This is a genomic window from Jeotgalibacillus proteolyticus (genome assembly GCF_050107735.1).
In the GTDB taxonomy this organism is placed as follows: Bacteria; Bacillota; Bacilli; order Bacillales; family Jeotgalibacillaceae; genus Jeotgalibacillus; species Jeotgalibacillus proteolyticus_A.
The window spans coordinates 168,145-224,390 of the sequence record NZ_JBNILO010000005.1 but is presented as its reverse complement, the minus strand read 5'-3'; the positions used below and the strand labels follow the sequence as shown (position 1 = coordinate 224,390).

Genomic DNA, 56,246 nt, shown 5'->3' with positions numbered 1-56,246 from the left:
GAAATGGAGATGAAGAAAACGGTCTTTGCTGCACTGGCACTATTTTTTACTCTTGCCAGTATCATCCTTGCATCCAATACGTTTTCTAAAATTGACCACGTAGCCATTCAGTATTGGGATCAGGATACTGGAGAGTATGGAATTCAAGCATACATAACAGACAAGTCATCCCTAAAAGTGATTCGCGAGAGCTTGAATAAAGCCTCTCATGAAAAACGTCAGTCGGAAATGTCGCAGTCTGCCAATATAAAAATGACCGTGTTTTACGAGGACAATAAAGAAGAAAAGATTTATTTATGGAAAGAAAGCGGGCAGTTTACCATTTTCACAAGCGGTGATCGAGATGGTACGTATTATTTAAGTGAAGGAAAGGCGAAGGATCGCTTGGAGGAAGTATTAAAATAGTTGAAATGAACAGAAGCGGGCGGACCATCATCCGTCTTTTTTTGTGCGAAAAACGAGCTGGATGTTCACACATTTTTCTGACGTTGATTCAGAGCTGGCAGTTCTGCAGGTATATAATTAAGGGATAAAGGGGAGGGAGTGAATGGGAATGGTTTTAAGACAGACGTTACTTTCCAAATGGTCCATTGGATTGTTAATCCTGCTGCTTAGCACGAATATCCTGCTTTATCAACCAGCCGTGTTGCAGACGCTCACATTGGAGATTGAAAAAGAAATGGTGATCGGTACACTGCTGGACTTTATCATCGTGGCCCCGCTGCTGGCATACGCTGCTTTTCCTATTTCAAAAAAGCAGGCAGCAGGAGTGGCAGTGCTTGGTTTACTGGCAGCTCGGTTCATTATCCCAATGGAATATTTTTCTCCATATACCGTGTTTCTCTATATAGGACTCATTGCAGAAGGCATCCTCATTTTTATTGAAATTGCCCTGATCATATGGCTGATTCCCAAGATTCCTCTCATTAAAGCTGAGATGAAAAGGATGGATGCAGGTCCGGTGTTTTCGCTTTTACCAGCTGTTCAAAAAATGACGAAAGACCGCTTGCTTATCCGGGTGATCCTATCAGAAGGAATGATGCTGTATTATGCCTTATTCTCCTGGAGGAAAAATCCTCCACACCACAAAGGGACAGTGACATTTCATAAAAACACTTCCGCAATCGCCTTTCATATTATGATCATTCATGCCATTTTAATTGAGACCATTGGGATTCATTGGTGGCTTCATGACAAGTGGCCCGTACTCTCTATCATTTTACTCTGCTTAAATATCTATTCGATTCTACTGTTTTTAGCTGAAATTCAAATCACCCGGCTTCATCCAATCGAAGTCAAAAATGGAGAGGTTTATGCTGCACAAGGTCTAATGAAGCGGATCGTATTCAAGTTGGAAAATGTGGATAAAGTGGAGTGGGGCACTCAACTCGGGGCTCACGCGCTGACTTTTATGTTGAAGGATTTTGAGGAAGTGCATCCTCAGGCAGTTGTTTACCTGAAAGAACCGGTTGAAGCAACCCTGTTTATGGGGAAGAAGCAGATGATAACTGAAGTGGCCTTTCGTGTTGATGAACCTGAACGATTGAAGCGGCTGCTTGAAGCAAGCTTAACAGAATAACGATGAAAATGCGTTCGGTCGTTTATCGCGAGTTTTAATCAGGGGGAGCAGGCGGGGTGGGAGGTGATACACAGCAGAATGCAAAAGCATTTGTGCAGATCTCCTCCCGTCCCACGAAAAAGAAGATAAACTGATCCCAACCTTCTGGTAAGCTTACATATTTTGCTCTGCTTTTATCAATAAATTGCCTGTCAGTACAGATAGTCCTTCAGTCGTGTGGCTGATTTCCTGGATTGATTCCACGATTTTATCTAAATCACGCTTGTTGCGGCCAAACATGTCCAGGTAGTTTTCCATTTCTGTTTTTACGGTGAACAGGCCCCTTTTTACTTCCTGCAGCTTTGTTTGAGAATCTTTATTGGATTGAGTAATATCTTCCATTTGGGAAACGAGCTTGGTAATGCTGGCGTTATTCTTGCCAATCAGCGTATTGATGCTGTTGCTCATTTCCTTCGAGTTTTCCGCAAGCTTCCGCACTTCGCTTGCCACGACAGAAAATCCTTTACCATGCTCGCCGGCACGCGCTGCTTCAATCGATGCATTGAGAGCTAAAAGATTGGTCTGGTCTGCGATCGCTTCAATTCCCTGCGTCATCCGGATGATTTCCTCAGACGTTTCTTTTAAGTCCTGTATGCCGGAAAGAGAAGTGTTTACTTTATCAGTTGATTGAATAAACTGCACTTCCATTTTTTCCATCTGCTCTTCATTTTGAATGGTCAGACCGACAAGGTTTTTACTCGTTTTTTCGGTTTGTCCTGTCTCTTCAAGAATCTGAGCCGCTCGTGAACTGGTGTCTGAGATCGCAGCTTCAGTCTGCTCAACAGAAGCTGCCACTTCCTGGCTGACCGATACAATCTCCTGCTGAAGATTAAGCCGTAAATCATTCGCTTCATTAATTTCCTGAAGTCGTGCATCCATATACTGATTAATCACAATCTGAGAGTCCAGATTCATCGCATGTGAAACAGCCTGTATAGCCTGTGATAACACCTCTGGCTGCTGCTGATAATGCTCAACAATTTTAGGAATGATGAGGGTGTTAAATGCAGAGTAAGAAGCAATAAACCAGGTAACAGGAACAAAATTGCGGTTATGCGTACTGCCCATCCGCTTGCGCATTTGAAGAAAATCCTCATCCATCTTCCCGGTCAGAAGACTGCCAAAATAATCACTGAATACTTTTTTCAGCCGTTCCCGTGTAGATTGATTTTGAGCAATTCTAGCCATTTCCGGACTTTTCATCAAATGATCGAGTACGTTTTCGAGCACTTCATCAAGGATGGATTCCATTAGTGGAGCCATTTCCTTTAATGTATCTACCTGAGCCTGCGTATAGCCCATATAATATAATCTGTCAGACAGGCTTTCATCTGCAGCTGTAGCAATGGCGGATTTTTCGGGAAATCCAATTGATGCGCGAAACAGCAGGGGATTCTTTCTTTCTTTCGTAAATGTGAACATAGGCTTCCTCCGATTTTCTTCTGATTAAACGCTTGATGGTTTATTGTAACAGAGCGCAGAATCACAAATTATTTCCAAAAATAGTATGCTATACGTGCTTTTATACTTAATATCGGAATATTTTTATCATTTTTAACCCTTTAGTAAAAGAAAGCGAAAAAAAGAGACTGGAAATTCAGCCCAGTCTCTTTAATCTTGATTGCCATTCATTTGTTTTACTTATTTAACCCTTTCAGGATTTTTGTTTAAACCAGCGGTAAAAGTCGCTGACATCTTCTTTGGGGACATCGGCTAACTGGCTGACGTAAACAGGTTTTGACCGGTTGGAAAATTCGAGAGTTGCTACATTAAATTTTCGCTGAAGCCAGGAGTGGCGGACTTCAATTTGCTGAACGCGTTCTTTCCTGGTTAAAAAGGTTTCATTTGAAAAGCCGCCCTTTCTCGTCTGAATAAAGTCACCGTGTCTAAGGTAGCTGGTGAACAAATAGTCCAGTACACGGGAGGCTATGCCTAATAAAAAAACAATGCCTGCTATCCAGAGCCATTCGCGCTGAAAGATAAACAACCCTGCCCCTACGATCAGAGTGCCGAAATAAGGAGAAATCAGCTTTAAAAGCAGCACCTTTCTGGGCAGCCTTTTCATATTTTCTTCAATCTGATAATCCGGCAGAAGAACATTGGTTAAACGGTAGGCCTCTTTTTTTGCCATGAACGGATAAAGAGAATTCGTTTCCTGCTTTCCGTCACCCATTTTCCCGGCACTCACCAATTTTACTTCCGCCATATTCAGCATTCTTTTTATAAAAGATTGATGGATCGTAATCGCCTGTACTTTCTTTTTAGGAATCGAAAAAGATGAAGTAGAAAGCACACCTTTTTGAATGTAAATCCGCTCTTCATCTGCAGAGATCTCGTAGTTTCCATATTTAATCACCGTCTGAACATAACCGATCGCAACAGATAGGATCATTGCGATGATAAAGAGAGGGATCAGCATCCATAAATGGTTTGCAAAATAGAAAAAGATGTTTTCGGCGGATGATTCCAAACTGAAAAAATCATCAATTTGAAAATAAACAGCCGCTAAAATAGGAAAAATTGCTAGAAAACTTAAGGAAGTAAATGCCGCCTTTAACGTATCTTTTTTAGTTGAGCGAAAGTAAAAAGTACGATTATAAGAGGTTTGTGCAATTTCTTCTGTTTCTTCTGTTTCTGTTGCATTTTGATAATTGACTGCCTTTAAAATCTGCTGGGCTTCCTCAGTGGAAAGGACGGTAAACTTCACTGAAGCCTGTGCATCGCTTGTGCCGGTTTCAAGAGAAAGAGAGGTTAAGCCGAGCATCCGGTGAAGAAAGTTGGTGCTCGTTTGATTGTTTTGTATCCGCTCAAAAGGAACCGTCCGCTGATTTCTTACAAGCACGCCTTCCCGTAGAATAATCGATTGGTTTGTAATCTGATAGGTTTGAACAAACCATTTCAGGACGATGTGGATTAACGTCCAGACCGCGAAAAAGATAAACGCGTATTTTGCCCACAAAATCCAGCCGGAATTGGTTCCGGATCTTAATACAAATAAAAACACTATAAAGAAAACGGTGTTTTTTATAAAAGAATACAGTTCAAATAACAGCCATGCTGGATGATATCGTTTCGGCTGTGTCATCATTCCTCTTCTTCCCTTTCTGAATCAGTGTCTTTCACCTTTGCAAAAACGGCGATCTGAGAGCGAAGCGCAAGAGCTTCATCCTTGTAAATGGCCGGTATCGTGTGACTGGATGTGGTTGTTCCGATTTTTACATTGTATAGATCATGCCTGCGTAAAAAAGGTCCCTGATCCGTCGTCACATACTCTACCTTTTCCATGGGTATAAGTGTGTGATACTGATTGAATCGGCCATGCTTCAGCTGAACGAACTCCTCATCAATTTCATAACGCCAGGATTTTTGCAGAAAAGAGGGTTCAATAAAAATAGAGAAAACAGCTGAAATCACCATTAATCCCACTAAGATGTAGAGGGCTGTATCAATCCACCCCGCCCATTGGTAAACGCTGCTGAAATAAAGAAAAGCGCCTAAAATAATCAGGACGGCCGTGTGCCCTATGGTGTTGGTCATCTGCCAGATTCCAACGATTTTTGAAGATATTTTGCGTGATGGTTCTGTTATATGTAAGTACATTTTCAATTCACCTCTAGTATGATATACGGTTCAAAAGGAAAAATGTTTCAGAATTGTTGAGCCTGTTAGCCTTTGATTTTAGAGAAAATTGAGAAGAGATATATGATACAATTAATGGAAAACATACCTGGTTGAATCTTTTATCATAAATTAGGGGAGGAAGCTGAATGGAGAGTTCGAACAACGACCTGTTTCAAGAAGGAAATAAGAAAGGTTATTCTTATGATCGTGCGTTTCAGGAAGAATTCACGCGTCAATTCATTTCCTTAACGCAAGAAACGGAGCCGGGGTTTTATCCCTTGCGTTCAGCAGCAGGCAGCTATGAAATGATCATTCCGGAAGAAACGATTATTGACAGCATGAGCTATACGCTGGCACCGAGTAAAGATTATGAATCCTATTTATGCTATATAAGACGCGGCGATGCGGGAATGGTTCATCTCAGAATTGCTTTTTTTGCAGTAAACAATTCACGTTTTGTTGCGGACTATCTTGCTGCTACTCAATCTCATGCAGGCGAAAAACTGGCATTTGATAAAGTTACGCTTGAGTCAAAGGATGTGTATATGGCAAGGGGTGCCGACCAGCGATCAGGTGACATTGTAAGAACCGGATACATAGGATACGTTCAGCATACAGCTGGCAGTGGTGGAATGCAGTTTTATTATGATTTTTTCGGCGGACATGCAACAGAAGCCCTACACGAGGAAATAAAAACGCGTGAAAAACAGACGTGTCAGCAGATTATGCATTCTGTCGTATTTCATTCCCTAGGCGGTGCCGTAAATGGGTCCTGAACTGCTGTACACTGATGCTCTTAGGCTTCGTATACTGGAAGCAGAATATGAAAACCTTCCAAAGCCCCTTTTTAAAGAAAAATTGAAGCAAATATACTATGAAGAAACCAAAACCCCTCTTGACGGGGAAATTGACATTATGTGGTCGTCAGAAGTGGAAGCGCTTAAACAGGATACTTCAGGCTATAACGGAACTGCTGTTCATTGTTACTCTCCGCAAATGAACGTGAATCAGCTATATATCATTTCACAAGGAACGATTGATTCAGGAGACTGGTATTACAACATCAGCTCGCTTTTCGGAGGCGGACAGGCTTATCAAGCTGTTAGCGCCCAGATCTTCAGGAACCATGCTGTCAGGCATTTTAGTGAAAAGTCAGGAGACATTCCGGCTGTGATAGGTCTCGCTCACTCCCTCGCCCATAACAATAATGCAGGCGCTCATTTGATCAGCAATGGATTTCATAAGCTCTATAGTGTAAATGGCGCGCAGCCGAGTGTCTATCAGCTGGCGATTACGGACCGGAATTTCAGAAGCGGATTGATTCAGGCTTTTCCGGAGATCTTGACAGACCCAGCCGCTCTTTACACACTTCCTCCAGGTGAATTAACCTTGTTTGCCCAATCCTATTATGAAGCAAAAGCGGAAGGAATAGACCAGCTGATCTCAGAGGATGACCCTGTATATGCAATCAGCAGCATCAGGGGCTTCTTTACCACAGGAAACGTTCGTATGATTGATACCAATCCCGGAACAAGCGGTCTTCGTGCCATGGCAGAAAAAGTACCGGACAGTTTTGTCTCAAGGCTGCAGCTTCTTGCGCAGGAATACGGCGCTGCATTCAGGGATGGGGACTACGTGAAAGGCATAGAGGCACTAACGGGAATTAATATCGCATTATTCTCGAGTGCCCGTCATTTGCAGGATGTGCTGAAAATCTATTTTACTCAATCGGCTCAAATCGATGAGATGATCCGCCGGATGAACGAACGAATTCCTCCTATATTTCAATTGATCAAATCTGTTACACAAAAAAGAGAGAAGATCTGGAATGCATTTTTTTCTCATTACTTTATTACCGAGGAACAAAAAAAGCTGCTTATCCTTGAAACAGAACGATTTGAGGAAAATAGCCAGAAGGCAATTGAAATAATTGGGAAATTGCATGCCAGAAGAGACCTAAGCACCTATCCCGTTCTGCCTGCTCAAAAAAGAGCACGCTGGATTCCTGTGACGGATCTATACTACGGTATACGTTTATACTTTCTTGTAAAAAGAATGAGAACCAATCTGAAAAAAATGGTTAAAACCCTCACGCCTGTTTATTTAGACATTCTGCAAAGCCACACGATTGAGGAAATGCTTGTGGCGCTTAATAAGGAAAAGCTTTTGTAAAGTGCATGGGACAAGGTTTCTCACGTTTTTTTACCGGTTCACTGCGCTATAGGCAGGGGCTTTCCGCAGGAACGAGGGCTTTTAGCCTTCTTGGACCTTGCCGTGCGAGGTCTCAGCTGGCCTCATTTCCTGCAGGGAGTCACCGTCCTCCACTCCTCCAAGCCTTTTTTCATTTTTTCTCTTTTCATCCATGTGTATAAAGGACACTGCCTGCAGGGAAAGCTTGTGAAATACTTAACCGCAGATCATTTTATTCAGCCGGTTATAATGATCTGAAAAAGGGTAAGGGAAAATAGCAGCTATACTACAGGAATGAGGGTGGAAACATGAACCGTGGAATTATTACGGCAATCTCCGCAATCGGAATTGCACAAGGTTTAAAAGTATTTACAAATAAAAAATTAACCGGAAAATGGGACTGGAAACCACTTTTACAAACTGGAGGCATGCCGAGCTCCCATTCTGCAGGGGTAGCGTCTCTTGCTGCATATGTAGCAGCGAACCGTGGAACCAGACATATTGAAACCGCGATTGCTGTCGTATTCGGTTCGATCGTAATGTACGATGCGCAGGGCGTTAGACGGCACACAGGAGAAATTGCGCGTCTAGTGAATGACCTTGAGGATCATTTTGAAGTGATCTCCGGAGACTATCCAAGTCTGGAATACACAAAACGAGAAAAGGATCTGAAGGAATTGCTCGGTCACCAGCCGATCGAAGTAGTAGGTGGTGCACTGTTCGGCATTCTTTACGGAATTGCAATCGCAAAATTCGAAGATCGAACGCTCGGCAAATTAGAAGAGGTCATAGAAAAATAGAATGCCGGCTACATAATCACAAAGCTGCAGCCTGGGACCACTATGTCTCAGGCTTTTTGGGCGGTTGCTTGAGACTTCCTTTTAAGCTTTTCCATAGTTAAAAACATTCCTTTTTGTCGATCACTGAGACTTTTGGATCGTATTCGGAAAGAACTTCAACGATGTCATTTTCACTAACAAATACAAAATGTTTTAGATCCTTCACATCCTCACTTGACGGGTATCCGTACTCATCAAACCTTTTAATAAAATTTGAGTTTTCCATTAAGTAAATCAAAGGGAAAGATGAATCTTTCGTTTCAAAACTTCTTTTACATAATTGTATTTTTTCTGTTAGGTCTCCCCTGTACAGTTCACTTGTGTAAATAGCGGACCAAACTTTTGAACCAGTTAGAGAAAGTCTATCAAATAGTACAGAGATCGTTTGTTTATTTTCTAACTCTGCTTGTATCGTTACTTTGTCAGGTGTCATGAACAAACTTAAACTATAGGCTAATCCGTAAATGTTTTCACTTTTATTCCATAATGTTAAAGATTCCAAGAAAAATACCTCTATTCATACTGTATTTTATTCAAAAGGCCAATAGAAGGATAAAAGACAGTTTTTTAATTTGTAGTAGTTTACTTACATAAAGAGTCCCAGCACCTGAGAGTTCCTTTTTAAAAATAATCCTTTTCTTACAAGTACTAGAGTACTAGTTAGAATGAATTTAAGTCAACTTATTTATGTAATTTTCTGACTTCTAATCGATAAATAGTATAAGGTAACATGGCAAGTAAACGTGAGGGAAGCACCTGACTCTCTCATGGCTGCAGCCGATATTCTAAGCACATCCAATAGTTTAGGTCAGATGTCAAAAAGGAATGGCATACTATTGAATCTAATAAAGGAGTGAGAATATGATTTTAGATGGAGAAAAGATTTTAGACCGTTATAGAAAAGGCATTGAAGAAGTAAGTGAATCATTGCCGGACGCTGTAAGTGAATACAATCGTTTTACAGGGAAAGCATTCGAAAGCGGTGAGATTGACCGCTCGCAAAAGCATCTAACTGCTCTGGCAATTGCCGTAAAAGATGGAGATGAATCTAGCATTGCTTATCATATGGATCAGTGTATAGGATACGATTGCACCGATCAGCAGATTCATGAAATGATGATGGTTGCAGCAGCCTATGGCGGAGGTTCAGCTATGAGTCATGGTGTGACGATGGGGCTGGAGCTGCTGAAGCAGTTTCGGAATCGATAAATTCACACGGCAATTGGACAAGTAATGAATGTTCGTACAACACATCTGTTGATTAGCTGTTTATTACCAAGTGAATATAGAAAAAAACACCATTTCTGATTTGATGGTAAGCGACCTAACATCACAGAAAGGTGTTTTTTTATTCGCCTTTTAAACAGTAAGACAGGGCAGTAAAGGAAAAACCTAAACCGCTGCTGACACATAGAGCATTTTTGCAAGAATTCACATCCGGTTTAAGATAGCGTAAGATCTTTCTTCAAATAATAATGCTCATGTTCCCGGCCGACATTCTTCAGCGTTCCGAAGACTTCGTACCCTAATTTTTCATAAAATTCACGTGCCTGAAAGCTGAGTGTGTCGACTTTAATGAAATCACAGTTTTTAGCTCGGGCGATTTTTTCTGCTTCTTTCATTAGTTTAGACCCGTAGCCGGATTGACGTATTTCTTCATCCAAAATTAAAACATGAATTTCAAGCCAGTTCCAGCAGATCTCGCCCAAAAGTCCTCCGTGAACTTCGTTTTGGGCATCCTTAACAAAAAGTGAAACTTCCTCATACCGGCCGCCAAGATCCTTTGGAAACCGGGCAAGATTATATTCGTACAGCCATTTATTCACCTGGTCTTGGCCGCTTTGATTTTTTTCTCTTGTAATTTGCAAGTGCATTATTTTTTCTCCTTTAATTCACATCGCCCAGGTAAATAGGCAAAGATTTATTTTGAGTATGGGATAGGATTTGTTCTTTAAGAATACTAGGATAGATACGGTAAGAATCCAGTTCAGATAGAGCCACCCACTCAATGCCTATTTGATTTGAGTCAGGGGACAGAGGCGTGGCAGGGCAGTTTTCATCCTTCAAATGACAAATGAAGTATACCTCCACCTGATGAACATGAGAATCGAAGTCTGCACGTTCATGATTTTTGCCAATATACTCCCGGATAAACAGTAGCTCGCCGATTTCCACTTCAAATCCTGTTTCTTCGAGGCACTCTCTTTTTAACGTTTCATGAAAGGTTTCTCCGTGTTCCTGTCCACCGCCGGGTGAAAGATAAAAATCACCTTCTTTATCCCTGTTTTTCGTTAAAAGGACGCGTTGATTGGATAAAATAATCGCTTTCATTGAACTTCTAATCATGGGAACCCTCCATACTATTTGTAAGCGCTTCTATAACAGTGTACTTCTGAAGCTGAGAGGTTACAAGTTGATTTGTAATAATTTAGTAATCAAATAAATAATCAGGCTTAATGTACCGTTAATCTTGATATTTTATAATGAAATTGCAGCAGAGAAGAGAATAATTCAATGGGATGTGAGGATGATGACGTTGTTACATGCAGTTGAAGGACAAAATTCAGACGCGCAGACTGGAAGCGAGCTGCAGATACGGCAAAAAGAACAGAAAAAATCAATCAGACAAATCACAGATGATCTTAGGGATAAAGGAATTAACGCAAAGCTATGTAAAAGAACTCAAGCTGTCAGCCATTTTCAGGCGTGACAGCTTTTTGAAGTGAATTTTTCTCGATGCAGCTGACTAATCTGCTTCGGTCGTCTGGAAATGAGAGATCGAGTGTTTGAAGCTGTGCAGAATCTTTCCATTCAATATCAAAAATTAAACCATCCGGATCCTGAATGGTTTTTTTGCCGCCGGTGATGCGCACAAGAAAATAGTGAACCTCCAGCCGCAATCCAGTTTCCAATAGTTCCTTTTTTGTAAATATGAGTTTATCGATTTCTGCAGTATATCCGGTTTCTTCCACGAATTCTCTGATACAGCAATCTTCAAAGGTTTCGCCAGCTTCTCTCCCGCCAGAAGGAACAGACCACTTTTTCTTTTCTTCCTTCGTTCCCTGCAGAACCATCAGCAATTCACCTTTTTCATTAACACAAACCCCAGCTGCACCGTAATAGTCCCCATGTAAGTTCATTCCTCATTTTCTCTTTCGGGCATATAAGGACAATGAATCAGCAGATAGGCAGCGATCAGAAGCCCGAACGACGCAATCAAAGCTCCTGCTACTACAAAGCTTGTTATATAGCCATTGATTTCAATTTCAGATGAAACATCGCCAATTCGTATCCCCCAGGCAGTACTCGCAAAAATAAGAACAAATCCTGCAAGAATACTGATGGCGGAAATGGTGACAAGACGCTCAAACTGGTTGCGCAGCATAAACATGACTCCCCTGTAAAAGTAGAATTTCTTTTCATTATAGCATTATTTACCAAAATACTTCGATCGAAATGAACAATTAGTGAAAGAATAAAGGAAATGGCGGGAGGGAGTGGAAGTAGTAGAGGAGACGACATAATTTTTGTTATGCTTAACCACAAAAATAAAAGAGGTGTTCTATATGAAGAAGATCGCATTGGTAACCGGAGCTAATTCCGGCATGGGGCTCGCGACAACCGTGGAGCTGGCAAGACAGGGGATGCATGTCGTAATGCTGTGCCGAAATACACGAAGAGGGAAAGTGGCCTGGATTTCAGCAAAAGAGCAAAGCCGGTCACAGGAAATCACACTCATGCAGGGTGATTTAGGTTCTTTGGAAAGCATTCGCGAGTTTGCAGATGCGTTTAAAGAAAAGTTTGATCACTTAGACGTTCTTGTTAATAATGCCGGAGTAGTTTCGCTTAAAAGAGAGCTGACAGATGACGGATTTGAATCTCAGCTTGGAATCAATCATCTCGGGCATTTTCTGTTGACGAATCTGCTGTTGGATGAATTGAAAAAAGCAGAGGCCGCCCGCATCGTTGTTGTAAGCTCCGGTGCTCATAAATGGGGGAAAATCGATTTTGATGATCCTCATTTTGAAAAGGGATACAATGTGGCAAAAGGGTATGGACGCTCAAAGCTTGCCAATATTCTTTTTACAAAAGCACTGGCAAAACGTCTCGAAGGCACCAATGCTACAGTGAACGCTGTACACCCTGGTGCAGTCGCGACCAATCTTGGCGTTGATCGTAAAACAGAGTTTGGAAGAACGATTACCCGCGTACTAAAGCCATTTTTCCAAACAGCAGAAGAAGGGGCAAAAACGGCGCTGTTTCTTGCTGCAAGTGAGGAAGTGGCAGGCAAATCAGGCCGGTATTATTACAAAATGAAAGAAGTGGACGTGTCAGAAGAAGCGAATAATGAATGGCTGGCAGAAGAACTGTGGGGCTGGAGTGAAGAGCGGGTAGGACTTTAAAAAGAGAAAGATGGGGGACACTGAAATGAATCCGAAGTTAATTGATTTTCCCAATCAATTTGAAACGGACCGATTGATCATCCGTTCTGCAAAACCGGGCGACGGTGTTAAGGTTTGGGAATCAGTGAACGCTTCAAGGCAGGAGCTGAAGCCCTGGCTTCCTTTTGCTTCGCATGAGGCGACAGTAGAAGAAACAGAGATTCATATAAGAGAGTCCTATATAAATTTTTTAGCGAGAGAGGACTTACGGCTTCTCGTGTTTTTAAAAGAGACAGGTGAATTTGTGGCTTCGTCCGGTCTCCACCGGATTAACTGGGACGTCCGTAAATTTGAAATAGGCTACTGGATTGACAGCCGGATGAGCGGGCGAGGCTATATGACAGAAGCAGTAGAGGGAATTGCACGCTTTGCTTTTGACAAAATGAACGCACAACGGGTGGAAATCAGATGTGATGCGGAAAATAGTAAAAGCAGAGCAATCCCGGAAAAAATCGGTTTTAACCTGGAAGGCATCTTGCAAAATAATGATGTGAATCCTGTGACTAAAAAACTAATTGATACGTGTGTATATGCAAAAGTTAGTAGGCAGGCTGCGGACTGATGCGCACAGTGTATGTAGTGTCAGGGCCGGCGGGTGCGGGAAAATCCACGATTTCACAAGCACTTGCCGGGACCCTTTCAAGCAGTGCCTGTGTCGAAGGTGATGTGGTGAATCATATGGTTGCCGGTGGATATCAGCCTCCCTGGAAAAGCGAGCGACTGCTTGAGCTGACATGGAAAAACATCGCAGACCTTTCACGAAATTTTGTGCAGTCCGGGATGGATGTCGTCATTGATTACGTGGCCTTTCCACAGGAAGTTATTCGGCTAAAACAAAGACTGAGAGAACAAGCAGACTGCAAAATAAAATATATTGTGCTGCAGGTAGAAGCTGAGGAACTGATTCGGAGAGATCGTCTCCGTCCTGTCTCCCAGCAGATGGGTCTCCGTTCAATCGAATTGGCACGGCAATTCGATGAATATGGAATTAATCAAAAGTTTAGACTGGATACAACCGGAATGAACGAGGATCAAATAGATGAGATTTGTTATGAGATCCGTTTTAATGATCTCTATACAATAGAAGATTAACTATCGAAATGAGCTGTTTTTGCATAAAAACGATGCAAAGAAAGCTTTTTTCTTTTATAAAAAAACGAGAAAATTAAATAGACAAAATAAACGGAAAAAACATAAAATTCTGTGATTAGATTGCAGGATTTCCTTCATAAAGGTACAATTGAACTAAGTTTTCAGAATTGTTGCGGGTTTGGGGGCTCAAAAATGCAGAAAATACTGCAAAAATTGGAGGAATCATATCCTTATTTAAGCGCAGGTCAAAAGAAGGTAGCACAATTATTTTTTGAAGAACCCAGTGTGATTGCTTTTTCTTCAGCACTTGAAGCAGGAAAGCACGTCAATGTAAGCGAATCAACGGTGATCCGTTTGACCCAAAAAATTGGGTATAAGGGGTACACAGAAGCGCAGCATATGATTCAGCGGAAATTGGCAGAAGAAAGATGGAGGAAGATTCAGCCTGAGAATAAAGAACTCAGCGAAGATCAAACATTTCTTCACAACTTGCTGGATGCGGATATTGCCAATATTTCAAAGCTTAAAGAAACACTGAAAGAAGAAAATCTATTAAAGGTTGTTGAACACATAAGCAGTGCAAGAAAAATTTATGTGACGAGCAATTTTTTCAGTTTCGGTCTCGGACATTTATTTGTTCAGTGGCTTAATATGGCTCTTGATAACACAGAAATGCTCATGCAGGGAGATACACAGTATTACCAGCAGCTGTCCAAGATTGGGGAGCAGGATTTAGTACTGGCCCTTGCTTTCCCCCGCTATACCAAAAACATTGTTGAAACCGTTCAAACCTCAAAACTGCACGGAGCAACCGTCATCTCCATTACAGATCAGCCCGATTCACCTGTCGCCGCTTATTCGGATCTTGTGTTAGAAGCAGCGATGAATTCAAATCTTAAAATTGACTCCTTCACAGCAGCACTTTCTCTTTTAACATCTATCATGAGGTTTGTTTCGGTTAAGGATCATGACAAAGTCAATAAAAATGTACAGCGGGTGGAGAAGCTTTACGAAGAAAAAGAAATTTTCTTTGACTCCCAGCAAGCAAATCGATTCTGAAAAGCACAATCTGGTAAAGAAAAGATCAATTAGATAAAAGGGGAGATTACGATGAAAAAACGTACATTATTCGGTACAGCAGCACTTTCTGCAAGTCTAATTTTAGCAGCCTGCGGAAGCGATGATTCAGAGGAAACATCAGAATCAAATGGATCAGATGAGGCAGGAAGTGAATTCAACCTGCAGGAAGAAGGTCAACTTACATGGGCCTCGAGCGGTTTGTATAAACCGTTTAACTACGAAGAAGGCGGCGAACTGAAGGGCTTCGATGTTGAAATCGGACATGCCATTGCAGAAAAAATGGGACTGGAGCCAAACCCGATTACAACGCCATGGGAAACGATTTTACAGGGACTGACCGGCGAGCGATTTGACGCGATCATTGGAAGTATGGCGATCACTAATGAACGGGCCGAGCAGGTCGACTTTTCCGATCCCTACTACTACTCTGGCGGAATGATTTTCGTTGCAGAAGGAAATGACGAAATCACATCTGCAGAAGATCTTGAAGGAAAGAAAATCGGCGTAGTTGCCCAAAGTACGTACGATGAAGCGGCACAGGAATATACAGAGGATATCCAATATTACAACAGTGACGTTGTGGCGCTGAATGACCTGGAAATCGAAGGCCGCCTGGATGCTGTTATCACTGCAGACGTAGTTGGCTACGAGGCGATGGCTTCAGGTCTTGGCGTTAAAGATGTTGGCGAGCCACTATGGATTGAGCAGGCAGCGATTGCTGTGAACAAAGACAATCCTGAACTGCTTGAGGCCATCAACGAAGCACTTGCAGAAATCCAGGAAGATGGGACTTACGATGAAATTTCTACGAATCTATTTGATCGTAACCTTTTAGATGTGGATCTGGAAGGAATTGAAATTTTAGAATAACAAGTCCAATAGTTAGGAAGGTGCAGCCTCATGCCGGAGATTATTGAAACAATATTGGAAGTTATAGCAAGAACGTATCCCGGGTTTATGGATGCCGTTGTCATCACACTCCAGCTGACCGCAGTTGGAGTGGTGCTTGGCTGCTTACTGGGACTGTTTTTTGCACTTCTTAAGCTGTCCAAATCCAAGCCATTGCAGTGGATTGCGAATATTTATATTACAGTGATCAGAGGAACACCTTTGATTGTTCAGATTACATTTTTATATTTTGGAATTGTAGAATTCGTTACCCTATCAAATTTTTGGGCTGGCGCAATCGCTTTAGGCGTGCATAATGGTGCATACATTGCAGAAATTTTCCGTGGTGCCATTCAGGGCATTGATAAAGGTCAGTCAGAAGCAAGCAGTTCGCTAGGAATGAGCAAAACACAGACCATGAAACGAATTGTGTTTCCTCAGGCGCTAAAGCGGTCTATTCCGCCTCTTGGAAACCAGTTTATCATCGCGTTAAAGGATTCTTCACTGGTTTATGTAATTGGAGTAGCAGAGCTGTTCTCCATTGCAAACCGTGAAGCAGCACAGTCCTTCCAGCCTTTTGAAACGTATCTGGTTGTTGGTCTGTATTATTTAGTTCTTGTTATGATCTTTTCGTTCCTGCTCCGTCTGTATGAAAATAAACTTGATGTTGATAAGGATTAAGGGGGAGGTCATACATGTTAACAGCAAAAAATATCCACAAATCATTTGGCGACTTAGAAGTGTTAAAGGGGATTGACCTACAGGTAGAGCCCCAGGAAGTAGTCGTTCTTGTAGGCGTCAGTGGGTCTGGGAAAAGCACCCTGCTCCGCTGCTTTAACTTTCTGGAAATGATTAATAGTGGTGAAATTATCATTGATGGAAAACAAATTAATGGGAAAAAAGATAACTTAAACAAAATACGGGCGGAAGTCGGAATGGTGTTTCAGCATTTTAATCTATTTCCGCATAAAACCGTACTGGAGAATATTATTGAAGCACCTATTCAGGTGAAGAAAAAGAAAAAAGCGGATGCCATCAAGCATGCAAAGCAGCTGCTTGAAAAAGTGGGTCTCTCGGAAAAAGCAGACGTATATCCAAGCAAACTGTCAGGCGGTCAAAAACAGCGGGTAGCCATCGCCCGGTCTCTTGCAATGGAGCCAAAGGTTATGCTGTTTGATGAACCAACCTCTGCTCTGGATCCTGAATTGGTCAGTGAAGTGCTTGCCGTTATGAAACAGCTCGCTGAAGAGGGGATGACCATGGTCGTGGTTACCCACGAAATGAGATTTGCAAAAGAAGTGGCCGACCGCATCATCATGCTCGACGAAGGGCGAATTATCGAATCTGCCGACCCGAAAACATTTTTCGAAAACCCGTCTCATGATCGGACAAGACAGTTTATTCAGCTGGTCGAGTAGGAAATAAGAGTATATAGAGTATCTGCACAGAGGATAATGATCGTGCAGATATTCTTTTTTTTATGAAATGCAGGTGTATGGTACGTGAAGATTTCTCAGCATCAAAGCAGTCACCAGAAACGGAAACGAAAAGTGTCTCTGTAATCACTTATTAAGTTGTGTAAAGCTTGCTGTTTGTGTTTTCTTAAACGGGGGTATTTATGAAGACAGTATAATAAAATAGAACTTTCCAAAACGGACGCAGTGGTTTCCGATTTAAATGGAAGGCTGGGAGGAACCAATGGACATCAGCAAATATAAAGTAGATGGCGGTCAGCAAGTTAAATTGCAAGAATTCGCCACATCCGAAGACCACAGCATCGATGAGAGAGAGCTTCGTGAAAAACAGCTCCCTGATCGTGTTGAAAAATTGAAGGACCTGCACTGGCGTTTGCACGCTGAAGAGAAGAAAGGGATTGTGGTTGTTTTGCAGGCAATGGATGCTGCTGGGAAAGATGAAGCCATCAGCTATATTTTCTCTAATTTAAATGCGCAGGGATTAAAAACGACATCTTTTCAAAAACCATCAGATACGGAACTGAGTCATGACTACCTTTGGCGCATTCGGGAAGGACTTCCTGCCAGAGGACAGGTCGGCATCTTGAATCGATCTCATTATGAAGAAGTCATTGCACCGAGAGTACATGATTTACTTGGTGATGAAGCCATACCTGATCATATCGATAAAGAAAAAGTATGGTCACTGCGTTTTCGGCAAATAAATGATTTTGAACAATATATGGTGGAAAACGGCTTTGAAGTTATCAAATTCTTTTTTAATATGTCAAAAGAAGAACAAAAAAACCGTCTGCTGGAACGCATGAAAGATCCTTTGAAGAACTGGGAATTTTCGTTTCGTGATGTGGAAGAACGACAGCATTGGGACAGCTACCAGGAAATTTTTGAAGACATGCTGAACCATACCTCAACAGAAGCTGCACCATGGTACATCCTGCCCGCAGATGACGAGTGGTACTCACGCTACATTATCACTGAGGCGATGATTCAATGTCTGGAAAAAATAGATCCACAGTTTCCTGAAATTTCTCAGGAAAACCAGGATAAGCTGGATAAATACATTAAGCAGCTGGAAAATGAGTAAATTCATTTAGTAAAACCAAGAAAGAACAAAAAAAGCAGGCTGGGACAAAACTTAAAAAGTTTAAAAAATGAATATATATTAATAGTAATAGGTGAGCGGAGCGGAAGGTGGCGGCTCCTGCAGGATATGACGGCAAGCTGAGACCCAAAAAGGCAAAGCCTGAAGAGGGCTCAGCGCCGTCCCTGGGGAAAGCGTCCCCCTGAAGCGAAGTGAACCGGTCGTAGAGCTTGAGACACTTTTGTCTCAGGCTTTTTTTGTGCCAGCATGCAGTTAAACGAGGTTCAAGTCTCTAAAGTCTGGAACACTATACACTGAAAACCATAGTTTTTTCATGGTTTTAAAATGGATAATATCTTCTTTCTGAAACGAAAGTGAACCGGTCGTTTTAAAAGAACCTTCTAAAAAGTGCGGAAACTTTCACATTAACTTCACAGGAAATTGGTAAAATAGCCGTATCAATGGGAAACGGGGAATTCACATGAGTGTGCGGAAAATAGCAGTGGTGGATGATGAAGAAACCATGAGAAAGCTGATTAAATCGTTTCTGGTTCCAGAAGGCTATCACGTATATGAAGCAGCAAATGGACTTGATGCCCTGTCCATTATACGCGCCGAACAGCCGGATTTAATTTTGGCTGACATCATGATGCCGTTCATGGACGGATATGCATTAACAGAAGAAATAAGAAAGACATCTCAAACTCCGATTATATTTTTATCCGCTAAAGGAGAAGACCTGGATAAAGTCAAAGGGCTGCGGCTTGGAGCGGACGATTATGTGGTAAAGCCTTTTCATTCAGAGGAGCTGCTGGCAAGAATTGAGACTGTCCTGCGAAGAACGGATCCTCATTTTAAAAAAGGGGAAGTGGCAAAAGCGGGACCTGTCTCCCTGGATTTGACGAGTCATCGTGTCTTTATAGAGGGAGAAGAAATCCGTCTGACGATTAAAGAATATAAGCTGCTGTCGCTGCTGGTCACGAATAAAAACAGTCTCGTATCAAGGGAATATTTAATGGAAACAGTATGGGGACTCGAATACAGTGGAACGGAACGCACCGTCGACACCCATATTAAAACGCTTCGGATGAAGATGAAGCAGCACGGCGAACGGATCAAGACGGTATGGGGATTAGGCTACAAACTTGAGGTGTGATGGTTGAAAAAAAGTAAATTGAATTTTAGCCGGAAAATTGTGCTGCTGCTTGTTGGCAGTGTGGCGCTGTCATTGATTTTTTCCTTTGTCTTTTTGTACTTCTTATATAAGGATCTTTATTTAAACACGATTCGTGAATCGGTGGAATACCAGGGACAGCGGACAGCAGCCCACTACCATTACGGGGAGCTGAGCGAGGAAATTATTGAAAAAATCCACTGGTATAACGTCGTTTCTGAATATGAAGTGATCGTTGTGGATGAAGTAGAGGATCTGAATGAATCCTTTCCGTACACAATCGGAAACGAGAATTTGGTGACATGGGAGGACCGTGAATTGCTACTTCAAGGTGATTCCATGATGAAAGAAGGCTATGTTGAAACGTTCGGAAGAGAAGTAATCGGTGCAATCTACCCGATAAATGACGGGGAGGACGTCATTGGATTCATATACATTTACGTGCCCCTTGCCGGTCTTTCCCAGGTGTTTGGAAGCAGTATTCCCCTGCTTTTCGGAATTGGGATTCTGTTTTTTATTGGAGTGGCATATTTAATAAGACGAATTCAAAAATCTCTTTTTCAGCCGTTAGTTTCCATACAGGAGCTGTCAAAAGAAGTGTCAAAGGGGAACTACGAAAACCGTCTTGAGATCCGTCAGATGGACGAGATCGGGCAGATGGCGACCGCTTTCAATGAAATGAGTAAAGCACTTGAGCATCAGGAGGAACGGAAAAAAGAATTTCTCTCCAATGTAGTCCATGAGCTTCGAACACCTTTAACGTACATTAATGGCTACACGGAAGTGCTTAAAAATGAACTGTATACCTCTCCGGAAGAAGAAAAGCAGTATCTTGAGACGATTGAACAGGAGGTGGGGAGGCTTAAAAAACTTCTTTCTGATTTAGTGGATTTAAATCATTTGCAGGATGATTTGTTCCATTTTGATCATGAACCCATTGCTCTTGGCGGACTGCTGTATGAAACGGCCGACCTATTTAAGATCCTTGCCGCAAAAAAAGAGATTGAGATGACATTTGATGTGGATGAAGAGCTGATTATTTTAAACGATGCCAAACGCATCCAGCAGATTTTCTATAACCTTCTGGATAATGCGGTGAAATATTCTCATCCCAAATCCATTATTTTTCTGAATTTGCACCGACAGGAAAACGACTTTGTGTTTGAAGTGGCGAATAGGGGAGATACACTCTCAAAAGAGGAGCAGGATCGAATGGGAGAACGTTTTTACCGTACGGACCGTGCACGAAATCGGGGCACGGGTGGAACAGGATTGGGTCTATCGATTGTAAAAGAAATCGTACGTATCCAGGGTGGCGTATTTACTGTGAAGAGTAAAGATAATGGACTAATCAGCGTGGCTGTCAGGCTGCCTATTCAAAAGGAGGCGCATCCAGAATGAAAAAAAGACTGGCTGGGATGGTCTTAATCGTACTGCTTAGCGGCTGTTCTCCTTTTCAGGAAAAAGGTCCGTCTGTCAGCCCATTCACTTTTGTAAATCAGCACGGAGAATCCTTTGGATTTGATGAATTGGAAGGGAAGGTATGGATTGCTGATTTTATCTTTACAAATTGTGAGACCGTCTGCCCTCCTATGACCTCTACGCTGAGCGATCTGCAGGAGACGCTCAAGGAGGAGGGGCTCGAAGCAGAATTCGTTTCTTTCAGCGTGGATCCGGAAGTGGATTCACCGGAGCGCCTGAAAGGATATCTGTCTGCTTTCACAGAGGAGGATGCCAACTGGAACCTGCTTACAGGCTATACACAGGAGCAGATCGAGAAGTTTGCGCTCGATGAATTTCAAACGCTTGTGAGTAAGCCCGATGAAACAGATCAGGTGCTTCATGGCGTAAACTTTTATGTGGTGAATCCTGAAGGTGTCATCGTAGAAGAAGTCAGCTTTACTGATTCAGATGTGACAGAAAAGATTGTGAAGGAAGTTAAAAGGCATCAATAATTTAAGAATGACGCTGGGACAAAACTCAAAAAAGTTTAAAGAATGAGGATATATTTAGTAGTAGTAGGTGAGCGGAGCGGGAGGTGGCTCCTGCAGGACACGACGGCAAGCTGAGACCCCTATAGGCAAAGCCTGAGGAGGGCTCAGCGCCGTCCCTGCGGAAAGCGTCCACCTGAAGCGAAGTGAAACGGTCGCAGAGCTTGAGACACTTTTGTCCCAAGCTCATTCTTCCTTTATTTGTTCATATACCTGCCACAAATAAGCGGGAAAATCATGTTTGTGCATTTTCTTCATAGTTATTTCACATTCTTTTTGTATGGTAGAAAAGAACAGAGGAAAACTTGCAAAATTGTATAATCCCATATAAGAAAGTGAACGATAATAGAAGAACAGAAGAATGGAGAAAAAGCATGAAAGCATTAAATCAGGAATACGCCCCTTCACCATCACCTAAAAAAAGCAAAGCTTCCTGGTATCAGGCGGTTTGGCGATGGCATTTCTATGCAGGTCTTTTTGCCGCTCCTTTTCTACTGATCCTTGCTTTCAGCGGGGGTGTGTATCTTTTTAAACCGCAGATCGAGGGCATGCTGTATCAGGAACAATATGTGGTGAACGAAACAAGTTCTCAAATGCTGGCCCCGGCAAGTATAACAGCGGCTGTGCAGGAACGTTACCCTGACGGTGCTATTTCAGCCTATAAAGTATATGAAGAAGAGGATCGAACGGTTGAAGTAGGGGTAATGGATGGCGGCGTAGCAAAATCCGTGTATGTTAACCCATATAATGGTGATGTACAGGGCGAACTGATTGCGAGCGAAAAGTTCACAGAGATTTTTAAAAAGCTTCATAGTGAACTAATCGTTGGAGGCACCTTTGCCAACCGGTTAGTTGAGCTTGCAGCGTCCTGGACGATTATTCTCCTGTTAACGGGTCTTTATCTTTGGTGGCCGAGAAAGTTAAAATCAATTTGGGGAATTGTCCTTCCGCGTTTTAAAGCAAGAGGAAGAACCTTTTGGCGTGATCTTCATGCAGTTCCGGCATTTTGGTTTTCCATTATGATCGTCATTTTGATTGCCACAGGACTCCCATGGTCTGGTATTATGGGAGAGCAAATTAACAAGGTTGCTACTTCAACAAACAGCGGGTATCCAGCATTTGCTCATTCTTTTGGTGAAAAACCGGCTTCCACCCTCCGCGCAGAAGAAGTAGCAGAGGATGTTCCGTGGGCCTCTCAAAACGATGCGGTCCCAGTGTCTTCCATTGGTGGATATCAAACGATTTCACTTGATGATGTATCCATGATTGCATCGATGGAGAATGTGGCCAAGCCTTATACGATCTCTATGCCAATGGGAGAAGAGGGAGTCTTCACTATTGCCACCTCTCATTCTGTCCCGTGGGATAATGCCACTATTCACTTAGACCAATACAGCGGTGGTATTTTATCCGATGTGCGCTTCGCTGACTACGGTTTAATGGCTCAGGGAATCACAGCAGGTATTGCGCTCCATGAAGGCAGACTGTTCGGCTGGCTGAATCAGGCGCTTGGCCTGCTTACATGCTTAGCGATTATCGGTATTGTCATCAGCTCCTTTATCATGTGGAGAAAAAGAAAGCCTGATGGTCTGGGTGCGCCTAAAAAACCGATAAGTAAAAAAGCATCGCGCACCGTCTTCATACTGATGATCGCAGGAGGAATAGTAATGCCTCTTGTAGGTGTCTCAATTTTAGCAGTAGTAATTGTTGATTATTTAATTATTAAAAAAATACCGGCTGTTAATAAGTGGTTTCACGGCAAAGCAGCTTAGATTAGGAAGTGTATAAGATGAAAAAATGGATGATCGGAACCATTGCGTGTGCAGGGTTAATTTTAACTGCATGCGGAGAAGAAAGTGAACCGCAATCCCAGGAATCAGAAACGCCGCAGGTAGTTGAAGCGGAGATTGTCATTCCGGAAGATCTTCAGGTGCAGGAAGATGCCAAGCTGCAGGTAGAGATTTCTCAGGGCGGAGAAGCAGTCGAAGATGCGAACGAAGTCATGTTTGAAATTTGGAATGATGTAAAAGGCGATGAAAGTGAGCAGCACGAAGCTGAACATATCGGAGAAGGAGTCTATGAAATTGACTACACCTTCGAAGAAGACAGCATTTATTCTCTGCAAACCCACATCACAGCCAGAGATATGCACGTTATGCCGAAAAAACAATTTACGGTCGGTGAGGTAACAGAAGAACAAATGCAGACTGCAGAAGAAAACGCTGAAAGTCAAAAAAGCAGCCATATGGAATCAGAGGATGGAGATCACAGCGGGCACGATCACTAAAGTGCAATTCTGTCTATTAACTGGAGAAAATAAATGGGCTGGGACAACCAAAAGTATCTCAGCCTATTTAACCGGTTCGCTGCGCTTCAGGCGGACGCTTTCCGCAGGGACGGCGCTGAGCCTTTTTAGGGCGTTGCCCTGTAAAGTCTCAGCTTGCCGTCATATCCTGCAGGAGTCGCCACCTTCCACTCCGTTCACCTCTTACTATTAATAAATACAACCACGTTTTTTGTCTCAACCTTTTTAACTTTCCTTATTAGCGTTAATCTAAGAATCCTTTTATTGAATTGAAGATATGAATCCTGTATCCTTTTCTGTTCATACTTACTCTGACGTCCAAATCTAATTAATTGTTACGATTGGATATCCCTCTATTATTCCAGCTATATTCCATTATTGTTACCTCCTTATTTAATTGACGTTAATCATAATAATGAATGACAATTCTTAAAGAAATGTATTGCCAAGATATCCAACGTCGCATAGGTCTGGAAGATAATAACCCTCCAATTATAAAATTTTCCATCATCACAAATGGCGTTGAATAAAGTGAAAGTATAGTCCTAAATCTTAATGAAATTCTTCCTCTTTTGACTACAGCTGAGAAAAAATTAAAAACTTTTTTAAAAAAAGTGATCTAAATGAAAATCCTCTCCGTTTACTTAGTGTATTGAAAATAAGAACATACTAAAAAAGGAGAGTGACGTTAAGATGAAAATGAACAAAATCGCAGCATCCGTTTTAGGTTTATCACTATTGGTACCAGCAGCAGGACAAGCACAGGAGGGGCCAACGGTAAATGACCCGGCAGCAGATTTACGGGCAGATTTGGATTACTTGCTTTCCGAGCATTTTGTTTTAGCAACGAACGCAATGGTAAAAGATTACATGGATGCTCCTGATGCAGAAGCTTACAATCAGGCACTTGATCAAAATGCAGCTGACATGACACCAGCGATCGCTTCGATCTATGGAGATGAAGGTGCAGCAGAATTTGAACGAATTTTCAGAGGCCATAATGATTATACTGCAGACATCGTAGCTGCAGCACAATCCGGGGACGAAGAAGCCCGCGCTGCTGCTGAAGATGAAGTAGAAGAATTTGTCGTTGAATTCTCAACATTCCTCGACACAGCAACAGAAGGAAATCTTCCACAGGAAGCAGCTGAAGAAGTCCTTCGCACACATGAGATGGATGTCCTTTCTTTCTTTGACAGCTATGTAGCGGAAGATTACGAGGCAGCTTACGGAACATTCCGTGAAGGCTATGACCGTATGTATGATATTTCAGCAGCTTTATCTGGAGCAATTACTACTCAGTTCCCTGATAAATTTAGTGATTACAAAGTAGATTCAGCTACTTCTGATCTTCGCTCAACACTTAACAATTTAGCAGCAGAGCACCATGCACTAGCTGTAATGGGACTTAAGAGCGGAGTAGATGGCGCACCTAACTATGACTTTGTTACATGGGCTGAAGATATGCATACACAGGACTTTAAAGCAGTAATGGCTTCTGTTTATGGTGAAGAAGGAGCAGCAGCATTTGAAGATGTATGGACTGCAAACCATATTGAAGCAGAGGGTGCATTAGTATCTGGTTATATTGCTGAAGATGAAGAAGCAATTACAGCAGCAAAAGCGCAATTTGAAACATTCTCAACTGACTTTGGTGCCTTCCTTGGTTCAGCAACAGAAGAAAACCTTCCAACTGCAGATGCTCAAGCAGCTGTATGGGGACATGAAGAATTGAAGCTTGCTTCACTTGATGAGCACATTGCAGGAGACTATGAAGCATCTGTTAACACATTCCGTGAAGGCTATGCTTACATGTATGGTGTAGGTGAATCTCTTGGAAATGCGATCGTAGCGCAAAATCCTGATATGTTTACAAACACTGAAATGCCGGAAGAAATGCCAAATACCGGTATGGGCGGAAGCCAGCAGGAATCTTCTAACATGGTATGGGTAGGCGTTAGTGCAGCAGCATCTGTTCTTGCAGCAGCATTCTTCTTCCTTCGCCGTAAAGAAGAACAAGCGTAAAATAAGTATTATCAAATAAATAGATGATGATCAACCGACTGAAAATCAATTTTTCAGTCGGTTTTTCTTTGTGGGAGAATAGACAAAAAACAAGGGGACCGTTACAATGAAAATGGAACAGTCAGACAATTTCATATGGATCAAGCAATAGGTGACGAAATCTTTTTCGTTTAAAAGGGAAGCCAGTGAAAATCTGGTACGGTCGCGCCACTGTAACAAGGAGCTTATATGAATAGCCCACTGTCTGCAAGGATGGGAAGGGAATATGAGCGTTGATTTGAAGTCAGGAGACCTGCCTATTGTATGCACGATGGACCTACGCGGAATAGGGAAGGGTGATGTCAGTTGTATTCAAATGTTTTTTTGAATGCTTATTTTTCGAACGTCAGCTCTCTCCCTAACTACTGGAGAGAGCTTTTTGCTTCTCCAAAGAAAAAGAGGGAAGTAAATGAGAAATAGTTTGCCAATGAGCTTGTCAAGAACTATACAGTCAAAGCTCGTACTGCCTCCTGACACGAATCATCTTCAAACAATTTTTGGAGGTCAGGTGCTCTCGTACATTGATGAGATAGCAGCTATTACCGCCATGAAGCATGCCAATTTGGTGGTCGTGACTGCTTCGATTGATTCCGTGGATTTCCTGTCAGCTGCGAGAGTAGGAGATGTGCTGGAGCTTGATGCTGTCATTAGTTCCACTGGCAGAACATCTATGGAAGTATTTGTGCGGGTTCGTTCGAAAAATCTTTTGACAAGAAAGGAGAGAATCACCACCCAATCCTTTTTAACGATGGTGGCAGTGGATGATCGAGGAAGGCCCTCGGAAGTACCTGGTATTACCGCTGAAACAGATGAAGAAAAGCGTCTTCTTGCCGGAGCACCTGCGAGACGCAAACACCGAAAACTTAGAGCGCCTATGCCAAGCTGACAACGGGCAATGTTTTTCCAGTCAGTTAAATACTTATACATCATTCTTATTCAGCAAGCCCGAAGACGGAATTCCTTATAAAAAAGCTGCCGGAGGCCAGTGAATTCCTGACCTTTCCGGCAGCTGAAACCGTTTAGTTCTGGCGCAGCTCCACTCTTCTGATTTTCCCCGAGGTCGTTTTGGGAAGATCGCTGATAAATTCTATTTCTCTCGGATACTTGTAAGGCGCCGTCATTTCCTTTGTATGGTTTTGCAGCTCTTTGATCAAACCCTTATGCTCGAGTGCTTCCGGGTCCTTAAGAACGATGAATGCTTTCACAATGCTGCCTCTGATTTCGTCCGGTGCTGCAACTACCGCACACTCACGTACAGCCGGGTGTTTTAAAAGAGCATCCTCCACTTCGAAGGGTCCGATCGTGTAGCCTGAGCTGATGATGATGTCGTCGCTTCTTCCTTCGAACCAGAAGTAGCCATCCTCATCACGGGTTGCCTGGTCGCCGGTTAAATACCATTCACCCCTGAACGCTTTTTGAGTCCTTTCGTGGTCATTCAGGTATTCCTTGAAAAGAGCAGGGCAGTCTCGATGAACGGCAATATCCCCGACCTCACCCGTTTTGGCCGGCTGTCCGTGCTCATCAATAATATCAACTGGATTGCCGGGAGTCGGTTTGCCCATAGAGCCGGGTTTTATTTCCATGCTCTGCAGATTGCAGACGAGCAGTGTGTTTTCCGTTTGTCCATAGCCGTCCCGCAGGTGGATATTAAAAGCTTCCACAAATGCTTCCATAACTGGACGATTCAGCGGCTCACCTGCTGAAACTGCGCTTTTTAAATGGGGAAGCTGATAAGATTTCAGATTGTCGACCTTTGCCATCAATCTGTATTCGGTTGGTGTACAGCATAAAACCTGGATTTTTTCTTTTTCCAAAATCGTCAGGTATGTATGGGCATCAAAGCCTCCATTGTAAACAAACGCTGTTGCACCGAGTGTAATGGTAGATAAAAACGGACTCCAAATCCATTTCTGCCAGCCGGGAGCAGCAGTTGCCCAAACAAGATCACCTTCCTCGACGCCAAGCCATTCTTTAGCAGCGGTGCGAACATGAGCGTAGCCCCAGCCATGTGTATGAACGACGCCCTTTGGATTTCCTGTGGTTCCGGAAGTATACGATAAAATAGCCGTATCATGCCGGCTTGTTTTTTCTCCTTCATAATCCGTGCTTTCCTTGGACGCAAGTTCTTCAAAGGACTGCCAGCCCTCCTCCTGTCCGCCGACAATCAGTTTTGTCTGCAGAGCGGGATAATCTCCCTGGATCGCATTCACTTCGGAAGTCGTTTTGTGAAACGCGATAATTCCTTTTGGCTCCGCATGCTCGATCCGGTACGTCAAATCTTTCTTTCGCAGCATTTCAGAGCAGGGGATGGCGATAATGCCAGCTTTTAAGCAGGCAAGATAGCTCATGTAGGCTTCAGGAATGCGAGGCAGCAGGATAAGAACTTTATCCCCTTTTCCAATTCCCAGCTTCTTTAAGGCTTGTGCAAACTGATTCGTGCGCCCGATGAGTTCCGGGTATGATACATCCCGCCGGTTTCCATCTGCATCTGTCCACTTAATCGCCATGCGGCCGTCGTCTTGCGCATATTGATCCACTTCTTGTGTAATATTGTATTGTTCTGGTGCAATCAAATGTTGAAACGTCATCTTCCATTCCTCCAAACGATCCCCCGTCCTCAACTGAGGCAGCAGCATCCGAGTATTTTAGTTCGTAGATAGTGCGTACTCTTCCTACTGATTGTATCTGCTTTTAAAAATAACAGTCAAGAATGTTCATTGACTATTCTAAAAATAATGACAAATATCATGTTAAATGCCTCACAACGATCATAGATGAAGTGTAGGTTATCTGACAGATTTTTGATACACTTATACAAGAATGCTAGTTTTCAGAGAAGAAGGGATATTATTGAAAAATAAATTAACACTGGGTTTGTTTTACACAATTGGTTTAGTCCTATTATCCTTTGGCATCTCGATGATGATCCTGGCTGACTTAGGTGCAGGACCCTGGGATGCTTTATATGTTGCGCTTGCTGATCAGATCGGGCTGACAGTAGGAACATGGATTTTAATTACAGGATTTGCGCTGATGGCGGTGAATGCGGCACTTATGAGGAAGATGCCGGATTTCTATGCGGTCATTACCATTTTCATTATGGGGTTTTTCATTGATTTTTGGCTGCTGTTTGTTTTTGCAGATCTGCAGGCGGCAGAGGTTCTGACAAGAAGCCTTATGCTTGGAAGCGGAATTCTGATTATCGCTGCAGGTGTCTCAGTTTATCTGCAGGCTAATTTTGCCAAAAATCCGATTGATGGGCTTATGGTGGCTGTTCATTTTCGCACGGGTTTAAGCTTATCTCGTTCAAAAACGGTTCTTGAGGTAGCCGTTCTGGTTGTCGCATTGCTGATCGGTGGACCAATTGGAGTTGGTACCGTTATCGTGGCGTTTGGCATTGGACCGTTGATCGGACTTTTCTTTATTCCTGCTCAAAAAATGAAGGCACGTATGCTGCTTCAGCCGGCAATCGAGCAGAAATAATCTCCAGTTGGGGGTAACGAACAACGGACTGAAAAGCCAAACAAAGAGGCGGAAGGTGAAGGGTATGAAGAGAAAATCGAAGATAGAACAGCCGGTCATTTCCAGAAAAATGGAGCAAGGGCGCTTCATTGACATATTTTCTGAAGAGGACCTTTATTTGACGGACGTGGTAATTGAAAATGAAGTAATTGGTCCCGAGACGTTGACCGGTATGGAGCTGACGCGCGTCGTCTTTAAACATGTCGTTTTTGAAGAAGTGGTTTTTCACAAGGCTGACTGGACGGACGTAGCCTTTGAGCATTGCGATCTGTCTAATGTCATAATGTCAGATGCATCGATGCACCGCGTTTCTTTTCAGGAATGCAAGCTGATCGGAATTGAGATCTCCGAATCCAACTTGCTGCATATCTCGATTGACCAGTGCATGGGGGCTCTAAGCAATTTCATTGAATCCCGTTTAAAGTTCGTTTTGTTCCGGGAGAGCTCACTGAATAATACACGCTTTTATGGAAATGAATTCCTGCAGGTAGACATGGATAGCTGTAGTCTTCAGGAAGCGAGCTTTATTGAAATGCCAATGAAGGGGCTCGACATCAGCACATGCAGCTTCGAAAAAATCAATGTGTCACAGGAGCAGCTGGCAGGGTGCACTGTTGCACCTCATCAGGCTATTGAATTCTCGAAGCTTATGGGGCTGAATATAAAAGAATAATGGGTGAGCACTTAAACGCTGTCATTTTCCAGGACGAGCGTTTTTTGTTTTTTAGGAATGAACCACCCGTGTGCCTGCAATCAGATCGTGAATCGCCCGCTTGTCTTCTCTAAATATAATGAGGAAAACACTGACCACAATGGAAATGCCAAAAGTGAGGAAAGACAGCAGGAATAAACCTACAACCTCTCTTAAAAACATATTCAGGAACGTCAGCTTTTTATTGTCGTTCCGTTTAATTTTAATACCAGCCAACCGTTTTCCAATGACATACCCTGACCAAACAAGCGGTGTGATTGTAAGGTAAAGGTAATAAAGGATATTCTCGGTCCAGCTATTCATACTGGTAAACGTGTATTCTCCAGTAATTAAGTAAATCACAATGGAAATGGGAATAAATATAATGATGCCATCTAACATATTTGCAAAAAGCCGGGACCAGAAGCCGGCTGGATTTGTTTCCCGATTCATGATTTTTCTCTCCTTTCTTCAAAAAATTAGCAGAGTGACTGCGGCTCATAGAAATCCACGCCTTGAGTACAAGCGTACTATACAAAATAGGTAAATTAAAGGTTAGTATGAATATACTTACATTTTCTTTTTGCTGAATAAATTTTATAAAAAATAGTAGTGGTACGTACCTCTTTGGGCATGGTAAGATAAGCAGGGTAGATTAAGTAGAAGAGGTGTCACCATGAGAAGTGGGTTCATTATAGGAATGTTTTATTTACTTGGATTATTGCTGCTGTCGTTTGGAATCAGCACCATGATCGTTGCAGATCTCGGGGTTGGCCCGTGGGATGCTTTATATGTTGGATTATCAGAGACAATCGGCTTTACCGTTGGAACATGGGTATTTATTTTAGGGATTATTTTAATCCTGCTTAACGGATATCTGATGAAAAGGGTGCCGGACTTTCTGGCCATTATTACGATCTTTCTGATCGGAGTTTTCATGGATTTTTGGCTGCTTGTAGCATTTGCAGGAATCGATGCACTGGCAATGCCGGTCCGTGCCATCATGCTGATAGCAGGGGTTGCGATCATCGGCCTTGGTATTGCATGTTATTTGCAGGCGGATTTTGCAAGAAACCCCATTGACTCTTTGATGATGGCCATTCAGCATAGAACGGGGAAAAGTCTGGCAGTGTCGAAAACCATGATGGAGGTTAGTGTGCTCATCCTGGCATTTTTGTTTGGCGGCCCTATTGGACTGGGTACCCTTCTGGTCGCTTTTTCAATGGGAGTTCTTATTCAGCTCTTTATTAAACCTGTTACGGGAATCCGCAAGCGTCTGACAAACGAACAGGAAGTCGTACTAAATTAACATGAAAAGCGTTGAACAGAACTGAACAGGTTTAATTAACTTAGGCAGTATATATTGTTTGGATGAGGTGAGCGGAGCGGAAGGTGGCGACTCCCGCAGGATATAATGGCAGGCTGAGAATTCGCAGGGCAAAGCCTAAGAAGGTCAGCACCGTCCCTGCGGAGAGCGTCCGCCTAAAAGAGCAGCTAACCGTTCAAAGAGCTTGTGACAGAATTTTGTCTCAGGCTCTTTTTTGTGATTGATTTATACTTCCTTCATACAGTGATAAGAGCACATATGTGAAGGAGGAAGAGGCATGACTCTTTGGATTGACGTATCCGTAACAAAGCGGGAGCTGACCCTTTATGATGCCAGTGAAGTAATCAAGCGGTATCCCATTGCCGTTGGAAAAATGCTCACACCTACACCCCCCGGCAACTATATGATCGTCAATAAAGAAGAAAATCCGGGGGGTCCATACGGTGATATGTGGATGGGGTTATCCAAGCCTCACTACGGCATCCATGGAACAGACAACCCGGCTTCCATTGGAACTGAAGCCTCCTTAGGCTGCATCCGCATGTACAACGAAGACGCAGTTGAACTCGCCTACTCCGTACCGCTTGGAACGAATGTGTATATTCATAAATAGTTTTTTTGGGATGGCAGTAAGGTAAAGCATTAAAGGGGCCAGGCCCCTTTAATGCTTTACCTCACTATAATACCCATTTAACCAAAATCCTGTTTATAGTCCGAATTACTATTAATAATTCCATTTTTTAACCGATAGGAGGGATGTAGGTAACGGTTGGAGGTGGCTGTATGAAGCTGCAGAGAAAGACCTGGTGGATTGCTGGCCTAAGTATAGCTGGTTTTCTTGTTTCGCTGTTTTTGTTTATTCATCCGAGGCTATTGTATCTGCTGCTCGGTCTGCTTGTCTTAGCACTGGTTCTTTCCTATCTTTTCAATAAGCGGGTCGTCTCAAGGGTAGAGAATCTCTCCACACAGCTGAAGAGTATTTTGACATCAAAGGAGCTATCATCCCGGCTATCCTGGTCTGGTCAGTACCAGGACGACATTCATCAGCTTGGGAGCTCGATAAACAAAATGCTTGATTCGATAGAGGAAGCTCAAAAGGAAGTAAACAAATTGGCGCGCTATGACCCCCTCACTGGATTGCTGAATCGGTGCGGATTGCAGGAAGAATTTCATAATCATCATTTGAATCAGCGAAGAAATGTTTCGTTTTTGTTTTTGGATCTGGATGGATTTAAGCGAATTAACGATTCACTCGGACACCAAACCGGTGATGAGCTGCTGAAACAAATGACGAATCGAATGCTCGGCATGCTGCAGCATGATCAGGAGCTTCTTGGACGAATGGGCGGAGATGAGTTCGTCATGATCGTTCCTGATATGAGCAAGAAAGACTTGCTCCATCGCACGCAGGAAATGATGAGATCGCTTAAAAGTGAATATTCATTTGAGCAGGTAAAAACCTATATCACAACCAGTGTGGGGATCAGCCGTTTTCCGGAGGATGGTGATTCTTTTGATGACGTTTTTCAATATGCTGATATCGCCATGTATGAGGCGAAGCGAAAAGGGAAAAACCAGATTGTCTTTTACGAAGAGTTAGCACAGGATTTAGACTATAAACATGTCCTTGATTTAGAGAATGATCTTAAGTTTTCACTTGATCAAGGGGAGTTATATCTGGATTACCAGCCGATCTATTCTTCAGGGGACAACCTTTTAGTGGCAGTGGAAGCACTGCTTCGATGGAATCATCCGAACAAAGGATTAATTCCGCCAAACCGGTTTATTCCCATTGCTGAAAATGGCGGGTTCATCTGTGATATCGGGGAATGGGTTCTCGAACAAAGCATCAGACAGGCAGCAGGATGGAGAGAGGCCGGTCTTGGAGAGATCGGCATCGCCATAAATGTATCAAAGCAGCAAATGAAGCAAAAGGATCGCTTTATTATGAAAATGGATAAGTGGCTGAAGCAGTACAAGGTCGCGCCGTCTGAGCTCCAGATCGAAATTACGGAAAGCGACATCTTTTATTATGACAATGAGATAAGGGAGTTTGCACAGATTCTTAGGAATAAAGGAGTTCGCGTTGCACTCGATGATTTTGGAGTAGGGACGTCCTCACTTTTTAATTTAAAGCAGCTTCCGGTAAATGTGGTGAAAATTGACCGGTCCTTTATCCGCTGTGTTCCTCAAGAATCGTTTGATACCAGCCTGCTTGCAGGAATCTACCGCGTGCTGGATGATCTTGGATTTGAAGTGGTGACTGAAGGAGTTGAGTCAGCAGAGCAGGTAGATTTTGTCGCAAACAGCAGCTCTTCAATGTTTCAGGGATATTACTTTAGTAGACCCGTATCGCCCGATCAGATTGCGCTTCTGGTACAGCAGCAGCTTACATGGCAGGAGGCAGCTGCAGGTAAGCGAGAGTAAAAAAGGACAAAATAAAAAAATCCGTGCGGACTCGAATTCTATATTGATTTCGATGATCCGCCCGGATTTTCTTTTGCCCTGATCTTAATTGCTGTTTGCTATACCAAGTGCTTCTTCAAATTCCTCTTCAGTCGACACATTCAACCAGGAGTAAGCACTATCCCCTTCAGTATCCTCTGCAGTGGGATCCGCTCCGTATCCGTAAAGCAAAGCTGCAAGATCATTGTTCTCATTGGCAACTGCAATGATGATCGGGTAACTGTAATCATCTGCTGCGTTAGGATCAGCGCCTTCTTTAAGCAATAACTGGGCCGCATCATTTTGACCTGCATACACTGCATTCATCAAAGCCGTTGAACCCCCGGGATCTGTCGCTTCAAGATCTTCTCCTGCTGCAATAAGATCCTCCATGGTACGAATGTCTCCGTAGGAAGCAGCCTCAATAAGACCTCCGGATTCCTCCCACCCCGTTTCTTCCCAGTCACTTTCAGGAAGCAAGGAAGCAAAAACAGTAGTACCCACAGTGATGGCAGGAAGAACGGAAATATATGCACCAAACAATCCTCCGAAAAGAAGACCGGCTCCAACCGCAATTTTTCCATAGTTTGGGCGGTAAAGAGGAGTAGATACGTCGTTCATAAATCTGCCCACGGATTGAATGCGCTTTGGCAGAATAGGGTGGGTGGATAAGATTTCGCTCATCCAGACGGCTCCGTTGGATTCGGAGCGAATTTGTTCAAGATAGGCTTCTTCATTCACTTCCCGCGCCATCAGTTTTCCTGCGCCTAAAATGGTCAGCGCACGCTTTGCTGCTGCGCCGTCGTCTGTCATATAGGCAGCTTCCCGGTCGCAGGTATACTCACACGAACGGCTGTAGGCCTGAGACAAAAACGGAAGAAGCTGAGCAGGCATCAGTAAAATGTTTTTCCACACATGCCGTCTCTTAATATGTGAAAGTTCGTGGGCGATGATAAAGTCTAATTCTGCTGCACCCTGCTGTCGTGCAAGCTCAAAAACCTCAGAATAAAGCACCACCATATTACGGCCGAAAAAGCGGGTGGCAAAAGCGTTTAAAGCGCCTTCTGATTGAATGACAAATACATCAGGCGTTTTCTTTAACCCCATTTTGGAGGATAACTCCTCTACGCGCGCGTATACATCTCCGAACTGGTGATGGCTGATGCGGATTCCATTTCCGCGGATGGACCCGAGCATCATGGCGTTCATGAATAGAACCACAGCTAAAACCGCAAGAGCAATTCCAATCCCTACAATCGAAATAATGGCAATAAGATAGATTATTGCGCTGTAAACAGCACCAATCACAAAATAAATTGTTTCTCTTTCTGACTTTACTGGCCCCGCGGTCATATTCCAGATACCTCTTTTCATGGTTTAATTTTACAATCCTATTTTACTTTAAGGCAGAAGGGGTGCGTGGTCAATAGAGTATCAGACAAAAAAATCCTCCACCATGAGGGTGAAGGATTGAGATCATTAGGTGTTGCGTTCTTTTGTTCTGGAAGCTTTAGAGTCAAGCGTAGTAGTTTTCTCCGGACTTGGTGTTTTTTCAGCTTTTTCTTTACTAGCAGGTGTACCGGAATGAGTGGAGAAATTGGGATTATTGTAAACATTTTTAAGCATCCACATATGAAATAAAAATTCACCAGCGGCGACCACCGCTGCTGCAACTAAAGCGGGAATGAACATCTCATTGTAACTAAATATTTCAAGACCGCCCCAAATGACAAGAAGAGCGACGCCAAAATCAGCAAGGGTGCTGACCACATTTCCCACTTTCGGCAACAGGATAAGATCTCCAGCGGCATATGCGGCAAGTAAAAGAACGAGTCCAATGAGGGTGCTGTCTAAAAAGGATACGTCATTAAACAGAGTAAGTACAATCCATAATACCGGAAATACGAGTGCTGCTTTAATCACTAATGCTTTTCCATGCTGCATGTTTGTTTCCTCCCTGGAAATTTTATTTACTCATCTTTTTCCAAATTTGGGAGGTGTGAAACCTTCAAAGAAGTTAAACAAATGTTTGATTGAAAGAAAATTTCTAAATTTCTCTCCTCATTGCCTTCAGCACATCGATCTCTGTAGCGCGTTTTGCCGGACGCAGACCTGAGAGGATTGTAACAACCAGGCATATCACGACCGCTATCACAATTAACAGCGAAGGAATGGATGAAAACTGAAGACCTTCAGGCATTTCTTCGTTAAAAGCTGTTTCCAGGAGCAGAGGAAGCCCAAGATTCACCAGAATACTAATTACATAGGCAGCAGCAATGCCAATCGCAGCACCAATCAGACCAATGTAGCTGCTTTCGAGAAGAAAAATCCGTTTTATCACTTTAGGACTCGCTCCGATGGCTTTCATTATCCCTATGTCCGGTGCCCGTTCCGTAACCGCCATCGTCATCGTATTATAAATGCCAATAGAGGCAATTAAAATGGCGATGGTGCCAATAAAGATCAATCCTGCTTTTGCAATGGTGAACAAGGTGTTCATTTGTTCCATTTCATTTACAATTGAGTAGGACATATAATTTTGACTTTCAAGTTGTTCGCTTACGTTTTTCACACTTTCAAGATCGCTTGCAATAACCGTAACCTGGTCATAAGGGATTTCTTCAGCTGTGACATCTTCATAGGTGGAAGGATCCTCTAATGCTGCTCCCGGAGTACCGGTGAAGGCCTCGAGTTCATTGAGCATATTATCCGTTATATAAACACGCTGGTCCCACTCCCATTCGCGTCCGGGTGCCTTCATAACCCCCACAATCTTGACATCAAATTCTTCAGCGGTTTCTTCGTCACCGTCTGTTTTGGCAATCTCCATCGCAATAGTTTGCCCGATTACATTTTCATCAAACTGCAGCTCTTTTTTAATGAGTCCGTCTTCGTTATAAAGTTCATCGGGATTTCCTTCTGAAGGCGTTAGCAATGGGATAAAATGATGTCCAATTACTACTTCGTCAGGAGCTTCTGGCAATCTGCCTTCTGCAAGTTCAACGCCTGAGGCAATCTCAGATGGAAAATGTGCAGCAACAGTCGGAGCGTTGGCTTCAAATCCATCAATAGAATAAACCGCATCCTGCTGGACAAATTTCTGACGCGTAACTGCACGTACGCCTTCCAATTCTTCAAACTTAGCAATATCCTGGTCTGTGATTCCCTGGCCTTCTTCACTTCCTACTACCTCAATCTCGTTAATCGTCCTTTTTTCAAGCGTGTCGCTTACGATAGAGTCGTGCAGACCGAAGGCAACCGAGGCAAGGACAATTAAAAAGGCACAGCCCATCGCGGTGGCCAGGACGGTCATAAACACTCGAATTTTATTTTTTTTCATATTTTGAAGAATGAATCGAAACTGGTCTTTGATCTTCATGAAAACACCCCGCTTTCCACCATTTTTCCGTCTGCCAGTGTAATGGTCCGATCGCCAATTCTGGCTACTTCGTCGTCATGCGTGATGATCAGAAAGGTGATGCCCATCTCCTTGTTCAACTTCTGAATGAAATGAAGCAGATCTTCCTCTGTCTCACTGTCAAGACTTCCTGTCGGCTCATCCGCTAAAATAAGAGGGGGCTCTAAAACAAGTGCCCGGGCAATGGAAACGCGCTGCTGCTGACCGCCTGATAATTCGCTCGGGTAGTGTCCTGAAAAATCCTCAAGGCCGACTTTTTTCAGCATATCAAGCGTCATCTTTTTTCGCGCCTGTTCACTAATGCCCTTTAAAATAAGAGGAAGTTCAATGTTTTGATACGCTGTCATACTGGGGATCAGCTGAAAGTTTTGAAAGATAAAGCCCATATGCTGCAATCGAAAAGCAGCAAACTCGCTTTCATCATATTCACTCACTTTTTGATCCTGGATGATAATTTCACCCTGAGTTGGACGGATAAAGCCGCTGATTAAATTTAAAAGTGTTGATTTACCTGATCCGCTTCGGCCAACAATGGTTACTATTTCACCTGCACGTACATGAAAGGAGATATTCTCTAACACGGACAGTGACGTTTGATCTCCTTTTTTTCCTAAAGTAAAGTGGTGGGAAAGCTGGTTAATATCAATCATTTTTACCCTCCTCAAGGTAGAACTCTATTTTTGGGGCCGATTTTGGCAAAAGTAAAGAAGGGACCCATGCTCGAGTTCCCTTCTTTACTTTTTATGGCAAAGGAAGAGCGTCCTTTATAAAGTCCGGCGCATTTTCTTCAGTAAAGCTTAGCGTGGTATAGCTGCCGCTCTGCGGAACAATTACGGTGTAATCTGTTCCGGCTCCTTCTGTTACAGCAGTATAAATCGCCTGAATTTCCTCGTTATCCGTTGCGACATATTTTGGATCGGGCAGCTGGTTGATGTCGCCATTGTTATACATAATGTCATCGACAATCATCCTCAAGTCTTCGTTCATATCTGGCAAAACAATCACACTGTCGAGCTGTTCCGGTGAAAGCATTTCATCTGAGTAACCATTTTCCTTGAGCCACTCAATCGTATTCGTATAATCCATGTAGAGAGAAACACTTGTGTGAGATTGGTATTGTTCGTCCAGCCCTTCAAAGAAGATACTTCCAAAATAGTTTTCGTTACCTGATGAAAATTGCCAACGGCTTGGCGTTTCCCGCACGTCTTTCTCAATAGCATCCATTAGTTCCTGGATTTGAGTCATATTTGTAATTCGTGTTTCTTCGGCTGAATCGTGAAGACTTAGACTTAAATAAGAAATTTCATTATTCTCTTGCATTCTGAAAATTGGTTCATTCATCAGCTTGTATTCCTCGCTTCGGCGCAACTCTGCGGTAAGGTCAGCGACAAGTTCATATGGAACACGGTATTCTCTAGATAATGTCCCGCCGTCTTTCAGCTTATAATCGATGGAAATGTAATCGATATTATAGGTATTTGAAACAGCCACTTCCGCAAGGGTTTCATGAAGCGCAATGACCTGTTCAATACTTTCCGGACTCTCCATATATCTGACTTCAGAATCCTGATACATATTGTTGATGCTGACACTCTGCACTTCGCTAGCTTCAGGTACAGCATTTTCATAAAACCCTGCAGCAAAGTTCACCGGGATGATGAGCAGGGCGACAAACACCCCATAAATCACAAACCCTTTCCAAGGCCATACCAGACGCAGTGTTTTCTGCAGGATCATTTGAAGAATGGTATACCCGATAAAAGCACCAAGAATATAGCCGACTACGGCCCAGGCAAAGTTGCCCTGCTGAATTTCACTAAAGAAAAAGCCTGCCACGAGCATCGTGAAAAAGGTAAGGACATAGAGAAATAAGTAACGGAAGAAAGGAAAGACAATGGTCTGATCCGTTGCTTCTGACGGCCTTTTTGTGTACGCAATATAAGAGGCGGCTGTCAATACAGCAGCAATCAGTGTGTAGGTGGCATATTCCGTCAAGCTGAAAGGATCGTCAATCAGCATTGCAAGCCGAACAAAAAATATTCCATTTGTCATAATAGTGTCAGCATAATTGGTCAGCGCAAGACCCTTAACGTAGTATTGAAGATTATAAAGAACAAGTACAATCAGACCGGCCGGCACAAAAATCATTAAATACGCAAGCCCGGCATGAAGCAGACCGTTGCCAACAAACATTCCAATTGTGATGGCAAAGATAAATAATAAAAGCACGATAAGAAAGGACAATCCCATCCAACTGAGAATATCAACGAAATTGTAAAATGAATCATTCAAAAACGGCAGGAGGATGGCAAGCAGAGCTCCCGTTATAAGCAGTGGTACGAGCAGGGCGGCCGTTCCCGCCAAATAGGTATTCGTTAAAATTGTCTGCCGGGTAAAGGGGAGCCCGTGCATAAAATCGGTTGCTGATTTTTTGGTTGTGAAATTAACAAGTATGATTCCCAGTAAAATAGGGAAGATGGCATACAAAATCAATTGAAAGGCAAACGAAAACTCAAAGACAGGATTAATCTGGTCATTGTAATAGTAATAAGAGCGTGAAAACTGTCCACTTGCAACTCTCGTTAAATGATCGATCAGTATACTGAGCGGAAGCATGATAATAAGGGCAAGTGTGAAAAATACGGCAATCCAGGTGATGGATCGTGCCTGCTGCTGAAACAATCCTTTATTCCACAATAAGATTCCGGATTTCATAGCCGACACCTCCTAATTCATAAATGAATATTTCTTCTAATGTCAGCGGCAATAGATCAAAAATGGCCGGCTGATACGTTTCTACATATGCAGAGATCTCATCGACATTTCCTTTTACAATGCAGAGGACTACGCTGCCCCGCTTTTCATAATGAAGTACATCCATTCCATCCAAAAAGGTTTTGTCCGGGACCTTTTTAAAGGCGATCTGCAGTTTGTGAATATCTGTTTTCAGTTCATCCATATCCCGTTCAAATAAAAGGGTGCCTTTGTGCATGATGCCGACATAATCACAAAAGTCCTCCATTTCCCGAAGATTATGGGACGAGACAAGAAGGGTCAGTGACCGATCAGCGACATCCTGCAAGATCAGGTTCTTCATTTGCTGCCGCACAACAGGATCCAGGCCATCAAACGGTTCATCAAGAATTAAAACGTCAGGCATGGCCGAAAGCGTCAGAATAAACGAAGCCTGGCGCTGCATTCCTTTTGACATGCGGGAAAGCTTTTTATCCGGATCCATTCGTAAATGGGAGGTCAGCTGCTTAAAACGTTTTGCATTCCAATTGACATAAACCTGTTCGTAAAAAGAAGCCATTTGATTTAAAGACGTCTGGTGAAGAAAATAGGGCTGATCAGAAATAAAGAGAACCCGCTGTTTGCTTTCAGGGATTTCATATACAGGCTGGTCAGCGACAGTGATGCTTCCATGATCCTGTTTATAAATTCCTGCAATCATTTTCAGCAGGGTGGTTTTACCTGCCCCATTGGATCCAAGCAGGCCGTAGATTGAGCCTTTCCGAACGTGAAGGGAGAGATCGTGAACGGCTTGCAGATCTTCAAATTTTTTATTCACAGCAACCGCTTTAATCATTTTTATCCTCCCTTTCTGCCACTTTGACTTTTTCAATCAGTTGAATCAGCTCATCCTTTGATCCGCCAAGGAACAAAATTTCACTCACAATTTTCTCTAAATCCTGCTTCAGCATCTCCAATCGCTCCTTATTAGCATCAATCTGAAATGGTGCTACGAAACTTCCTTTGCCTGGTATGGAATAAATAAATCCTTCCCGTTCAAGCTCACGGTACGCTTTTTGAATAGTATTGGGATTAATGGTCAGCTCCTGCGCGAGGCTTCGAACAGAAGGCAGCTGTTCATCCACCTGCATTACATCACGCATCATCAGCTTCTTCAGCTGATCCATCAGCTGTTCGTATATAGGGACCCGGCTACGCGTATCTAACGTAAACATCCGCACCCTCCTCATTTGAAATGTACTATCTGTATTAGTTATTGTAATACGGTTAGTACGGTTGGTCAATAGACAGAAATGAAAAAGTTTTACAATTCTTTCGACAAATAAAGGGAGTAGATGGCAAACTTTTGAACTGATGGTACCACCTACTATATTCCTGTTCGTCCATTTCATTTTAGATTTTAATTGAAAATGAATCTCATTATCATTTATAATGAACTCAACCAAATAAAGGGAGGCCTTTTGATGTTTATACAAATGAAAACGATACAGGTTGCAGAAGGATATGCAGATCAAATGACAGAGCGTTTTGCGGGTGAGGGGGTCATCGAACAGCAGCCCGGCTTTATAGATTTAAGTGTGTTAAAGAAAAAGCAGCGGCGCGGCGAAGAAGAAGTGCGCGTCATGATCCGCTGGGAAACAGAACAGGACTGGAAGGCGTGGGAAACAAGTGAGATTCACTTAGCTGGACATCGTGAACGAAGAGGAAAACCGGGTCCTTCCTTTATTCTTGGAAGCAGCCAGGATTACTATGATGTGCTTGGACAAAAACAGGCGTTTCAGGAGAAATGACTATCTGTCCTCAATTCATAAGGTACATAATTAAGTAATTTTATGCACAAAAAGGTGTGATCAGCATTATCAACCTGTAATAAGTCCTCTGGCTGAACGTGAAGGCGGGCTTAAATAAACAGAGGGAGAACAAGACGGGGGATCCCGTTTTTTCTTCATTCTTTATTGAGAATGATTTTCAATTAGTAGTCTTTTTGGCCCTTGAAAGGATGAGATGATGGATAGAAAGTACAGGGAAATTGCAGAAAAAGCATCGTTTAAGGCATTTATGAACAGCTACATTCAGGAAGTGAAGGGTGAGAAATTTTGGCGCAAAGAAGACTGGGAAGCCTGTCATGGAGCTGCCGTTGCATTTCAATCAGAAGAACTGCTGGAGGTCAGGCTGCCTAAGCACGGGTCCTGTTTAATTGTGGAAATTCTGTACCATTCCAAAGTGGGTACGCATGAGTTTGGCGGGATAAAGCTTTATCACAATAAGGGCTGCAAGGAAGCTGAAGCACTCGAGGTCATGATGCTTCTTTGTCAGGAAATGCATGTGCTGTCGGGGCATTGCTCTCATTATGATGAGCTCCTATACCGGCTGCTCGACAGCTGTCAGACGATGGCGAAGATGGTTGAACACCATTTGAATCGGGGGCCGCGGCCTCATCCTGTCCAGACTTCGTTTATTCAGGCAGAACAGTCACTGACCTTTGGGCACTGGATGCACCCCACCCCTAAAAGCAGACAGGGAATGACGGTGTGGCAGCAGGAAAAATACTCACCCGAATTATCAGGTGTTTTTCACCTCGATTACTTTGCCGTCAATCGGGAGCTGATCAGGGAAGGCTCGGCTGAGGAAAAACGGGCATCGCAGCATTTAATCCAACTGGCTGACGGGATCGAATTGAAAGAGGACGAGTTGCTGCTGCCAATGCATCCTCTCCAAACCCAATGGCTTCTTCAGCAGGAATGGGTAGCTGAGGCGATGAACGAAGGGCTGATCCGATTGGCGGGGAAAAGCCGTGAAACTTATTCGGCCACCTCTTCTCTGCGAACGGTTTTTCAGGAAGATAGCGAGTGGATGCTGAAATTCTCCATCCCAGTAAAAGTGACAAATTCACTGCGGGTGAACAAGTTTTCAGAGCTAGAAGCAGGAGTGGGCATGGCTTCTATTTTTAAAAAGAAACGAATGGCTCACCGCTTTGAAAATTTCTCTATTATTCACGACCCTGCTTATTTAACTGTTCAGCACAAAGAGAAAAAAGAGTCGGGATTTGAAGTGATTCTCCGGCACAATCCGTTTAGCGGGCATCGTGGTGTTATGCCGGTCGCAGCACTTGTGCAAGAAGCGCTTCCGGGTGAGCGTTCAGCGATTTTCCAGCTCGTTCAAGTGTGTAAAAAGAATGATCAGTCCATTGAAGAAGCTTCCTTCGAGTGGTTTAAAAGCTATTGGAATACGATGATGGTTCCACTTATTACGCTTTATGAAGAGGAAGGGATCGCACTCGAAGCTCACCAGCAAAACTGCATCGTGAATGTTTCATCCGGTTTTCCTGAGCACGGATATTATCGTGATAATCAGGGCTATTACCTGGCTTCTTCCTACAAGGAGCATTTGCTCGAATTGGAGCCTGGCATTGAAGCTAGAGAAGAATTGTTTTACAGCGATTCCGTTATCAAGGACCGCTTTACCTATTATGTATTACTGAATCATTTATCTTCTGTGATCCATAGAATGGGCGCAGATAGGCTAATCCAGGAAGAACAACTCATCCGCTTTGTGAAACGGGAACTGTCTGAGCTTGAGCAGCGGTTCACCGGGGCAGGAAAGCGCTGGATTCAACATGTTCTAACAGCGCCGGCTCTGGCCTGCAAAGCGAATTTACTGACGCGTCTTCAGGATGTGGATGAGCTTGAAGCAGCGGATGAAAAAGCCGTTTACACTTCGATCAGCAATCCTTTCAGAGAGGAGGCAGCTTATGAAAAGGTGCAAAACGGATCTTCGGATCTGCAGACAGCTCATCGAAGCGCTGTTGTTTGAGAATCTTCTTTCCTGTACAGAAAAAGAAGTTGGCGGAATCATCCATTTTCACATACCGCTTCAGAGCGCTGTTCTTCTATGTTCCGGGAAAAGGGGAGCATTCGGACGCATTCGGATAAAAGGGGAAAGCATCCGGCTTGAAAAAGGAACTAACAGCGAAGCCATTTCGCTTGATAAACTGTTAAATTCAGCTGATTTTCCATCCGCTTTTTCACTCGAGCTGAAACAAACAAAAAAGCTGACCCAATGGAATGAGCAGCATCTTACGCAGACAGAAAATAGAAGCAGCCTCTCGTATGAAGAGCTGGAGTCAGCCATTTGGGAAGGACATCCCTATCATCCTTGCTTTAAATCAAGAACAGGTTTTTCACTGGAAGACCACGAGCAGTACGGTCCTGAAGCCGGAAACCCGTTTGCATTAGTCTGGCTGGCTTGTCCTGAAAAAGAAGTGCGCAGATCCTTTCCTAACGAGGAGCTGTTTTGGAATAGTGAAATAGGACAGGTATACGACGAGCTTATGGAGCGTTTGGATAAAAAGGGAGGCCAAAGAAATCAGTACTCGCTTATACCGGTTCATCCCTGGCAATGGAAAGCAGTGCGCGACAGGGTAAAAGGGGCGATTTTTCTGGGAGAGGGGGCTGAACTTTACAGGGCCACACAGTCCATTCGCACGCTCTGGAATACGGAACGAAGTGAGAAAGCGCATATTAAGCTTTCCATGAACCTGGCCCATACGTCATCCATCCGTACAATAGCACCATCAGCAGCTGCTGCGGCACCGGCTATTTCAGAATGGCTGAGTACCATTGCAAAAGCCGATCCGCTTCTTTCCTCAACGAAAGTGTTAAAGGAATATGCAAGTGTGAGCTGGGAGCCTGTTGAATGTGACGTTCAGCCTGGTGAAGTTGGCGTAATCTTTAGGGAAAGTCCTCGTTCTGTTCTGGCAGCGGGAGAAGAAGCCGTGCCGCTTAACGCCTGCAGTTTAACAGAAGAAAACGGAAAGCTGTTTATTGAAAGCTGGCTGCAGCAATATGGCGTGGAAAAATGGCTGAAACAATTGATTCAGATTGTCATCATTCCCATCTGGCACTTTTTGATTCGGCACGGTATTGCCCTTGAGGCGCACGCACAAAACGTTGTGCTGATTGTAAAAAATGGCTGGCCTGTTGGAATGGCGGTTCGTGACTTTCATGACAGCATTGAGTATGTGGAATCCTTTTTAGCCGAGCCCGAAAAGGCACCCCGTTTTTGGGCTATTCATCCTGATTTTAAAAAAGGAAAGTCTGACGAGTTTTATTGGATGTCTTCAGTTGAAGGACTGCGGGAATTAGTGATGGATACTTTATTTGTTTTTCATTTTACAGAGCTGTCAAGCGCGCTGAACCAAAGAGGAATTCTGGATGAATCCTCATTTTGGTCATGGGTGGAGAACGCACTTGCAGAATTTGAACGGGAGCACCCTGAACTCGAAAGTAGAATAAAAGAAATTGGCTATCGAAAAAAATGGATACAGGCGGAGGCTTTGCTTTCACAAAAAATAGCACCGTCCAAGCCCATTCATCATACAGTAGTAAATGTATTTGCAGAGAAAGATAGGAGTGATCGAGATGTTTTACATAGATAAGGAGTTTATTTCAGCAGAAAAGGCGGAAGCGGCAGACCGCTGGTTTTCAGCGCTCCCATGGCTGAAGGATGCCCATTCATTGCGTGTCGCTGTGTGTACCGAAAAAGTGGAGGATTGGCTTTTGTACTGCCTGTTTATGAAAAAGAGAGGCGGATCTGTTGTGCCCCTTCACTCTTCCATGACAGAAGAAGGAGCGAGAGCCGCGGCCAAAAAAACAAATAGTCATATTCTCATCTATAAATCTTTTATTGCTCCCATCATTTCAGAACGACTGGACCGGGAGAAAGTTGGCGTGCTCGTTCAAATGAGCTCCGGTACGACCGGGGAACCAAAGGTTATCGAACGAACCTGGCATTCGATTGAGGAGGAGCTGGAACAGTATGCGGCCATTTTTCCGCTGGCTAGTTCAACACCTTCCATCGTTGCCTGTCCGACGACCCATTCATATGGCTTAATCTGCGGCTTTTTTGCCACTCTAAAGCGACAGGCGATACCTGTTGTGATCACAAATCATCACCCAAAAGCGATCCTGTCTGCAGTGAAAAAATGGGATAAGGCGCTCATATACGCTGCACCAGCGCTTATTTACCCACTGGCGCAGCTATCAAAAGAAAAGCTGTTCGCCGTGATGATTTCGGGAAATCTGATGCCTGCAAAATGGTTTAACCACGTGAAGAAAGCCGTGACACATCTTTTGCAGCAATATGGCTGCTCTGAAGCGGGCTGTGTGGCGCTGCATCCATCTCCTGAAAGACCGGACGCTATGGGATTTGCCTTGCCGCATGTGCGAATGGAAGCAGGTACGGAAAATGAACCGGGTGAGATTATCCTTCATAAAAAAGACCAAACCATTTACACAAAGGATCTTGGTACACTTACGCAGACAGGGGAATTAAGGTATGCCGCGCGGATGGATGACATGATTAATGTGTCAGGAATGAAGGTTTTTCCTAAGGAAGTTGAAGACATTCTGCTCGAGAATTCGTTAGTTCAGGAAGCAATTGTTTATAAAAAAGAAGATAGATGGACAGGAGAAAAGGTATGTGTTCAACTTGTCGGGTCAAAAGAGCAGGAGGAAGAACTGAAGCGCTATTGCAAAACCAGGCTCATCCCTTACCAAATTCCTGTAGAGTGGCATTTTGTTTCAGCTATCGCTGTCATGCCTAACGGAAAAATCAGCCGAAAAAGATTAGGGGAGATGACAGGATGACACGAAACGAACTGAAAGAAAAGCTGTTTCATTTGCTGAAAAATGACCTTGAAGCGCCTGGCCTGCACCGGTTTAGTGAAGAAGCAAGATTAAATGAGGACTTGTGTCTTGACTCTGTCATGCTGCTGCAGCTGATTGTGCAAATCGAGCTTGAATTAGGTGTCGAGATCCCTGATGAGCTTTTGATTCCAAAGGACTTTCAAACCGTAGGCACACTGCTTGATTTTATTGAAAATCTACAGGCGGAGGTGGAAGAATCATGATAAAGGTGCATTGCTTTGTCAGCTGTGTCTGCGAGGTCATAAAAAAGCATCACGAAGCCGACCACCGTCCGTATTATTTCGGTGTGTGGGATGCCGATTTTGATCTTTCAGAGGATTTTGTTTTATCCTATCACTCAGAAAAAATGGACCATACGTTTTTTAAAGACTGGTACAGCCTGCTGTATGGAATCTCCCTTACAAAATGGTTCAGGGAAGAAAAGTCAAAAGAGCTAAATATACAAACGCTCATTCAGCTTATAGAAGAAAAAAAACCGGATCGTCATGTCATGGTCATGCTGGATTTGTCCATGCTTCCTGAACGGGAAAATAAATTTCACCAAAGCCCGTTTCCTCATTACGTCATGGTTGAAGCAACAGAGCAGGCGGATGCATGGAAGATGCTTGATCCGGATTTTCGATGGGAGGGCATATTGCCTAAGGAGAGAATTTTGGACGCGATTCGTGAACCTTCTGTAGCTGGCGGGTATTATTTTGATGCCGCGTCAATAAAAGTCCCATCAAAAGAAACGGTTGAAGCTTACTTCCAAACATGCATGAAGAAAACGGAAAATCCTCTGACAGATGCGATAGAAGAAATTACAGCAGCGCATTCAACGGGAACAAAGAAAAATGAGCGGAAACATCTGGCCGATGCTGTTAAACAGATTCCCGTGCTGGCCATTCGAAAATACGCCTATGAGCACGCCTACGCGTATTTCTGGCAGCAGCTTGGGCGGCCTGAAGAAACATTTGAAGTCTGGTGCGACGAGATTGAAAAGCTGGTAAACGGCTTCACAGCACTGCATTACCGACTATTAAAATATGCGGTTACAGGTGAAGCAAAGCATCTTGAACAAATCCATGAGCAGCTTATCAAACAGCAGAAGCTGGAATTTTATATAAAAGAAGGACTGACCGACAGCTTTTTAGAATGGCGTCGCAAAATGGACGGCAGTTCTTTCTCGTTGGGAGGGATGACCGGATGAAGCTGTCTCTTTGCACCATTACCTACCGGCATCATCTGATATCCATGAACGACCTGGCGCTGTTTGCCAGTGCAAATGGCTTCTCGTCTATTGAACTATGGGGAATTCATGCTGAGCATCTTTCCTCTCAACCCAATTTAAATGCAAAATGGCTGAAGAAGCATGGATTGACGGTATCAATGATTAGTGATTATCTTCCGCTGCATGCTCCTATTGACGAGCTTCAACAAAAAGTAATGCGTGTCCAGGCACTGGCAGAACGCTGGCAAACCAGCCATATTCGCACCTTTGCCGGTCAAAAGGGAAGCGTTCAAACAACTCCCGCTGAACGGTCCCTCATGGTAAAAAAAATCCGTCAGATCTGTCAATGGCTGGTGGGGGATCAAAAGCTGTTAATTGAAACACATCCAAATACACTTGCTGATACTTTAGAATCCACAATTTCACTGATGAAGGAAGTAGACCATCCAGCTTTAGCTATTAATTTTGATGTCCTTCACATATGGGAAGCAAAAAGTGACCCGGTTGAGGCCTTTTTAACATTGGAGCCTGCCATCAAGCATCTCCATCTGAAAAATATTGCTTCACGAGACCAGCTGAATGTATTTGAACCAGCCAATGTGTACGCGGCGGCCGGCGATCGGGTCGGAATGGTCAGCTTATTCGAAGGGGCGGTAGATTACACGGATTTTTTCAAAAAGCTCGCTCCGAAAGTTGAAACGATCCCGGGCAGCCTGGAGTGGTTTGGTCCAAACCCGGATCCTGTACTGAAAAAAGACTGCAAAGCCATTCAGCATTTCTTAAATCATCAAAAAGAAGTTATGCACATGTGAATAACTTTTCCGAACGATAAGATATTTATGACTATGAAAACGTGTATATGTGCATAAGTGATGTGAATAACTTTGATGTATTTAATAACTTTATTCGTCTGACATGCTTAACTTAGTTGAAGTGTGGATAAGTTTTGCCGGAATTTTAAATTTATTAACAATTTCACAAAAAAGCTGCGGAGCCAATTTCGCAGCTTTTTTAGTTTAAAGTAAAATAAACCATGCAAAAAGAATAGTTAACTTTACAAAAAGTAAAGTTTAGTATACATTATACTCATACGAAAATCAGGAGGCGTGATACATGGCGATTCGGAATCGGGTTAAAGAGCTGCGTGCCAGGCATGGGCTTACTCAAGGTGAGCTAGCCGATCGAGTTGGGGTAACAAGGCAGACCATTGTTTCTCTTGAAAAAGGGAGTTATACACCCTCTTTACTGCTGGCAATGAATTTATCGGATGTGTTGGAAGAAAAAATAGAAACGATTTTCTATCGGGAAGGGGACAAGTCATGAAAAGAGTGGTCATTGAAACGATTATGAGTGTGATCTTTTATACACTCCTGGCCTGGATGCTGAGTTCTGCCGTTCAATTGTTCAGAAAGTTTGCGGAGTTTGAAGAAACGAACTGGTCACAAGGAGGGGAGATTTCCTTTACGTTTAATGCCGTACCGCTGATCATCTTCACCTTATTTTCAGTGTTTTATGCCATTTATTCTTTTAAAACAAGAAGTACAAATAAGCGCACGGTTGAGTGGATGTTTACTTCTATGACCGAGTATAGCGAAGGAGACGAGCGGGAAAGCATTATTACCAGCAAAGCGACACGAGCCGGGTATTATACTTATGGGGTGACCATTCCTATAGTAATGACCATTCTCGTTTTTTCACCTTTTATCAGCGATGAATTTCCCATTTACTTGTTTTACATGCTTGCGGCCATCTTGAATATCTCAACCATTGTATATGGAATCGTCTGGGTTAAAGAATATAGGAAATAATAATTTGAGCCTGTGACAAAAGTGCCTCAAGCTCTTTGACCGGTTCACTGCGATTTTAGGGGGGAGGCTTTCCGCTCTCCTCATTTCCTTCTTCTTTCACCTTTTTGAGTTTATTCCCAACTGAAAACTTCTTTCGAGCAACTTAAAGCCAATACTGTTTAAAGTCCGCAATGTACTGATCAATAGAAGAAGGCTTTTTTCCTGTAACTTTTTCAAAATCATCAGAGATCCCTTTTGCCAGTCCCAGCTTTGTAGGGAAGTGAATGCCGGTCACAATATTAATAAAAGAGGGATCAGCGCCTTGTGAAAGCATCCACTGTTTAAATTCTTTTACAGAAGGATCGGTATACACAATTGGCAGTTGCAATATAGTCGTCATTCTTTCTGCTGCTTCATAAAAGCTTAACGCTTCGTTTCCTGTTATAACGTACGACTTATTGTGGTGATGGGATGGATTCGTCAGGGCTAAGACAGCGATATCGGCCAGATCACGTGCGTCAACAAAACTTGTTTTCCCTTTTCCTGCGGGTACAAAAATTCGCTGTCTTTCTTTCAGTTCCTGCAGCAAAAAATCATTTAAGTTTTGCATGAAGTAGCCGGCTCGAATAAACGTGTAAGGGATGCCGGTTTTCTTAATGAGCTTTTCATTTTTGAAATGGTGAATGAAAGGCATGAACTGAACATCTTTTATAGAAAGATAAACGATCTGTTTGATCGATAGCTCCTTCGCTTTTTCCACGAAACGTTCAAATTCAATGCCTTCCCCAGGGGGATAGATGAGAAAGATTCTGTCTACACCATTGAATGCCTGAACGAAGGTTTCAGGCAGGGTAAAATCAAGCAGGGTAAAGGAAAATTCACTTCCGAATTCAGCTTGTGCTTTTTCCGTATCCCTTACGGCGCATTTAAAGTCAAGACCGGCTGATTTGGCCTTTTTTGCAACTTCAAACCCGGTTTTGCCATTAAATCCTGTAATTAGCGTGGTCATCGTATCATCCTTTCTACTTGTGTTATAGATGATGAAAAAGTACAGGATAAACAAAATCCCTGCTTTACTATTTACTGAAGATTCAGTATAATAAAGTGTAACAAGAAAACAGTTGAGTTTCTTTGTCGTATCTGCTGCTTAGCCAAAAGAAACAATTAAATAGATGCTTGGTATCATGCTGTAGGCATTTGAACTGTCAGCAAAGCCGAAAAGAATCGAGATCTCGATTCTTTTCGGCTTTTTTAATTTGCCAGCTGTTGTCAGCGCTCTCGGGAAAAAACTATGTAAATTGGGGGAAAGCAATGACAAAAACCAGAGAAATACCTACAAAAATTCGATACGTCTTTACCCGTGTAAAAGATTCATTCGTTGAAAATGGTACGATCTATATTTCGTTTTCCGCAAGATTAACAAGAGAATATCCACAGTCAATATATTCTCATAATGACCGGATTTGGTTTGATATTCAAGAGTTGAAAGAAAGTCATGCCACAAAAAAAATGTCTAGTCTGAAAGAGGGAGTATCCACTTATTTTTTATCTGAGGAAGTGTTTGATGAACTGGTAAAGCTTTCTTCCCACTGTCCGAAAGAACTTTATCATATCACCCCTATTTTTGAAGATACTTATTTTAAAAAGCTGGCAAAATACGGGTGAATGTATTCATACATAGAAAAAAATCAGCCCATTTAAGGAGCTGATTTTCAGGTTATTTGACAGGAATGGTGAGTTGAAACGTAGTGCCGACGCCTTTTTCACTGTCAATTTCAATTCTTCCTCCAATTTTATCTACCACACTGTATACCATAACCATCCCAAGGCCTGTCCCTTCTTTTTTGGTTGAATAATACGGCTTTCCGATCAGGGAAACTTCTTCTTCTGTCATTCCTTCCCCTGTATCTTTTATACAGATGATGATATAACGCTTTTTGGAGAAAACATCAATGGAGAGAGTTCCTCCATTTTCTTTCATAGCTTCAATCGCATTTTTGTATAGGTTAATTAGACATTGCTGGATCTGATTTTGATCAAATGTCCGGCTGAGGTAATTTGTAAAGCTGAATTCCAGTTCCACCAAGTGCTGATGAGCGTATGGAACCATAATATTGTTGACGTATTCAATTTCACTTTTTAAATTTGTGGTGATCATATTTTTCGCTTGCGGCTTAGCGAAAGAAAGGAAGTCGCTGATTATTTTCTCCGCCCTTTTTAATTCAGTTAAAGAATAATCGATATACACCTTATCATCTGCTTTAACGGTGGTGGATTCCTTTAACAGCTGAAGAAAACCGCTTGTTACAGTTAGCGGGTTACGGATTTCATGCGAAACGCTGGCAGAAAGCTCGTTAATCACATTCAGGCGTTCTGATTGCATATATTGTTCTCTTTTTTGATTGTTCGTGATGATTTTTTCAATTAACACCAGTACGATAACAACGCCTGCCACATGAACCGGCACAATATTTGCTGCAATCATCCAGTACTCTTCATTCAGCACGGGGAAAAATGCTGTGAGAGTGAAAAGATAAAAGCTGACGACTAAAAAGGACGTAATCCCTCCCCAAATGACTCGTTCTTTAGGAGTTAATTGTATAAACTTTCTGCACCAGTAAGGCACAACGAGTAAAACAACAGTTGAGAAAAGAAAAGACTGAATCAGGCCTTCTCCGCCCAGAATAAAGCGATATACATTTAAAAGGATATAAAGAGGAATCGCCACTTTGTAGCCTGAAAACAGGGCTGCAATGATAAATGGAATGTACCGCAGATCAAAATTAAATCCGAGCTTCATTTCAATAGGAAACGTCATGGTCAAAATTAAAGGAAAGGCAGCGAGTAAAAGAAATACACGATGGCTCCGGTAATGGCTCAGACGATCCTCAAAGAAAATAAGATAGATTAAAACCGGCAGTAAGATAAATAAAAAGTTATTAAGCAGGGTTTCAGTCATCGTTTTCTTCCTTTCATGAATTGGTGAACATCGGGTATGGAAGAAAAAACGTTATGCATTCAATGTGCATCTAAAAAGGAGAGTCTATTCATTTCTGAAAAATAAATTCCCTTAATCATTATAGTATAAGCATATAACAGGGGAGGTCTAATGCGCGATAGTTTTCATCTGAATTAAATACATTTAAAGAAGGTTGACCGTTAATCTTACAAAAAATTCATGAAGATGGATTTTTATGGTCAATTTTAAGGCGGTGCTGATCTGAATTAGCGAAATTCTTTTGTTCCTTCCGCATTTCCGCTATAATAAACTTTTAAGGTTTATTTTATCTGAATTTTTGGAAATTAGGAGGAAATGGATATGACTGAATCTACAGATCGTAACGCACCCTTACGCAGTGATGTGAAGAAGCTTGGCTCAATTTTGGGCGAAGTGTTAATTCATCACGGAGGGATTTCTCTCTTAAATAAGGTAGAAGAAATAAGAGAGACCACAAAAAACCTGAGAAAAGAATACAATGAAGATACTTATAGACATTTGAAGGAAGAAATCAGCGCAATTGAGCCGCCGATGCGTGAACAGGTGATTCGTGCATTTTCCATCTATTTTCACATTATTAATATTGCAGAGCAAAACCATCGCATCCGCCGCTTCAGGCAGTATCAGCTCGACGATGATGGGGTGATTCAGCCTGCTTCAATTGAAAGTGCGGTGGCGTACATAAAAGAGAACGATTTTGCACCGCAGGAAATTCAGCAGATCGTCAATGATCTGTCCATTGAATTGATTATAACAGCCCATCCAACTGAGGCGACGAAGCGCACAGTGCTAGAAGTTCAGAAGCGGATTTCCCTTCTTCTCAGGGCACTTGATAATCCGTATTTAACAAAAAAGGAAAGAAGAAAATATGATGACAGCTTATTTAATGAAGTGACCGCGCTGTGGCAGACGGATGAACTGCGCCACCGCAAGCCGACCGTTCTGGATGAAGTGAAAAACGGCCTTTATTATTTTGATGAGACGCTCTTTACCGTGCTTCCTGCGATTCATCAAGAGCTCGAAGATAAACTTGAAGACTACTATCCTGACCTCGAATGGACCGTTCCAAACTTTCTTCACTTCGGCTCCTGGATCGGCGGAGACCGGGATGGCAACCCGCATGTAACTCCAGAGATTACGTGGGAAACCCTTGAACTGCAGCGTAAACTGACGTTGAAAAAGTACGAGCAGGCACTTGTGGACCTGATGAAGCGCTTCAGCCAGTCCATTACGCGAGTTGAAGTAAGCGAAGAACTTTTCCGTTCCGTTAACGAGGAAGAACAGATGTATTTAGCAGAGGACGAAGCATGGCCGGTAGAAGGGGAAGTATACCGGCGCAAGTTTGCAGTGATGCTGAAGCGGGTGCGTGAAGTAGGAAAATCTGACCTTGGCTATGAGGACGCAGAGGATCTGCTGTCAGACTTGATGCTTATTAAGGAAGACGCAGAAAACCACCAGCCGGACAACCGTAAGCTTAAAACCATCCGAAAAGTCATTCGTCAAGTGCAGCTATTTGGTTTTCACCTTGCGACACTCGACATACGAAATCACAGCGGAGAGCATGAAGCCGCAATAAAAGAAATATTGCAAGTGGTTGGCATTACGGAGGACTATGCTTCTCTTCCAGAAGAAGAAAAGCTTTCCATTCTTGAAAAAGTCCTGAAGGATCCAAGGCCTGTGACCCTTTTGCAGGAAGACTATTCAAAAGAAACGCAGGAAGTGTTGAAGGTCTTTCAAATGATCAAAAAAGCGCATGATGTATTTGGCAAGCGTTCAATCAATGTGTACCTGATCAGCATGACACAGTCTTCAAGTGATCTGCTGGAGGTGCTTGTGCTGGCAAAAGAGGCAGGGATTTACCGGCTGCATGCTGACGGTACAATCGAGAGCAACCTGAATGTCGCTCCGCTTCTGGAAACAGTGGATGACTTGATCGCAGGTCCTCAAATTATGAAGATATTATTTGACATGGACGTTTACCGCGGTCATCTTGAAAAGCACGGCGACCACCAGGAAATCATGCTTGGGTATTCAGATGGAAGTAAGGACGGAGGAACGCTGACAGCCAATTGGAAGCTATTTAACGCTCAGCAGGAAATTCATGAAATGGCGAGAGAATACAATGTCGGCTTGAAATTCTTCCACGGAAGAGGCGGTTCACTTGGGCGCGGAGGCGGTCCGTTAAACCGCAGCATTCAGTCACAGCCAGGCGAAACACTAGGCCATGGCGTAAAGATTACCGAGCAGGGTGAAGTCCTTTCCTCACGTTACCTGCTAGGCGACATCGCGTATCGAAACCTTGAACAGGCAGCATCTGCTTTGCTGGAAGCTTCGGCAAAAGCCATCCGGCAGTTTAAGGATGGGCATGCTCTTCCTGCTGACTGGAAAGAGGCCATTACACAAAGCTCTGACGCTGCTTTAAAAAAATATCAGGCTCTTGTATTTGGAGACGAAGACTTTTTAACCTACTTTAAGCAGGCCACACCGCTTGGAGAACTGGGAGAGCTTAATATCGGCTCACGTCCAATGAGCCGAAAAGGAAGCCAGCGCTTTGAAGATCTCCGTGCTATTCCATGGGTATTTGCCTGGACGCAGTCAAGACAAATGCTGCCTGCCTGGTATGCTGCGGGCACAGGACTTCACTCATTTGCTTCGCAGGGACCGGAGCAGGTGAAGACGTTACAAGAGATGTACGAAAACTGGCCATTTTTCAAATCAACCATTAATAATCTTCAAATGGCCCTGTTAAAAGCCGATTTAACCACCGCAGAAGAATATTTATCATTGGTGCATGACCCGGCGATCGCTAAACGAATCTTTGGGGAAATTTCAGAAGAGTATGCCCTGACAAAAGAGGTGCTCCTGAAGATAACAGGCAACACGGAGCTTCTTGATCATACGCCTAATATCCAGGACAGTGTAAATCTGCGAAATCCTTATGTAGATCCCCTCAATTTCCTGCAGGTTGAACTGATCAAGAAAATGCGTGAATCCGACGATCACTCAGATGAACTGCTGACAGAAGTACTGCTGACGATTAACGGCGTTGCAGCAGGACTTGTGAACACAGGTTGATTTCTAAATCTAAAGAAGCTATGCAATAACGTAAAAAAGCTGAGACATTACGTTTGAATTTTAGAACATGACCCAGTATCTATTGTGAAGTATGAGGTGAGCGGAGTGGAAAGTGGCGACTCCTGCAGGATATGACTGCAAGCGTCCACCTGAAGCGCAGCGAACCGGTCAAAGAGGTTGAGCCACCGTGGCTCAGCCTCTTTTTGCTGTGGATTTTACAGCGGTTCTTCAGGTGTAGTGAATGCTGCAGAATTTGGTTGTCTCGACAACTCCATCTGCTCTCTTTGCAGCGAAAGGGATTCGCGCTGAATGGAAAGCCTTTCTTCAGCCCGGTGCTCCATGCGTTTAATGACTCTTACCGCATAAACGATGATGAAAATAAGGAGGGCAAAAGGAATGAGTGTAACAAAAATCCAAAAACCCGCAAAAAGAAGTGAGAGGATCGTGAAAAA

The 56,246-nt window shown here is 43.1% G+C and carries 58 protein-coding genes and 1 riboswitch (1 of these 59 running past the window's edge); of the genes, 38 read left to right on the top strand and 20 right to left on the bottom strand.

Going from position 1 to position 56,246, the window contains the following annotated elements; translation table 11 throughout:
• Positions 1-9 precede the first annotated feature (9 nt).
• Together ACQCT8_RS10310 and ACQCT8_RS10305 are read left to right on the top strand one after the other, a co-directional pair.
• On the top strand, positions 10-405 hold the full coding sequence (locus ACQCT8_RS10310) for a hypothetical protein (RefSeq protein WP_426870789.1): 396 nt from the start codon (positions 10-12) through the stop codon (positions 403-405).
• A 142-nt stretch (positions 406-547) separates the two neighbouring features.
• The gene (locus ACQCT8_RS10305) at positions 548-1,579 is read left to right on the top strand and encodes a hypothetical protein (RefSeq protein ID WP_426870788.1); all 1,032 of its coding nucleotides are present in this window, start codon (positions 548-550) and stop codon (positions 1,577-1,579) included.
• A gap of 153 nt (positions 1,580-1,732) precedes the next feature.
• Here ACQCT8_RS10305 and ACQCT8_RS10300 read toward each other — a convergent pair whose 3' ends face one another.
• The 3 genes from ACQCT8_RS10300 to ACQCT8_RS10290 form a co-directional block, all read right to left on the bottom strand.
• Positions 1,733-3,040, bottom strand: coding sequence for a methyl-accepting chemotaxis protein (locus ACQCT8_RS10300; RefSeq protein WP_426870786.1), 1,308 nt, complete (start codon positions 3,038-3,040; stop codon positions 1,733-1,735).
• 232 nt (positions 3,041-3,272) lie between these two features.
• The gene (locus tag ACQCT8_RS10295; RefSeq protein WP_426870784.1) at positions 3,273-4,706 is read right to left on the bottom strand and encodes a PH domain-containing protein; all 1,434 of its coding nucleotides are present in this window, start codon (positions 4,704-4,706) and stop codon (positions 3,273-3,275) included.
• On the bottom strand, positions 4,703-5,218 hold the full coding sequence (locus ACQCT8_RS10290) for a PH domain-containing protein (RefSeq protein WP_426870782.1): 516 nt from the start codon (positions 5,216-5,218) through the stop codon (positions 4,703-4,705). The genes ACQCT8_RS10295 and ACQCT8_RS10290 overlap by 4 nt, the downstream gene beginning before the upstream one ends.
• Before the next feature lie 167 nt (positions 5,219-5,385).
• Between ACQCT8_RS10290 and ACQCT8_RS10285 the strand changes: the two genes are divergently transcribed.
• The 3 genes from ACQCT8_RS10285 to ACQCT8_RS10275 all read left to right on the top strand — a co-directional run bounded on the left by ACQCT8_RS10285 (position 5,386) and on the right by ACQCT8_RS10275 (position 8,229).
• Positions 5,386-6,015 carry a hypothetical protein gene (locus ACQCT8_RS10285; RefSeq protein WP_426870780.1) on the top strand — a complete coding sequence of 210 codons (630 nt, stop codon included), beginning with the start codon at positions 5,386-5,388 and terminating at the stop codon, positions 6,013-6,015.
• The gene (locus tag ACQCT8_RS10280; RefSeq protein WP_426870778.1) at positions 6,005-7,411 is read left to right on the top strand and encodes a DUF6792 domain-containing protein; all 1,407 of its coding nucleotides are present in this window, start codon (positions 6,005-6,007) and stop codon (positions 7,409-7,411) included. The genes ACQCT8_RS10285 and ACQCT8_RS10280 overlap by 11 nt, the downstream gene beginning before the upstream one ends.
• Before the next feature lie 326 nt (positions 7,412-7,737).
• Entirely contained in the window at positions 7,738-8,229 is a 492-nt protein-coding gene (locus ACQCT8_RS10275) for a divergent PAP2 family protein (RefSeq protein ID WP_426870776.1), read from the top strand.
• A gap of 97 nt (positions 8,230-8,326) precedes the next feature.
• On the opposite strand, the gene ACQCT8_RS10270 is transcribed toward ACQCT8_RS10275, so the two are convergent.
• Positions 8,327-8,770, bottom strand: coding sequence for a hypothetical protein (locus tag ACQCT8_RS10270; protein WP_426870774.1), 444 nt, complete (start codon positions 8,768-8,770; stop codon positions 8,327-8,329).
• Between the two features lie 359 nt (positions 8,771-9,129).
• Between ACQCT8_RS10270 and ACQCT8_RS10265 the strand changes: the two genes are divergently transcribed.
• On the top strand, positions 9,130-9,477 hold the full coding sequence (locus tag ACQCT8_RS10265) for a carboxymuconolactone decarboxylase family protein (protein ID WP_426870772.1): 348 nt from the start codon (positions 9,130-9,132) through the stop codon (positions 9,475-9,477).
• A gap of 233 nt (positions 9,478-9,710) precedes the next feature.
• On the opposite strand, the gene ACQCT8_RS10260 is transcribed toward ACQCT8_RS10265, so the two are convergent.
• The gene (locus tag ACQCT8_RS10260) at positions 9,711-10,142 is read right to left on the bottom strand and encodes a GNAT family N-acetyltransferase (RefSeq protein WP_426870770.1); all 432 of its coding nucleotides are present in this window, start codon (positions 10,140-10,142) and stop codon (positions 9,711-9,713) included.
• 13 nt (positions 10,143-10,155) lie between these two features.
• On the bottom strand, positions 10,156-10,614 hold the full coding sequence (locus ACQCT8_RS10255) for an NUDIX domain-containing protein (RefSeq protein WP_426870767.1): 459 nt from the start codon (positions 10,612-10,614) through the stop codon (positions 10,156-10,158).
• Between the two features lie 184 nt (positions 10,615-10,798).
• Between ACQCT8_RS10255 and ACQCT8_RS10250 the strand changes: the two genes are divergently transcribed.
• Positions 10,799-10,978: a hypothetical protein gene (locus tag ACQCT8_RS10250; protein WP_426870765.1), complete on the top strand. Its 180-nt coding sequence runs from the start codon at positions 10,799-10,801 to the stop codon at positions 10,976-10,978.
• On the opposite strand, the gene ACQCT8_RS10245 is transcribed toward ACQCT8_RS10250, so the two are convergent.
• Complete coding sequence (locus tag ACQCT8_RS10245; RefSeq protein WP_426870763.1) at positions 10,959-11,408, bottom strand: NUDIX hydrolase; 450 nt, start codon at positions 11,406-11,408, stop codon at positions 10,959-10,961. The two genes, ACQCT8_RS10250 and ACQCT8_RS10245, sit on opposite strands and share 20 nt — an antisense overlap.
• A complete protein-coding gene (locus ACQCT8_RS10240) occupies positions 11,405-11,653 on the bottom strand; it encodes a hypothetical protein (protein ID WP_426870761.1) in 249 nt (82 codons plus the stop codon). Before ACQCT8_RS10240 ends, ACQCT8_RS10245 begins: the two co-directional genes overlap by 4 nt.
• Positions 11,654-11,834: 181 nt before the next feature.
• Between ACQCT8_RS10240 and ACQCT8_RS10235 the strand changes: the two genes are divergently transcribed.
• The 15 genes from ACQCT8_RS10235 (at position 11,835) to ACQCT8_RS10165 (ending at position 26,746) form a co-directional block, all read left to right on the top strand.
• On the top strand, positions 11,835-12,671 hold the full coding sequence (locus tag ACQCT8_RS10235) for an SDR family oxidoreductase (protein ID WP_426870759.1): 837 nt from the start codon (positions 11,835-11,837) through the stop codon (positions 12,669-12,671).
• Between the two features lie 25 nt (positions 12,672-12,696).
• On the top strand, positions 12,697-13,272 hold the full coding sequence (locus ACQCT8_RS10230) for a GNAT family N-acetyltransferase (protein ID WP_426870757.1): 576 nt from the start codon (positions 12,697-12,699) through the stop codon (positions 13,270-13,272).
• Positions 13,272-13,802 (top strand): AAA family ATPase, encoded by a 531-nt coding sequence (locus ACQCT8_RS10225; protein ID WP_426870755.1) that lies wholly within the window; start codon positions 13,272-13,274, stop codon positions 13,800-13,802. The genes ACQCT8_RS10230 and ACQCT8_RS10225 overlap by 1 nt, the downstream gene beginning before the upstream one ends.
• A 192-nt stretch (positions 13,803-13,994) precedes the next feature.
• The gene (locus tag ACQCT8_RS10220) at positions 13,995-14,861 is read left to right on the top strand and encodes a MurR/RpiR family transcriptional regulator (RefSeq protein WP_426870753.1); all 867 of its coding nucleotides are present in this window, start codon (positions 13,995-13,997) and stop codon (positions 14,859-14,861) included.
• 51 nt (positions 14,862-14,912) lie between these two features.
• Positions 14,913-15,752: a transporter substrate-binding domain-containing protein gene (locus ACQCT8_RS10215; RefSeq protein WP_426870751.1), complete on the top strand. Its 840-nt coding sequence runs from the start codon at positions 14,913-14,915 to the stop codon at positions 15,750-15,752.
• A 30-nt stretch (positions 15,753-15,782) separates the two neighbouring features.
• A complete protein-coding gene (locus tag ACQCT8_RS10210) occupies positions 15,783-16,451 on the top strand; it encodes an amino acid ABC transporter permease (protein ID WP_426870749.1) in 669 nt (222 codons plus the stop codon).
• A gap of 14 nt (positions 16,452-16,465) precedes the next feature.
• Positions 16,466-17,188: an amino acid ABC transporter ATP-binding protein gene (locus ACQCT8_RS10205; protein ID WP_426870747.1), complete on the top strand. Its 723-nt coding sequence runs from the start codon at positions 16,466-16,468 to the stop codon at positions 17,186-17,188.
• A 280-nt stretch (positions 17,189-17,468) separates the two neighbouring features.
• A complete protein-coding gene (locus ACQCT8_RS10200) occupies positions 17,469-18,329 on the top strand; it encodes a PPK2 family polyphosphate kinase (RefSeq protein WP_426870744.1) in 861 nt (286 codons plus the stop codon).
• 478 nt (positions 18,330-18,807) lie between these two features.
• Positions 18,808-19,482, top strand: a complete 675-nt coding sequence (locus ACQCT8_RS10195) for a response regulator transcription factor (RefSeq protein WP_426870742.1) — start codon at positions 18,808-18,810, stop codon at positions 19,480-19,482.
• A gap of 3 nt (positions 19,483-19,485) precedes the next feature.
• Positions 19,486-20,901, top strand: coding sequence for a sensor histidine kinase (locus ACQCT8_RS10190; RefSeq protein WP_426870740.1), 1,416 nt, complete (start codon positions 19,486-19,488; stop codon positions 20,899-20,901).
• Entirely contained in the window at positions 20,898-21,455 is a 558-nt protein-coding gene (locus ACQCT8_RS10185; protein WP_426870738.1) for an SCO family protein, read from the top strand. The genes ACQCT8_RS10190 and ACQCT8_RS10185 overlap by 4 nt, the downstream gene beginning before the upstream one ends.
• A 410-nt stretch (positions 21,456-21,865) precedes the next feature.
• A complete protein-coding gene (locus ACQCT8_RS10180) occupies positions 21,866-23,263 on the top strand; it encodes a PepSY-associated TM helix domain-containing protein (RefSeq protein ID WP_426870736.1) in 1,398 nt (465 codons plus the stop codon).
• A 17-nt stretch (positions 23,264-23,280) separates the two neighbouring features.
• Positions 23,281-23,778 carry a FixH family protein gene (locus tag ACQCT8_RS10175; protein ID WP_426870734.1) on the top strand — a complete coding sequence of 166 codons (498 nt, stop codon included), beginning with the start codon at positions 23,281-23,283 and terminating at the stop codon, positions 23,776-23,778.
• A 711-nt stretch (positions 23,779-24,489) separates the two neighbouring features.
• Positions 24,490-25,821: a copper amine oxidase gene (locus ACQCT8_RS10170; protein WP_426870732.1), complete on the top strand. Its 1,332-nt coding sequence runs from the start codon at positions 24,490-24,492 to the stop codon at positions 25,819-25,821.
• 132 nt (positions 25,822-25,953) lie between these two features.
• A riboswitch (cobalamin riboswitch) is annotated at positions 25,954-26,135 on the top strand.
• A gap of 134 nt (positions 26,136-26,269) precedes the next feature.
• Positions 26,270-26,746, top strand: a complete 477-nt coding sequence (locus ACQCT8_RS10165; protein ID WP_426870730.1) for an acyl-CoA thioesterase — start codon at positions 26,270-26,272, stop codon at positions 26,744-26,746.
• 133 nt (positions 26,747-26,879) lie between these two features.
• Here the strand turns inward: ACQCT8_RS10165 and mbcS are convergent, their stop codons facing one another.
• On the bottom strand, positions 26,880-28,448 hold the full coding sequence (mbcS, locus tag ACQCT8_RS10160) for an acyl-CoA synthetase MbcS (RefSeq protein ID WP_426870728.1): 1,569 nt from the start codon (positions 28,446-28,448) through the stop codon (positions 26,880-26,882).
• 262 nt (positions 28,449-28,710) lie between these two features.
• Between mbcS and ACQCT8_RS10155 the strand changes: the two genes are divergently transcribed.
• Positions 28,711-29,343 carry a YczE/YyaS/YitT family protein gene (locus ACQCT8_RS10155; RefSeq protein WP_426870726.1) on the top strand — a complete coding sequence of 211 codons (633 nt, stop codon included), beginning with the start codon at positions 28,711-28,713 and terminating at the stop codon, positions 29,341-29,343.
• Between the two features lie 64 nt (positions 29,344-29,407).
• Positions 29,408-30,055 (top strand): pentapeptide repeat-containing protein, encoded by a 648-nt coding sequence (locus ACQCT8_RS10150; RefSeq protein WP_426870724.1) that lies wholly within the window; start codon positions 29,408-29,410, stop codon positions 30,053-30,055.
• A gap of 51 nt (positions 30,056-30,106) precedes the next feature.
• Here the strand turns inward: ACQCT8_RS10150 and ACQCT8_RS10145 are convergent, their stop codons facing one another.
• A complete protein-coding gene (locus ACQCT8_RS10145) occupies positions 30,107-30,526 on the bottom strand; it encodes an RDD family protein (RefSeq protein ID WP_426870723.1) in 420 nt (139 codons plus the stop codon).
• A gap of 223 nt (positions 30,527-30,749) precedes the next feature.
• Between ACQCT8_RS10145 and ACQCT8_RS10140 the strand changes: the two genes are divergently transcribed.
• The 3 genes from ACQCT8_RS10140 to ACQCT8_RS10130 all read left to right on the top strand — a co-directional run bounded on the left by ACQCT8_RS10140 (position 30,750) and on the right by ACQCT8_RS10130 (position 33,827).
• Positions 30,750-31,382 carry a YczE/YyaS/YitT family protein gene (locus tag ACQCT8_RS10140; protein WP_426870721.1) on the top strand — a complete coding sequence of 211 codons (633 nt, stop codon included), beginning with the start codon at positions 30,750-30,752 and terminating at the stop codon, positions 31,380-31,382.
• A gap of 295 nt (positions 31,383-31,677) precedes the next feature.
• A complete protein-coding gene (locus ACQCT8_RS10135) occupies positions 31,678-32,013 on the top strand; it encodes a L,D-transpeptidase (RefSeq protein WP_426870719.1) in 336 nt (111 codons plus the stop codon).
• 170 nt (positions 32,014-32,183) lie between these two features.
• The gene (locus ACQCT8_RS10130; protein ID WP_426870717.1) at positions 32,184-33,827 is read left to right on the top strand and encodes a putative bifunctional diguanylate cyclase/phosphodiesterase; all 1,644 of its coding nucleotides are present in this window, start codon (positions 32,184-32,186) and stop codon (positions 33,825-33,827) included.
• Between the two features lie 84 nt (positions 33,828-33,911).
• Here the strand turns inward: ACQCT8_RS10130 and ACQCT8_RS10125 are convergent, their stop codons facing one another.
• From ACQCT8_RS10125 to ACQCT8_RS10095, 7 genes are all read right to left on the bottom strand, one after another.
• Positions 33,912-35,198 (bottom strand): M48 family metallopeptidase, encoded by a 1,287-nt coding sequence (locus ACQCT8_RS10125; RefSeq protein ID WP_426870715.1) that lies wholly within the window; start codon positions 35,196-35,198, stop codon positions 33,912-33,914.
• 126 nt (positions 35,199-35,324) lie between these two features.
• Positions 35,325-35,789 (bottom strand): DUF2512 family protein, encoded by a 465-nt coding sequence (locus tag ACQCT8_RS10120; RefSeq protein ID WP_426870713.1) that lies wholly within the window; start codon positions 35,787-35,789, stop codon positions 35,325-35,327.
• Between the two features lie 103 nt (positions 35,790-35,892).
• A complete protein-coding gene (locus tag ACQCT8_RS10115) occupies positions 35,893-37,224 on the bottom strand; it encodes an ABC transporter permease (RefSeq protein WP_426870711.1) in 1,332 nt (443 codons plus the stop codon).
• Positions 37,221-37,913, bottom strand: a complete 693-nt coding sequence (locus tag ACQCT8_RS10110) for an ABC transporter ATP-binding protein (RefSeq protein WP_426870709.1) — start codon at positions 37,911-37,913, stop codon at positions 37,221-37,223. The genes ACQCT8_RS10115 and ACQCT8_RS10110 overlap by 4 nt, the downstream gene beginning before the upstream one ends.
• Positions 37,914-38,004: 91 nt before the next feature.
• Complete coding sequence (locus ACQCT8_RS10105; protein WP_426870707.1) at positions 38,005-39,978, bottom strand: hypothetical protein; 1,974 nt, start codon at positions 39,976-39,978, stop codon at positions 38,005-38,007.
• Complete coding sequence (locus ACQCT8_RS10100) at positions 39,950-40,852, bottom strand: ABC transporter ATP-binding protein (protein WP_426870705.1); 903 nt, start codon at positions 40,850-40,852, stop codon at positions 39,950-39,952. The genes ACQCT8_RS10105 and ACQCT8_RS10100 overlap by 29 nt, the downstream gene beginning before the upstream one ends.
• Positions 40,845-41,231, bottom strand: a complete 387-nt coding sequence (locus ACQCT8_RS10095; RefSeq protein ID WP_041055344.1) for a GntR family transcriptional regulator — start codon at positions 41,229-41,231, stop codon at positions 40,845-40,847. Before ACQCT8_RS10095 ends, ACQCT8_RS10100 begins: the two co-directional genes overlap by 8 nt.
• Positions 41,232-41,480: 249 nt before the next feature.
• Between ACQCT8_RS10095 and ACQCT8_RS10090 the strand changes: the two genes are divergently transcribed.
• The 9 genes from ACQCT8_RS10090 (at position 41,481) to ACQCT8_RS10050 (ending at position 49,742) form a co-directional block, all read left to right on the top strand.
• The gene (locus ACQCT8_RS10090) at positions 41,481-41,807 is read left to right on the top strand and encodes an antibiotic biosynthesis monooxygenase family protein (protein WP_426870702.1); all 327 of its coding nucleotides are present in this window, start codon (positions 41,481-41,483) and stop codon (positions 41,805-41,807) included.
• Positions 41,808-42,024: 217 nt separating this feature from the next.
• Complete coding sequence (locus ACQCT8_RS10085; RefSeq protein WP_426870700.1) at positions 42,025-43,830, top strand: IucA/IucC family protein; 1,806 nt, start codon at positions 42,025-42,027, stop codon at positions 43,828-43,830.
• Positions 43,769-45,454 carry an IucA/IucC family protein gene (locus tag ACQCT8_RS10080; protein WP_426870699.1) on the top strand — a complete coding sequence of 562 codons (1,686 nt, stop codon included), beginning with the start codon at positions 43,769-43,771 and terminating at the stop codon, positions 45,452-45,454. Before ACQCT8_RS10085 ends, ACQCT8_RS10080 begins: the two co-directional genes overlap by 62 nt.
• Positions 45,438-46,664: an AMP-binding protein gene (locus tag ACQCT8_RS10075; RefSeq protein ID WP_426870697.1), complete on the top strand. Its 1,227-nt coding sequence runs from the start codon at positions 45,438-45,440 to the stop codon at positions 46,662-46,664. The genes ACQCT8_RS10080 and ACQCT8_RS10075 overlap by 17 nt, the downstream gene beginning before the upstream one ends.
• Positions 46,661-46,927, top strand: coding sequence for a petrobactin biosynthesis protein AsbD (gene asbD / locus ACQCT8_RS10070; RefSeq protein WP_426870695.1), 267 nt, complete (start codon positions 46,661-46,663; stop codon positions 46,925-46,927). The genes ACQCT8_RS10075 and asbD overlap by 4 nt, the downstream gene beginning before the upstream one ends.
• Positions 46,924-47,913 (top strand): DUF6005 family protein, encoded by a 990-nt coding sequence (locus ACQCT8_RS10065; protein ID WP_426870693.1) that lies wholly within the window; start codon positions 46,924-46,926, stop codon positions 47,911-47,913. Before asbD ends, ACQCT8_RS10065 begins: the two co-directional genes overlap by 4 nt.
• A complete protein-coding gene (locus ACQCT8_RS10060; protein WP_426870691.1) occupies positions 47,910-48,746 on the top strand; it encodes a sugar phosphate isomerase/epimerase family protein in 837 nt (278 codons plus the stop codon). The genes ACQCT8_RS10065 and ACQCT8_RS10060 overlap by 4 nt, the downstream gene beginning before the upstream one ends.
• Before the next feature lie 301 nt (positions 48,747-49,047).
• The gene (locus tag ACQCT8_RS10055) at positions 49,048-49,257 is read left to right on the top strand and encodes a helix-turn-helix transcriptional regulator (protein ID WP_426870689.1); all 210 of its coding nucleotides are present in this window, start codon (positions 49,048-49,050) and stop codon (positions 49,255-49,257) included.
• Complete coding sequence (locus ACQCT8_RS10050; protein ID WP_426870687.1) at positions 49,254-49,742, top strand: hypothetical protein; 489 nt, start codon at positions 49,254-49,256, stop codon at positions 49,740-49,742. The genes ACQCT8_RS10055 and ACQCT8_RS10050 overlap by 4 nt, the downstream gene beginning before the upstream one ends.
• A 142-nt stretch (positions 49,743-49,884) precedes the next feature.
• Here the strand turns inward: ACQCT8_RS10050 and ACQCT8_RS10045 are convergent, their stop codons facing one another.
• Positions 49,885-50,730 (bottom strand): SDR family oxidoreductase, encoded by an 846-nt coding sequence (locus ACQCT8_RS10045; RefSeq protein WP_426870685.1) that lies wholly within the window; start codon positions 50,728-50,730, stop codon positions 49,885-49,887.
• A gap of 302 nt (positions 50,731-51,032) precedes the next feature.
• Here ACQCT8_RS10045 and ACQCT8_RS10040 point away from each other — a divergent pair, with 302 nt between their 5' ends.
• On the top strand, positions 51,033-51,386 hold the full coding sequence (locus tag ACQCT8_RS10040) for a hypothetical protein (protein WP_426870683.1): 354 nt from the start codon (positions 51,033-51,035) through the stop codon (positions 51,384-51,386).
• Between the two features lie 52 nt (positions 51,387-51,438).
• Here the strand turns inward: ACQCT8_RS10040 and ACQCT8_RS10035 are convergent, their stop codons facing one another.
• A complete protein-coding gene (locus tag ACQCT8_RS10035) occupies positions 51,439-52,680 on the bottom strand; it encodes an ATP-binding protein (protein WP_426870681.1) in 1,242 nt (413 codons plus the stop codon).
• 360 nt (positions 52,681-53,040) lie between these two features.
• On the opposite strand from ACQCT8_RS10035, the gene ppc reads away from it, so the two are divergent.
• Positions 53,041-55,794, top strand: a complete 2,754-nt coding sequence (ppc, locus tag ACQCT8_RS10030; RefSeq protein WP_426870679.1) for a phosphoenolpyruvate carboxylase — start codon at positions 53,041-53,043, stop codon at positions 55,792-55,794.
• 215 nt (positions 55,795-56,009) lie between these two features.
• Here the strand turns inward: ppc and ACQCT8_RS10025 are convergent, their stop codons facing one another.
• Positions 56,010-56,246: the 3' portion of a hypothetical protein gene (locus tag ACQCT8_RS10025; RefSeq protein ID WP_426870677.1), read on the bottom strand. The gene runs 21 nt beyond the window's last position; 237 of the gene's 258 nt are visible here — the last part of the coding sequence; the start codon falls outside the window, past its right edge; its stop codon occupies positions 56,010-56,012.

Bases quoted from the DNA above. Each gene is read 5' to 3' on its own strand.
- ACQCT8_RS10310 (WP_426870789.1), top strand. From the start codon at position 10: ATGAAGAAAACGGTCTTTGCTGCACTGGCACTATTTTTTACTCTTGCC.
- ACQCT8_RS10305 (WP_426870788.1), top strand. From the start codon at position 548: ATGGGAATGGTTTTAAGACAGACGTTACTTTCCAAATGGTCCATTGGA.
- ACQCT8_RS10300 (WP_426870786.1), bottom strand. From the start codon at position 3,040: ATGTTCACATTTACGAAAGAAAGAAAGAATCCCCTGCTGTTTCGCGCA.
- ACQCT8_RS10295 (WP_426870784.1), bottom strand. From the start codon at position 4,706: ATGATGACACAGCCGAAACGATATCATCCAGCATGGCTGTTATTTGAA.
- ACQCT8_RS10290 (WP_426870782.1), bottom strand. From the start codon at position 5,218: ATGTACTTACATATAACAGAACCATCACGCAAAATATCTTCAAAAATC.
- ACQCT8_RS10285 (WP_426870780.1), top strand. From the start codon at position 5,386: ATGGAGAGTTCGAACAACGACCTGTTTCAAGAAGGAAATAAGAAAGGT.
- ACQCT8_RS10280 (WP_426870778.1), top strand. From the start codon at position 6,005: ATGGGTCCTGAACTGCTGTACACTGATGCTCTTAGGCTTCGTATACTG.
- ACQCT8_RS10275 (WP_426870776.1), top strand. From the start codon at position 7,738: ATGAACCGTGGAATTATTACGGCAATCTCCGCAATCGGAATTGCACAA.
- ACQCT8_RS10265 (WP_426870772.1), top strand. From the start codon at position 9,130: ATGATTTTAGATGGAGAAAAGATTTTAGACCGTTATAGAAAAGGCATT.
- ACQCT8_RS10260 (WP_426870770.1), bottom strand. From the start codon at position 10,142: ATGCACTTGCAAATTACAAGAGAAAAAAATCAAAGCGGCCAAGACCAG.
- ACQCT8_RS10255 (WP_426870767.1), bottom strand. From the start codon at position 10,614: ATGATTAGAAGTTCAATGAAAGCGATTATTTTATCCAATCAACGCGTC.
- ACQCT8_RS10250 (WP_426870765.1), top strand. From the start codon at position 10,799: ATGACGTTGTTACATGCAGTTGAAGGACAAAATTCAGACGCGCAGACT.
- ACQCT8_RS10245 (WP_426870763.1), bottom strand. From the start codon at position 11,408: ATGAACTTACATGGGGACTATTACGGTGCAGCTGGGGTTTGTGTTAAT.
- ACQCT8_RS10240 (WP_426870761.1), bottom strand. From the start codon at position 11,653: ATGCTGCGCAACCAGTTTGAGCGTCTTGTCACCATTTCCGCCATCAGT.
- ACQCT8_RS10235 (WP_426870759.1), top strand. From the start codon at position 11,835: ATGAAGAAGATCGCATTGGTAACCGGAGCTAATTCCGGCATGGGGCTC.
- ACQCT8_RS10230 (WP_426870757.1), top strand. From the start codon at position 12,697: ATGAATCCGAAGTTAATTGATTTTCCCAATCAATTTGAAACGGACCGA.
- ACQCT8_RS10225 (WP_426870755.1), top strand. From the start codon at position 13,272: ATGCGCACAGTGTATGTAGTGTCAGGGCCGGCGGGTGCGGGAAAATCC.
- ACQCT8_RS10220 (WP_426870753.1), top strand. From the start codon at position 13,995: ATGCAGAAAATACTGCAAAAATTGGAGGAATCATATCCTTATTTAAGC.
- ACQCT8_RS10215 (WP_426870751.1), top strand. From the start codon at position 14,913: ATGAAAAAACGTACATTATTCGGTACAGCAGCACTTTCTGCAAGTCTA.
- ACQCT8_RS10210 (WP_426870749.1), top strand. From the start codon at position 15,783: ATGCCGGAGATTATTGAAACAATATTGGAAGTTATAGCAAGAACGTAT.
- ACQCT8_RS10205 (WP_426870747.1), top strand. From the start codon at position 16,466: ATGTTAACAGCAAAAAATATCCACAAATCATTTGGCGACTTAGAAGTG.
- ACQCT8_RS10200 (WP_426870744.1), top strand. From the start codon at position 17,469: ATGGACATCAGCAAATATAAAGTAGATGGCGGTCAGCAAGTTAAATTG.
- ACQCT8_RS10195 (WP_426870742.1), top strand. From the start codon at position 18,808: ATGAGTGTGCGGAAAATAGCAGTGGTGGATGATGAAGAAACCATGAGA.
- ACQCT8_RS10185 (WP_426870738.1), top strand. From the start codon at position 20,898: ATGAAAAAAAGACTGGCTGGGATGGTCTTAATCGTACTGCTTAGCGGC.
- ACQCT8_RS10180 (WP_426870736.1), top strand. From the start codon at position 21,866: ATGAAAGCATTAAATCAGGAATACGCCCCTTCACCATCACCTAAAAAA.
- ACQCT8_RS10175 (WP_426870734.1), top strand. From the start codon at position 23,281: ATGAAAAAATGGATGATCGGAACCATTGCGTGTGCAGGGTTAATTTTA.
- ACQCT8_RS10170 (WP_426870732.1), top strand. From the start codon at position 24,490: ATGAAAATGAACAAAATCGCAGCATCCGTTTTAGGTTTATCACTATTG.
- ACQCT8_RS10165 (WP_426870730.1), top strand. From the start codon at position 26,270: ATGAGAAATAGTTTGCCAATGAGCTTGTCAAGAACTATACAGTCAAAG.
- mbcS (WP_426870728.1), bottom strand. From the start codon at position 28,448: ATGACGTTTCAACATTTGATTGCACCAGAACAATACAATATTACACAA.
- ACQCT8_RS10150 (WP_426870724.1), top strand. From the start codon at position 29,408: ATGAAGAGAAAATCGAAGATAGAACAGCCGGTCATTTCCAGAAAAATG.
- ACQCT8_RS10145 (WP_426870723.1), bottom strand. From the start codon at position 30,526: ATGAATCGGGAAACAAATCCAGCCGGCTTCTGGTCCCGGCTTTTTGCA.
- ACQCT8_RS10140 (WP_426870721.1), top strand. From the start codon at position 30,750: ATGAGAAGTGGGTTCATTATAGGAATGTTTTATTTACTTGGATTATTG.
- ACQCT8_RS10135 (WP_426870719.1), top strand. From the start codon at position 31,678: ATGACTCTTTGGATTGACGTATCCGTAACAAAGCGGGAGCTGACCCTT.
- ACQCT8_RS10130 (WP_426870717.1), top strand. From the start codon at position 32,184: ATGAAGCTGCAGAGAAAGACCTGGTGGATTGCTGGCCTAAGTATAGCT.
- ACQCT8_RS10125 (WP_426870715.1), bottom strand. From the start codon at position 35,198: ATGACCGCGGGGCCAGTAAAGTCAGAAAGAGAAACAATTTATTTTGTG.
- ACQCT8_RS10120 (WP_426870713.1), bottom strand. From the start codon at position 35,789: ATGCAGCATGGAAAAGCATTAGTGATTAAAGCAGCACTCGTATTTCCG.
- ACQCT8_RS10115 (WP_426870711.1), bottom strand. From the start codon at position 37,224: ATGAAGATCAAAGACCAGTTTCGATTCATTCTTCAAAATATGAAAAAA.
- ACQCT8_RS10110 (WP_426870709.1), bottom strand. From the start codon at position 37,913: ATGATTGATATTAACCAGCTTTCCCACCACTTTACTTTAGGAAAAAAA.
- ACQCT8_RS10105 (WP_426870707.1), bottom strand. From the start codon at position 39,978: ATGAAATCCGGAATCTTATTGTGGAATAAAGGATTGTTTCAGCAGCAG.
- ACQCT8_RS10100 (WP_426870705.1), bottom strand. From the start codon at position 40,852: ATGATTAAAGCGGTTGCTGTGAATAAAAAATTTGAAGATCTGCAAGCC.
- ACQCT8_RS10095 (WP_041055344.1), bottom strand. From the start codon at position 41,231: ATGTTTACGTTAGATACGCGTAGCCGGGTCCCTATATACGAACAGCTG.
- ACQCT8_RS10090 (WP_426870702.1), top strand. From the start codon at position 41,481: ATGTTTATACAAATGAAAACGATACAGGTTGCAGAAGGATATGCAGAT.
- ACQCT8_RS10085 (WP_426870700.1), top strand. From the start codon at position 42,025: ATGGATAGAAAGTACAGGGAAATTGCAGAAAAAGCATCGTTTAAGGCA.
- ACQCT8_RS10080 (WP_426870699.1), top strand. From the start codon at position 43,769: ATGAAAAGGTGCAAAACGGATCTTCGGATCTGCAGACAGCTCATCGAA.
- ACQCT8_RS10075 (WP_426870697.1), top strand. From the start codon at position 45,438: ATGTTTTACATAGATAAGGAGTTTATTTCAGCAGAAAAGGCGGAAGCG.
- asbD (WP_426870695.1), top strand. From the start codon at position 46,661: ATGACACGAAACGAACTGAAAGAAAAGCTGTTTCATTTGCTGAAAAAT.
- ACQCT8_RS10065 (WP_426870693.1), top strand. From the start codon at position 46,924: ATGATAAAGGTGCATTGCTTTGTCAGCTGTGTCTGCGAGGTCATAAAA.
- ACQCT8_RS10060 (WP_426870691.1), top strand. From the start codon at position 47,910: ATGAAGCTGTCTCTTTGCACCATTACCTACCGGCATCATCTGATATCC.
- ACQCT8_RS10055 (WP_426870689.1), top strand. From the start codon at position 49,048: ATGGCGATTCGGAATCGGGTTAAAGAGCTGCGTGCCAGGCATGGGCTT.
- ACQCT8_RS10050 (WP_426870687.1), top strand. From the start codon at position 49,254: ATGAAAAGAGTGGTCATTGAAACGATTATGAGTGTGATCTTTTATACA.
- ACQCT8_RS10045 (WP_426870685.1), bottom strand. From the start codon at position 50,730: ATGACCACGCTAATTACAGGATTTAATGGCAAAACCGGGTTTGAAGTT.
- ACQCT8_RS10040 (WP_426870683.1), top strand. From the start codon at position 51,033: ATGACAAAAACCAGAGAAATACCTACAAAAATTCGATACGTCTTTACC.
- ACQCT8_RS10035 (WP_426870681.1), bottom strand. From the start codon at position 52,680: ATGACTGAAACCCTGCTTAATAACTTTTTATTTATCTTACTGCCGGTT.
- ppc (WP_426870679.1), top strand. From the start codon at position 53,041: ATGACTGAATCTACAGATCGTAACGCACCCTTACGCAGTGATGTGAAG.